Annotated in this window: 44 protein-coding genes and 1 riboswitch (1 of these 45 cut by a window edge); of the genes, 17 read left to right on the top strand and 27 right to left on the bottom strand. The window is 68.9% G+C overall.

The genetic code is table 11. The annotated features are described in order from the left end of the window. Positions 1-247: 247 nt before the first annotated feature. On the top strand, positions 248-358 hold the full coding sequence (locus tag ACFPJ1_RS21000) for a tyrosine-type recombinase/integrase (RefSeq protein ID WP_380106194.1): 111 nt from the start codon (positions 248-250) through the stop codon (positions 356-358). A 478-nt stretch (positions 359-836) separates the two neighbouring features. On the opposite strand, the gene ACFPJ1_RS20995 is transcribed toward ACFPJ1_RS21000, so the two are convergent. The 4 genes from ACFPJ1_RS20995 to ACFPJ1_RS20980 are packed head-to-tail and all read right to left on the bottom strand — an operon-like array spanning position 837 to position 4,124. Further along, positions 837-1,361: a DUF1990 family protein gene (locus ACFPJ1_RS20995; RefSeq protein ID WP_380106183.1), complete on the bottom strand. Its 525-nt coding sequence runs from the start codon at positions 1,359-1,361 to the stop codon at positions 837-839. After that, a complete protein-coding gene (locus ACFPJ1_RS20990; RefSeq protein ID WP_380106181.1) occupies positions 1,358-2,173 on the bottom strand; it encodes a YndJ family protein in 816 nt (271 codons plus the stop codon). The genes ACFPJ1_RS20995 and ACFPJ1_RS20990 overlap by 4 nt, the downstream gene beginning before the upstream one ends. A gap of 23 nt (positions 2,174-2,196) precedes the next feature. Then, entirely contained in the window at positions 2,197-3,213 is a 1,017-nt protein-coding gene (locus tag ACFPJ1_RS20985; protein WP_380106180.1) for an LCP family protein, read from the bottom strand. A gap of 35 nt (positions 3,214-3,248) precedes the next feature. Continuing rightward, positions 3,249-4,124 carry a helix-turn-helix transcriptional regulator gene (locus ACFPJ1_RS20980; protein ID WP_380106178.1) on the bottom strand — a complete coding sequence of 292 codons (876 nt, stop codon included), beginning with the start codon at positions 4,122-4,124 and terminating at the stop codon, positions 3,249-3,251. Between the two features lie 72 nt (positions 4,125-4,196). Between ACFPJ1_RS20980 and ACFPJ1_RS20975 the strand changes: the two genes are divergently transcribed. Together ACFPJ1_RS20975 and ACFPJ1_RS20970 are read left to right on the top strand one after the other, a co-directional pair. Beyond that, a complete protein-coding gene (locus ACFPJ1_RS20975) occupies positions 4,197-4,994 on the top strand; it encodes a phytanoyl-CoA dioxygenase family protein (protein WP_380106176.1) in 798 nt (265 codons plus the stop codon). Between the two features lie 162 nt (positions 4,995-5,156). Further along, on the top strand, positions 5,157-5,450 hold the full coding sequence (locus ACFPJ1_RS20970; protein WP_132291282.1) for an HU family DNA-binding protein: 294 nt from the start codon (positions 5,157-5,159) through the stop codon (positions 5,448-5,450). Positions 5,451-5,497: 47 nt separating this feature from the next. On the opposite strand, the gene ACFPJ1_RS20965 is transcribed toward ACFPJ1_RS20970, so the two are convergent. Beyond that, complete coding sequence (locus ACFPJ1_RS20965) at positions 5,498-6,619, bottom strand: SMP-30/gluconolactonase/LRE family protein (RefSeq protein ID WP_380106174.1); 1,122 nt, start codon at positions 6,617-6,619, stop codon at positions 5,498-5,500. Between the two features lie 208 nt (positions 6,620-6,827). Here ACFPJ1_RS20965 and ACFPJ1_RS20960 point away from each other — a divergent pair, with 208 nt between their 5' ends. Beyond that, positions 6,828-8,786, top strand: coding sequence for a M13 family metallopeptidase (locus ACFPJ1_RS20960; protein WP_380106173.1), 1,959 nt, complete (start codon positions 6,828-6,830; stop codon positions 8,784-8,786). Positions 8,787-8,936: 150 nt separating this feature from the next. Here ACFPJ1_RS20960 and ACFPJ1_RS20955 read toward each other — a convergent pair whose 3' ends face one another. The 9 genes from ACFPJ1_RS20955 to ACFPJ1_RS20915 form a co-directional block, all read right to left on the bottom strand. Then, complete coding sequence (locus tag ACFPJ1_RS20955) at positions 8,937-10,370, bottom strand: aminopeptidase P family protein (protein ID WP_380106172.1); 1,434 nt, start codon at positions 10,368-10,370, stop codon at positions 8,937-8,939. A 27-nt stretch (positions 10,371-10,397) separates the two neighbouring features. Further along, positions 10,398-10,820, bottom strand: coding sequence for an aspartate 1-decarboxylase (gene panD / locus ACFPJ1_RS20950; protein WP_380106191.1), 423 nt, complete (start codon positions 10,818-10,820; stop codon positions 10,398-10,400). A gap of 106 nt (positions 10,821-10,926) precedes the next feature. After that, positions 10,927-13,128, bottom strand: a complete 2,202-nt coding sequence (locus ACFPJ1_RS20945; protein WP_380106171.1) for an MMPL family transporter — start codon at positions 13,126-13,128, stop codon at positions 10,927-10,929. Between the two features lie 81 nt (positions 13,129-13,209). Next, complete coding sequence (locus tag ACFPJ1_RS20940) at positions 13,210-13,965, bottom strand: response regulator transcription factor (RefSeq protein ID WP_380106170.1); 756 nt, start codon at positions 13,963-13,965, stop codon at positions 13,210-13,212. Further along, the gene (locus tag ACFPJ1_RS20935; RefSeq protein ID WP_380106169.1) at positions 13,868-15,154 is read right to left on the bottom strand and encodes a sensor histidine kinase; all 1,287 of its coding nucleotides are present in this window, start codon (positions 15,152-15,154) and stop codon (positions 13,868-13,870) included. Before ACFPJ1_RS20935 ends, ACFPJ1_RS20940 begins: the two co-directional genes overlap by 98 nt. 88 nt (positions 15,155-15,242) lie before the next feature. Continuing rightward, positions 15,243-16,691 (bottom strand): FGGY family carbohydrate kinase, encoded by a 1,449-nt coding sequence (locus tag ACFPJ1_RS20930; protein ID WP_380106167.1) that lies wholly within the window; start codon positions 16,689-16,691, stop codon positions 15,243-15,245. Next, positions 16,678-18,093 (bottom strand): alpha,alpha-trehalose-phosphate synthase (UDP-forming), encoded by a 1,416-nt coding sequence (locus ACFPJ1_RS20925; protein WP_380106165.1) that lies wholly within the window; start codon positions 18,091-18,093, stop codon positions 16,678-16,680. The genes ACFPJ1_RS20930 and ACFPJ1_RS20925 overlap by 14 nt, the downstream gene beginning before the upstream one ends. Before the next feature lie 6 nt (positions 18,094-18,099). Then, positions 18,100-19,101, bottom strand: a complete 1,002-nt coding sequence (locus ACFPJ1_RS20920) for a Gfo/Idh/MocA family protein (protein ID WP_380106164.1) — start codon at positions 19,099-19,101, stop codon at positions 18,100-18,102. Continuing rightward, positions 19,092-20,528 carry an amidase gene (locus ACFPJ1_RS20915; protein WP_380106163.1) on the bottom strand — a complete coding sequence of 479 codons (1,437 nt, stop codon included), beginning with the start codon at positions 20,526-20,528 and terminating at the stop codon, positions 19,092-19,094. The genes ACFPJ1_RS20920 and ACFPJ1_RS20915 overlap by 10 nt, the downstream gene beginning before the upstream one ends. Before the next feature lie 147 nt (positions 20,529-20,675). Between ACFPJ1_RS20915 and ACFPJ1_RS20910 the strand changes: the two genes are divergently transcribed. From ACFPJ1_RS20910 to otsB, 3 genes are all read left to right on the top strand, one after another. Further along, positions 20,676-20,984: a DUF3263 domain-containing protein gene (locus ACFPJ1_RS20910; RefSeq protein WP_026162776.1), complete on the top strand. Its 309-nt coding sequence runs from the start codon at positions 20,676-20,678 to the stop codon at positions 20,982-20,984. 180 nt (positions 20,985-21,164) lie between these two features. Further along, on the top strand, positions 21,165-21,740 hold the full coding sequence (locus ACFPJ1_RS20905; RefSeq protein WP_380106162.1) for a LytR C-terminal domain-containing protein: 576 nt from the start codon (positions 21,165-21,167) through the stop codon (positions 21,738-21,740). Then, on the top strand, positions 21,737-22,570 hold the full coding sequence (otsB, locus tag ACFPJ1_RS20900) for a trehalose-phosphatase (protein WP_380106160.1): 834 nt from the start codon (positions 21,737-21,739) through the stop codon (positions 22,568-22,570). Before ACFPJ1_RS20905 ends, otsB begins: the two co-directional genes overlap by 4 nt. Here otsB and ACFPJ1_RS20895 read toward each other — a convergent pair. After that, positions 22,536-22,988 (bottom strand): hypothetical protein, encoded by a 453-nt coding sequence (locus ACFPJ1_RS20895; RefSeq protein WP_380106158.1) that lies wholly within the window; start codon positions 22,986-22,988, stop codon positions 22,536-22,538. The two genes, otsB and ACFPJ1_RS20895, sit on opposite strands and share 35 nt — an antisense overlap. Before the next feature lie 76 nt (positions 22,989-23,064). Here ACFPJ1_RS20895 and ACFPJ1_RS20890 point away from each other — a divergent pair, with 76 nt between their 5' ends. The 5 genes from ACFPJ1_RS20890 to ACFPJ1_RS20870 all read left to right on the top strand — a co-directional run bounded on the left by ACFPJ1_RS20890 (position 23,065) and on the right by ACFPJ1_RS20870 (position 27,278). Further along, a complete protein-coding gene (locus tag ACFPJ1_RS20890) occupies positions 23,065-24,018 on the top strand; it encodes a DNA-3-methyladenine glycosylase family protein (RefSeq protein ID WP_380106157.1) in 954 nt (317 codons plus the stop codon). 33 nt (positions 24,019-24,051) lie between these two features. Further along, entirely contained in the window at positions 24,052-25,299 is a 1,248-nt protein-coding gene (locus tag ACFPJ1_RS20885; protein WP_380106155.1) for a cation:proton antiporter, read from the top strand. Beyond that, positions 25,296-25,523: a helix-turn-helix domain-containing protein gene (locus ACFPJ1_RS20880; RefSeq protein WP_380106154.1), complete on the top strand. Its 228-nt coding sequence runs from the start codon at positions 25,296-25,298 to the stop codon at positions 25,521-25,523. The genes ACFPJ1_RS20885 and ACFPJ1_RS20880 overlap by 4 nt, the downstream gene beginning before the upstream one ends. 65 nt (positions 25,524-25,588) lie before the next feature. Further along, a riboswitch (SAM riboswitch) is annotated at positions 25,589-25,727 on the top strand. A 10-nt stretch (positions 25,728-25,737) separates the two neighbouring features. Next, complete coding sequence (thrC, locus tag ACFPJ1_RS20875; protein WP_380106153.1) at positions 25,738-27,006, top strand: threonine synthase; 1,269 nt, start codon at positions 25,738-25,740, stop codon at positions 27,004-27,006. Further along, on the top strand, positions 27,003-27,278 hold the full coding sequence (locus ACFPJ1_RS20870; RefSeq protein ID WP_132186812.1) for a ubiquitin-like small modifier protein 1: 276 nt from the start codon (positions 27,003-27,005) through the stop codon (positions 27,276-27,278). Before thrC ends, ACFPJ1_RS20870 begins: the two co-directional genes overlap by 4 nt. A 139-nt stretch (positions 27,279-27,417) precedes the next feature. Here the strand turns inward: ACFPJ1_RS20870 and ACFPJ1_RS20865 are convergent, their stop codons facing one another. Both ACFPJ1_RS20865 and ACFPJ1_RS20860 read right to left on the bottom strand, forming a co-directional pair. Then, the gene (locus ACFPJ1_RS20865; RefSeq protein ID WP_380106152.1) at positions 27,418-27,735 is read right to left on the bottom strand and encodes a helix-turn-helix domain-containing protein; all 318 of its coding nucleotides are present in this window, start codon (positions 27,733-27,735) and stop codon (positions 27,418-27,420) included. Between the two features lie 62 nt (positions 27,736-27,797). After that, positions 27,798-28,166 carry a type II toxin-antitoxin system RelE/ParE family toxin gene (locus ACFPJ1_RS20860; protein ID WP_380106151.1) on the bottom strand — a complete coding sequence of 123 codons (369 nt, stop codon included), beginning with the start codon at positions 28,164-28,166 and terminating at the stop codon, positions 27,798-27,800. Between the two features lie 452 nt (positions 28,167-28,618). Here ACFPJ1_RS20860 and ACFPJ1_RS20855 point away from each other — a divergent pair, with 452 nt between their 5' ends. After that, a complete protein-coding gene (locus ACFPJ1_RS20855; protein WP_380106150.1) occupies positions 28,619-29,641 on the top strand; it encodes a zinc-dependent alcohol dehydrogenase family protein in 1,023 nt (340 codons plus the stop codon). A 1-nt stretch (position 29,642) separates the two neighbouring features. On the opposite strand, the gene ACFPJ1_RS20850 is transcribed toward ACFPJ1_RS20855, so the two are convergent. The 7 genes from ACFPJ1_RS20850 to ACFPJ1_RS20820 all read right to left on the bottom strand — a co-directional run bounded on the left by ACFPJ1_RS20850 (position 29,643) and on the right by ACFPJ1_RS20820 (position 35,489). Next, positions 29,643-30,875, bottom strand: a complete 1,233-nt coding sequence (locus ACFPJ1_RS20850; RefSeq protein WP_380106149.1) for a hypothetical protein — start codon at positions 30,873-30,875, stop codon at positions 29,643-29,645. Positions 30,876-31,081: 206 nt separating this feature from the next. Further along, complete coding sequence (locus ACFPJ1_RS20845; protein ID WP_380106147.1) at positions 31,082-31,372, bottom strand: hypothetical protein; 291 nt, start codon at positions 31,370-31,372, stop codon at positions 31,082-31,084. A 192-nt stretch (positions 31,373-31,564) separates the two neighbouring features. Beyond that, positions 31,565-32,284, bottom strand: coding sequence for a hypothetical protein (locus ACFPJ1_RS20840; RefSeq protein WP_380106146.1), 720 nt, complete (start codon positions 32,282-32,284; stop codon positions 31,565-31,567). After that, positions 32,281-33,432, bottom strand: a complete 1,152-nt coding sequence (locus ACFPJ1_RS20835; RefSeq protein ID WP_380106145.1) for an L-histidine N(alpha)-methyltransferase — start codon at positions 33,430-33,432, stop codon at positions 32,281-32,283. Before ACFPJ1_RS20835 ends, ACFPJ1_RS20840 begins: the two co-directional genes overlap by 4 nt. 125 nt (positions 33,433-33,557) lie before the next feature. Then, the gene (locus ACFPJ1_RS20830) at positions 33,558-33,758 is read right to left on the bottom strand and encodes a cold-shock protein (protein WP_132186816.1); all 201 of its coding nucleotides are present in this window, start codon (positions 33,756-33,758) and stop codon (positions 33,558-33,560) included. 190 nt (positions 33,759-33,948) lie between these two features. Next, positions 33,949-34,128, bottom strand: a complete 180-nt coding sequence (locus ACFPJ1_RS20825; protein ID WP_380106143.1) for a hypothetical protein — start codon at positions 34,126-34,128, stop codon at positions 33,949-33,951. Continuing rightward, on the bottom strand, positions 34,125-35,489 hold the full coding sequence (locus ACFPJ1_RS20820; protein WP_380106142.1) for a PspC domain-containing protein: 1,365 nt from the start codon (positions 35,487-35,489) through the stop codon (positions 34,125-34,127). Before ACFPJ1_RS20820 ends, ACFPJ1_RS20825 begins: the two co-directional genes overlap by 4 nt. Positions 35,490-35,699: 210 nt before the next feature. On the opposite strand from ACFPJ1_RS20820, the gene ACFPJ1_RS20815 reads away from it, so the two are divergent. From ACFPJ1_RS20815 to ACFPJ1_RS20805, 3 genes are all read left to right on the top strand, one after another. Continuing rightward, entirely contained in the window at positions 35,700-37,214 is a 1,515-nt protein-coding gene (locus tag ACFPJ1_RS20815; protein WP_380106141.1) for an ATP-binding protein, read from the top strand. Beyond that, a complete protein-coding gene (locus ACFPJ1_RS20810; protein ID WP_132186820.1) occupies positions 37,211-37,855 on the top strand; it encodes a response regulator in 645 nt (214 codons plus the stop codon). The genes ACFPJ1_RS20815 and ACFPJ1_RS20810 overlap by 4 nt, the downstream gene beginning before the upstream one ends. Before the next feature lie 122 nt (positions 37,856-37,977). Then, positions 37,978-39,300: a C1 family peptidase gene (locus ACFPJ1_RS20805; protein WP_380106139.1), complete on the top strand. Its 1,323-nt coding sequence runs from the start codon at positions 37,978-37,980 to the stop codon at positions 39,298-39,300. A gap of 65 nt (positions 39,301-39,365) precedes the next feature. Here ACFPJ1_RS20805 and ACFPJ1_RS20800 read toward each other — a convergent pair whose 3' ends face one another. Both ACFPJ1_RS20800 and ACFPJ1_RS20795 read right to left on the bottom strand, forming a co-directional pair. Next, positions 39,366-40,124 carry an alpha/beta fold hydrolase gene (locus ACFPJ1_RS20800; RefSeq protein ID WP_380106138.1) on the bottom strand — a complete coding sequence of 253 codons (759 nt, stop codon included), beginning with the start codon at positions 40,122-40,124 and terminating at the stop codon, positions 39,366-39,368. A gap of 64 nt (positions 40,125-40,188) precedes the next feature. Continuing rightward, positions 40,189-41,055, bottom strand: coding sequence for an SDR family oxidoreductase (locus ACFPJ1_RS20795; RefSeq protein ID WP_380106136.1), 867 nt, complete (start codon positions 41,053-41,055; stop codon positions 40,189-40,191). A gap of 100 nt (positions 41,056-41,155) precedes the next feature. Here ACFPJ1_RS20795 and ACFPJ1_RS20790 point away from each other — a divergent pair, with 100 nt between their 5' ends. Further along, positions 41,156-41,728, top strand: coding sequence for a TetR/AcrR family transcriptional regulator (locus ACFPJ1_RS20790; protein ID WP_380106135.1), 573 nt, complete (start codon positions 41,156-41,158; stop codon positions 41,726-41,728). A gap of 12 nt (positions 41,729-41,740) precedes the next feature. On the opposite strand, the gene ACFPJ1_RS20785 is transcribed toward ACFPJ1_RS20790, so the two are convergent. Further along, positions 41,741-42,113, bottom strand: partial view of a PIG-L deacetylase family protein gene (locus ACFPJ1_RS20785; RefSeq protein ID WP_380106134.1) — the 3' portion only. It continues 365 nt past the right edge of the window; only the last 373 of its 738 coding nucleotides appear in the window; the start codon falls outside the window, past its right edge — the gene reads right to left on this strand; its stop codon occupies positions 41,741-41,743.

Below are 42,113 nucleotides of genomic sequence, written 5' to 3'. Positions count from 1 at the left end.
TGGCGCAGGTGCGCGCCGACTGGGACGGTGGGCTGGCCGAGGCGCGGCGCTTCCTGGACGGTTCCGATCAGTGAACCCGAGGTACTGTCGCCTGCCGAGCCTCACGTCCTTCGTCCGTCGTCACTAGACCGCGAAGTGCGACAGTCGCAACCGGTGGGACTGCGAGGGCACGGTTAGCCTGAAATGCTCTGCTCTTCCACGAAGTGCTCGCCACCTTCGTCCCACTCCATGACCACCTTACGGTCGCCTGCATGACGCACGACACACCGCCGCAACTCGTCTGCTCGAACAGGGTGTAGATGTCCGCGTGGTCCAGAAGATCTTTGGCCGCTCGTCCCTCGCTGTAACGAAGCGGTAAACGCACGGCTGGCACGTGACGCTGCCGATCGCATGGGGCGAGCGCTGTGGGGCTGAGCAAGATGACCCCGATTGCAACCACAACTGCAACCACCGGGCGACCGTGGGCGATGGGGTCGATGACGCCCCGCTGTTGGATCGCCTTCTTAGGTTGGTGTGTTGGTCACTTGCGCAGGTTGAGACCCTTGGTACAAATGACTCGGCCCCGCAAAGGTATGAGCTTGCGGGGCCTTTACGTTGTCGCAGGCCGTTCGCCAGCCCAAGTGAGGGGTATGGCTGTGGGGGGTGTGAACAAGAAGTCGGGACCGGGGACACGTCATTTCTTGTTCAAGGTCCCCGCTTAGTCCCCGAACCCACTACTCGCGGCCGCTTCTAGCGAGGACGGGCGTTGAGTGGGGCGGGGGTCAGCCGGTTCGGGTGGTTCGGCCAGAGTTGCCTGGCGGGTCTCATGCGGTTCGGCCGGAGTCGCCTGGCTTTGCCTAGCGGGTGGCGAGGCGGCGGAGTGCCGTGGTGTAGCGGCGGGCGAAGATGGACTGGGCGGTGCGGGTGGCGCGGCCGCCGAGGCGGGTGTACCAGGTGCCGGGGCGGCTGTAGGCGCGGAGGGTGAAGTAGATGCCGTCTGGTTCGCGGGTGACCAGGAACGACTCCTCGCCGGCTTCCGGGTGACCTTCGAGCGTCCCGTAGGCGAAGCCGATCCGGTCCGGCTCGTCGACGACCCAGACCACCCTGCACAGCACGGGCAGACCGAGTGAGCCGATGCCGAGCCGCCCCAGGGAGTTCGCGCCGATCACTGCCGGGCTGTCAGTGGCCTTGATCCGGACGCCGGCCTTGTTGTGCATCTTCCACGTCATCAGCGCCTCGCCCGCGCGACGGAAGAAGTCGTCACCATCGCCGATCCGGGTACGCAGTTCGAGCCGGTGGTAGCCAGGCGGCGTCTCGTCGAACCGGGTCGACCCCACCACGTCGTAGCTGAACCTGCGCCCCGCGAGATCCGCCAGCTTCATCCGACCCTCTCCTTCACCCGTTGCCAGGCCAGTAACCCACACAAGGCAAAGCCAACCGCATTCGCGAGGCCATGCGTGGCCACCATCCATTCCACCGGCAGGTACGGCGTGTCGGCCACGTGCCCGAGCGCCCAGGAGAGGGCCAGCAGCATCGTCACCACCAGCACCGACGCTGACACGATCAACAACACCCGGCCAGCCTGATCCGCCATCTCCCGGGATTGCCGCCACAACGCCCACCCGACCAACCACATCCCAGCCGTCAGTACCACGGCGCCCAGCAACTCGACGGGATCACCCAGGAAGAACCCGACCAGCACGATCCCGGTCCCCAACGGCACGCTGATCGCCGCGGCGGTCGCGGCCCGCCCACTCGCGGAACCCACCACCAGGCAGGCGATCAACGCTGCGGCGAACCCCGCGAAATGGAAGTGCGCCACCGTCAACGACAACACCGTCAGACTGAAGCCGAACAATTCGTACGACGAACGCTCTGCGACCAGCGACAACGCCGCGATCGACGGAGTCACCAGCGCCGTGTATAGCGCGATCTCCCGCGCCCGCAGGCGTTTCCGCCGCAGGAAGTCAGCAGCAGCCAGTACTACGAGGGCCAGCGTCCCGGCGAAGTAGATCGCGGCCAGCGTGATCGAGAGTGCTCCCCGATCCAGCCAGAGCGACACCACGCCGGGTACGGCGACGACGAGCCACCAGCGGCGGACCGTAGTACTGCCTGGCAGGTCCACCAGGCCGAGGCCGAGCGGGACGATCACCACCATCCCGAGGCTCACGACCAGGTGGACCAGAACCAGCACCTAGCGCCCTTCGCTGCAGGCCACTAGCTGGCTTTCAGGGTGCTGGTCTTGTCTTCCTTCAGGGCTTGGAAGAGCGCCTTGGCCTTGGCGGTGTCCCACTTGACCGCCGAGCCGTGCGGCGTGCTGAGGTTGTTGTCCGAGATCGGCACGGTCAGCGTGACCCCGTCACCGCCGCCGGCGACAGCCTTCATGCCGCGGGCGAACTTGAACAGGTCGAGCGGACCGGTGCCCTCGTCGATCGTCAGGGCGTCGGCGCTCGCGGTACCGAGCTTGTAGTAGCGGACCGGGTTGAGGATGGTGGCCGGCGAGACGCCCTTCTGGGCGATCGCGCCGATCATCTCGCGCTGCCGCTGCACCCGGCCGAGGTCGCCGAGCGGGTCGGACTTGCGGGCGCGGACGTAGCCGAGCGCGTTCTCGCCGTCGAGCTGCTGGCAGCCGGCCGGCAGGTTGATGTGCGCATCCTTGTCTTTCATTGCCTTGGGCAAGCACATCTTGATGCCGCCGACGCTGTCCACGATCGAGGCGAAGCCGCCGAAGCCGATCTCGACGTAGTTGTCGACGCGCAGGCCGGTGACCCCCTCGACGGTCTGGATCAGCAGCTTGGGGCCACCGAAGGCGAAGGCGGCGTTGATCTTGTTCCGGCCGTGGCCCGGGATCGGCACATAGCTGTCCCGCGGCAGGCTGATCAGTGCGGTCGGTCCGGACTCGGGCACGTGCAGCAACATGAGCGAGTCGGTCCGCTGACCGGCCGCGTTGCCCGTGTGCAGCTTGGCGCGCTCGGCCGGCGTCATGCCTTCGCGACTGTCCGAGCCGACCAGCAGGTACGTCGTGCCGGGGGTCTCTGCCGGGCGCGCGCCGGCCGGCATGGCGTCGACCTTGTCGATCTTGCCCCACGCGTAGAGCGGGACGCTGATCAGCACCAGCAGGAACAGCAGGACGATCAGTCCGATGATCCGGCCGAACCAGTTGCGCCGCTTCTTGGCCGGCCGGACGGGCGTCCGGCTGACGAAGCGCGGATCGATGGGCTGCGGTTGACTCATGGGACGACCGTAGCGAACCACGGGTCGTTCCCGCGTCAGTCGCCCGAACGGTCTTCACCCGATACTTTCAGACCGTGCGTGGGCATCGCCTCGATCAAAAGGACCATTTCGACCCCGCGAGCGAACCAATCCGCCGGAACGCGCGCGGCGACTGCCCGACGCGGGAGGTGAAACAACCTGCTGAAGTACGCCGGATCCTCGTACCCGACCTCCCGCGCGATCGCCGCCACCGGCGCGTCGGTCTCCGCCAGCAACGCCTTCGCCGTGTTCAGCCGCGTGGTCAAGATCACCTCCTGAGGCGTCACCCCGGCCGCTGACCGGACACCCTCCCGCAGGTCGTGCACGCTCAGCCGCAGCACCTCGGCGTACTGCTGGATCGACAGCGGACGACAGGCCAACCCCCGCAATCGCTCGACGATGTCCCCGCCGGAATCGTCCTGCGCCGCGACCCCGATGAGTTCGAAGAGCGCGGCCACAGCCTGTACGTCGGTACTGCGCTCGCCGCCGCGGGTGACCCGGAGGACCTTGGCGAAGGCCCTTTCGACAGCCCGGGAGTCGGCGTACCGGCGTACGGGGTGTGCCGCGTCCAGGTAGCCGAGCGAGGTGAGCGCCTCGGCAGCCGGGCCGCCGAACAAGGTCCACGACTGCTGCCAGCGGGTGGACGGGCGGTAGCCGTGCAGGACGCCAGGGAAGAGCCACAGCAGTGCCGGCGCCTCGACCACGTGCAGCACCCGGTCTGCGCCGTGCAGGAGGTGGCCGCGACCGTGGCGGACGAGGACCAGGGCGTGGCAGCCGAGTGCGCGTTCGGGGCTGGCGCCAGGCCGGTTCTCCTGTTCTCCGGCTCCTAGGCAGAAAAGTCCAAGTTCACGCTGGGCCTGGCTTGGTGTGAAGTAGTTCGACCAGTTGGTCATGGTGACAAGAATCCAAGAACTGCCTGCTCGAGTCCATTCACGATCCAGTCGGCGACCCGCTGAAATGGAACGGTGCTGACTTCCAATGGGTATGTGCTGGATGAGTCCGCGGGGCGGTTGGGTGAGTTGGAGCCCGTCCCGGACGACGAGCGTCACGATCGGCAGGCGTTGCGGGCGCGGTTGGTGCGCGACGGTTACCTGTACCTGCGCGGCCTGCTCGATCCCGAAGAGGTGTTGGAGTTCAGGAGGTATTACTTCGACCGCACCGAGGGCGCCGTGGAGCGGGCCGCCTTCCGGAAGGTGTTGTTCGGCGAAGTTGTCCCCGGGCCGGAGTACGCGGCCTTCTGCGCGCAGCCGGCGCTGCGCGGCTGGTTCGAGTGGTTCCTCGGCGGTGAGACCTTTCTGCACAAGCGGAAGATCATCCGGCAGACGTCGCCCGGGGAACGGGGGATCGGGTTCGCCACGCAGGCGCACTATGACCTGGTCTACCTGCGCGAGGGCACGGATCGCGTGCTGTCGGCCTGGATCCCGCTCGGGGACTGCCCGGTCACGCTCGGCGGGCTCACATACCTGGAGGGCAGTCACCATCGGGTGTTGCGCGAGGAGGCCGCCGGCACCTTGAAGCGCCCGGCAGCCTCGATCACGGCCGATCTGCCGTCACTGGCCGACGACTACGACGCACGCTGGCTGGTCACCGACTACGCGGCCGGCGACGTCGTCATCCACACCGCCCACACCGTCCATGCGGCCCTGGACAACGTCGACCCGGACGGAACCACCCGCCTGTCGACCGACATCCGCTACCAACTCAGCACCGCGCCGGTCGATGCCCGCTGGCAGTACCACTGGCACGACCATGACGGCCTCTGACCAGACGGCCGCTGGACCAGGCGGACTCTGACGAGAACGGCCGCTGATCGCCCGGATTCCGGACCACTCTCGCTAACGACAATCATTTCGGTTAAGGTCTTTCCCGACTGATCGGGCCGACGTTTGGGGTATCGGCCGGGCGGTACGAGTCTGAGGAGAGCCGTGAATCGCAACGAGTTGGTCGCCGGCGTGGCAGCCAAGGCGGGCATCCCGCGGAACCAGGCCGAGAAGGTCCTCGACGCGCTGGGCGACGTCGTCACCGAGGCCGTGCACAAGGGCGACAAGGTCTCGCTGACCGGCCTGCTGAGCATCGAGCGGGTACTGCGCGCGCCGCGCACCGGCCGCAACCCGCAGACCGGCGAGCCGCTGTCCATCCCGGCCGGCTATTCCGTCCGCCTCTCCTGCGGCAGCCGCCTGAAGGCCGCCGCCCGTGGCAACCTCCGCACCGTCTCCTGAGAAGCGCACTGCTCTGCCCTCCAGGTGGAGGGCAGAGCAGAGGTCCGTCAGCGGTGGACTGCCGTCACCCAGTACGGCGTGGTCGGGGTGGGCGGGGTGCTGAAGCGGGCGTTCGGCAGGTAGATGCGCTTGCCGTAGAACGCCGCGGTGGTCGGTACGTCGAAGTCGGTGCTGGTGATCGTCCGGAGCTGCCGGCCCCTGGTGCCGGAGTTGTTCAGGTCCAGCACGGCGATCTGGTTCAGCCGGTTCTGTACGACGTACAGGGTGTCGCCGGAGCGCAGGAGTCCGTCGCCGGCGGTCATCAGGAGGCCGCCGAGATTGACCTGCTTCGTGACGCCGGTCCGCGGGTCGACCCGGAACAGCAGTCCGGTCACGGATTGCACGATGATCAGCCCCCGGCCATCAGGGGTGAGGGAGATCCCGTTCGCATTGGTGCCCGCCGCGTCGTGCTTATAGTCGCCGGAGAGCGGGAGGGTCCGGACCGCCGACTGCCCGGGCAGCTTGCCGTGGCGGCCGAGCGGGACCTTGTAGAGCACCGGCTGGCGCGAGTCGGTGAACCAGGCCGCGTCCTTGCTCAGGATGACGTCGTTCACGAAGGTCGGCGTCGCGGTGGTGAACTTGTAGCTCGCGAGCACCTTGCCGGTCCGGGTGTCGATCACCCGGCCGTCGCCGCCGGCCGCGCCGGCCACGAACAGCCGGCCGCGCTGGTCGACCTTCATGCCGAGCGACGCGGTGCCGGGACCCTGGCTGATCACCCGGCCGTTGCCGGTCCGGAGATCTGCCCTGTAGATGTCACCGTCGACCCGCGACCCGAAGTACGCCTTGCCGGCGCGGTCGATCGCGATGCCCTCCGGCTGGAAGCCGGCCGGGAGGTCGAAGTGGGCCGGGAAGCGGACCGAGTGGCCGGCGGCCGTGTAGGCGACCGTGCTGGCCATCGTCGATCCGCTGGTGGTTGCGTTGGCCTCGTTGGTGCCGAACCTGATCTTGTCGCACTTGCCGTCGTCGACGCTGGTCTTGACGGTGGAGCCGACAGCTGGACCGACAGCAGGGCCGCCGGTGGCGGCGCCAGTCGTCAAGGCGGAGGCGGTGAGGCTGCCTAGGAGCAGTGCGGGGAGGCCGAGAGTCGCTGCGAGCGCGCGGCCGACCTGTCTTGGCAGTGGGCGTTGCATGGCGGGTGTCCTCCTCTGGGTGACCTGAGCCGCCTCGACGCTCCCGAAAGCCGACGTAGCGGCTGGTTGTGCATTCAACAATAGGTCAACGAGGAGCAGACCTGAACGGTTCGATCCGGCCCATCTCCACTCATTCCGCCACCGCTCACCGGGTACTGTCGCCGACAGTGGTTTTGACGCTCGCACGCAGCAGAGGAGCACCGCAGGAATGACAGCAGGGATCGATATCTCGGATCTGTCCACGACGGTCCGGCCGCAGGACGATCTGTACCGGTACGCCAACGGACCGTGGCTGGAGCGGACCGAGATTCCCGCGGACAAGGCGATCTACGGCGCCTTCCACGCGCTCTTGGACACCGCCGAGCAGAACGTCCGCGGGATCGTCGAGCAGACCGCCGCCGACCAGCACCCCGAGGGCACCGAAGCCCGCAAGATCGGCGACCTCTACACCAGCTTCATGGACGAGGACACAATCGAGCGGCTCGGCGCCGGCCCGATCGCGGACCAGCTCGAGCTGGTCGCGTCCATCAAGGACCTGGACGGCCTCGTCGCCGCGCTCGGCGCGCTGGAGCTCCAGGGTGTGCCCGGGATCTTCTACTACGGCGTTGACATCGACGCGAAGAAGTCCGACGAGTACATCGTGTACGTGACCCAGGGCGGCATCAGCCTGCCGGACGAGTCGTACTACCGCGAGGACAACTTCGCCGACGTGCGGACGGCGTACGCGGCGCACCTGGCCCGGATGCTCGACCTGGCCGGGCGGCCCGACGGCACCGCGGCGGCCGACCGGATCCTCGCGCTCGAGACCCGGCTGGCCGGCGGCCACTGGGACCGGGTCAGGAACCGCGACGTCTCCGCGACCTACAACAAGCTCGACCGGGCCGGGCTCGAGGAGCTGACCCCCGGGTTGGACTGGTCCGTCTGGCTGGCCAACGCCGGCGTACCGGAGAGCGCCTTCGAGCAGCTGGTGGTCCGCCAGCCCGACTACCTCACGGCGGCTGCCGATGCGCTGCGCGAGGTGGAGCTCGAGCATTGGAAGGAGTGGCTCAGCTGGCGCGTCGTCCGTACCGCGGCCCCGCTGCTCAGCAAGGCCTTCGTCGACGAGAACTTCAGCTTCTACGGCAAGACCCTGACCGGTGCCCCGGAGCTGCGGGAGCGGTGGAAGCGCGGCCTGGACGTGGTCGAGAACGCGCTGGGTGAAGCTGTCGGCCAGCTGTACGTCGGGGAGTACTTCCCGCCGGTCGCCAAGGCCCGGATGGTCGACCTGGTCGCCAACCTGGTCGAGGCCTACCGGCAGCGGATCGACGCGCTCGAGTGGATGGGGGCCGAGACCCGGCAGCAGGCGCTGGACAAGCTCGGCGCGTTCACGCCGAAGATCGGCTACCCGGACAAGTGGAAGGACTACAGCGCTCTCGAGGTCCGGGCGGACGACCTCGTCGGCAACGTCCGCCGCTCGGTCGCTGTGGAGACCGCGCGGGACCTGGCCAAGCTCGGGCAGCCGATCGACCGAACCGAGTGGCTGATGACGCCGCAGACGGTGAACGCGTACTACAACCCGCGGATGAACGAGATCGTCTTCCCGGCCGCCATCCTGCAGCCGCCGTTCTTCGACCTGGAGGCCGACGACGCGGTGAACTACGGCGCGATCGGCGCGGTGATCGGGCACGAGATCGGTCACGGCTTCGACGACCAGGGCTCGAAGTACGACGGCGCCGGCAATCTCAACGACTGGTGGACCGACGAGGACCGGGCCGCGTTCGAGGAGCGGACGGCGAAGCTCGTCGCGCAGTACAACGCGCTTGAGTCGACCGACGCGCCCGGGAACAAGGTGAACGGTGAGCTGACCCTCGGCGAGAACATCGGCGACCTTGGCGGCCTCTCGATCGGGTACGTCGCCTACGAGCTGTCCCTGGACGGCGGGCAAGCGCCGGCACCGGTGGACGGCCTGACCGCGGCCCAGCGGTTCTTCCTCGCCTGGGCGCTGGGCTGGTCCACCAAGGCCCGCGAGGCCGAGGCGATCCGCCGCCTGGCGATCGACCCGCACTCCCCGCCCGAGTTCCGCTGCAACGCGGTCGTTCGCAACATCGACGCTTTCCACACCGCCTTCGGCGTCACCGAGGACGACGACATGTGGCTGGCCCCCGAGGACCGCGTCAGGATCTGGTAACCGCCCGCGCCTCCTCCGTCGGCTCACCTGCCACCGCTGTGGGCGAACCTCTCAGGGGTCAACCCTCCACCAGATGGGTTGCACCACGAGAATCTGACGGTGCAACCCACCCTTTCAGGGGTCAACCCCTGAAAGGGTGGGGCGCTGCCGCTAGCCGTACATCCAGTTCTGGATTCCCTCGATGTCTCGGGGCATGGCGGCCGAGAGGTTCTCGGTGCCGTTGTCGGTGATGAGGATGTCGTCCTCTATCCGGATACCGATGCCGCGCAGGTCCTCGGGGACGGTGAGGTCCTCGGCCTGGAAGTAGAGGCCGGGCTCGACGGTGAGGACGTAGCCGGTCTCGAGGTCGCCCTTGTTGTACTTCTCGGCGCGGGCGGCCGCGCAGTCGTGCACGTCGAGGCCGAGCATGTGGCTGACGCCGTGCAGGGTGTAGCGCTGGTAGATCATGCTGTCCGGGTCGAGCGCCTCGTCGGCGGAGACCGGCAGCAGCTCCATCGCGTCGAGCCCGCGGACGATCACGTCCATCGCTGCCTCGTGGCCGGACCGGAACGTCACCCCTGGGCGGAGCGCGGCGATGCCTGCGTTCTGCGCGTCCAGAACGAGTTGGTAGAGCTCCCGCTGGCGCGGGGTGAACTCGCCGTTGACCGGCAGCGTGCGGGTGATGTCCGCGGTGTAGAGGTTGCGGTTCTCCACGCCCATGTCGAGCAGCATCAGGGTGCCGTCGTTCACCTGGCCGTCGTTCTCGATCCAGTGCAGCGTGGTCGCGTGCGGTCCGGCGGCGGCGATCGAGGTGTAGCCGACGTCGTTGCCCTCGGCCCGGGCGCGGCGCCAAAAGGTCCCCTCGATCCAGCGCTCGCCGTACTTGCGGACCTTGTCCATCTCGCTCAGCACGTCGGAGAAGCCGCGATGGGTGATCGCGCACGCCTCGCGGAGCTGCTCGATCTCCCAGGCGTCCTTGACCAGCCGCAGCTCCGACAGCGTGAACGCGAGTTCCTTGTCGCGCTCGGCGTCGGTGCCGGCCTCGCTCAGCAGCGAGGCGATCGAGCTGTCCTCGCCCCGGCGGATGCGGGTCGGTACGTCGTTCTTCAGCGCGTCGGCGAGCCCGTCGACGTGCCGGGTCTCGATGCCGTACTCCTTGGCCGTCTCGGTCAGCGACGGACGACGGCCGGCCCACAGCTCGCCGTACATCCGGTCGCGCCAGAATTCCTCGCCTTCGCTGCGGTCCGCGCGCGGCCGGAAGTAGAGCACCGAGTCGTGGCCGGTGGTGCCGTTGGGCTCGAGCACGAGGACGGCGTCCGAGGTCTGGTCTCCGACCAGCCAGACGTAGTCGGTGTGCGGCCGGAAGGCATAGTCGGTGTCGTTCGAGCGGACCTTGTAGGTGCCGGCCGGGATCACCAGCCGCTCGCCCGGGAACGCCTGCGAGAGCGCGTCGCGCCGCTTCGCCGCCCATGCGCCGACATCGCTCAGTGTGACGTCGGTCCGCTCGGTCTCACCCCAGCCGGAGTTCATGAACTCCCGCAGCTTCTCGCCCGACGGAGTGTCGTGGCTGGCGGTCTTCGGGGCGTTCTCCGTGCTCTCGGTCATCGTCGACCCATCCTCATCTCGCCTGGTTCAGCGCGCGGTGTGCAGTTGATCGCCGCGGAGCGTGCTGCTGTCCGGCAGCACCTCGGCGGGGTCCGAGCCGACGCGGGTGATCGCGTTGTGCTCGTCCACGAAGACTACGCTCGGCGCGAAGGTCTTCGCCTCCGCAGTGTCGAAGATTCCGTACGCGATCAGGATCACCAGGTCGCCGGGATGGATCAGGTGCGCGGCGGCGCCGTTGATGCCGACGATGCCGGAGCCGCGCGGACCCTCGATCAGGTACGTCGAAAGCCGGTTGCCGTTGGTGATGTCGACGATGTCGACCTTCTCGCCGGGCAGCAGGTCGGCCGCCTCCATCAGGGCCACGTCCAGCGTGCACGACCCGACGTAGTCCAGGTCCGCCTGGGTGACGGTGGCCCGGTGCACCTTCGACTTCATCATCTCGCGCTGCATGGCGGCCATCATCCAGGTCGCACCCATCACTGTCAGTGGCGGCCGTCACCCCCGGCGCCCGTCCTGCGAGCGCCGGGGGTGCTGCACATCGGGTGGGGGCCTCGGATCACCGCGAAGCCAGCTCGGGTTCGCGGGGCTCGGGGACCGCCGGCTCGATCTGGCGGCGGAGTCTCTCGCCTTCGACGTCGACGTCCGGGAGGAGCCGGTCGAGCCAGCGCGGGAGCCACCAGGCGGACCGGCCGAGCAGCGCCATCACGGCCGGGACGATCGTCATCCGGACCACGAACGCGTCGATCGCGACCGCGAACGCGAGCCCGAAGCCGATCTCCCGGACCAGCGTCTCGCTGGACAGGATGAACCCGGAGAACACCGCCACCATGATCACCGCGGCCGCCGTGACGACCCGCGCGCTGTGACTGAAGCCATCGACCACCGCGGTCCGGGCAGCCGCGCCGCGCACGTGTTCCTCCCGCATCCGGGTGACCAGGAAGACCTGGTAGTCCATCGCCAACCCGAACACGATCCCGACCAGGAATACCGGCAGCATGCTGATGATCGGCCCGGTCTGCCCCTCGATCCCGAACGGCCCGGCCAGCCAGCCCCACTGGAACACCGCGACCACCGCTCCGAAGGTCGCCGCCACCGTCAGCAGGAACCCCAGCGTCGCCTTCAACGGCACCAGCACCGACCGGAACACCAGCATCAGCAGCAGGAACGCCAACCCCACGATCAACGAGAGATAAGGCAACAGGGCGTCACTCAGCTTGGCCGAGATGTCGATGTTGAAGGCCGTCCCACCCGTCACCGAGACCTCGGCGCCACCAGTCTCCGGCGCATCCCGGATCGCCTGCACGAGATCCTTGGTAGCGGTGGTACTCGGACCACTCACCGGAATCACCGTCAGCAAGGCGGTATCGCCCGCGGGATTGAAGGTCGGCGGAGTCACCACGGCCACATCCGGCAACGCCCGTACTACGTTCGCAGTACTCGCGGCGGCGGCTTTCGGATCGGCGGACGAGGCTACGTCGACCACGACCATCAGTGGTCCGTTGAAGCCCGGGCCGAAGCCGTCCGACAACAGTTCGTAGGCCTTGCGCTGGGTGGAACCGGCCGCGGCGGTGCTGTCATCGGGCAGCCCGAGCTCCAGGTCGGCCGCCGGGATCGCCAATACCCCAAGGCCGATCACCGACACCAGCAACACCGCAACCGGCCGGCGGGTGACGAACCCGGCCCACCGGCGACCGGCAGTCGGCTTGCCGTTGGAGGACTCCGGATCGCCGCCGCGCAGTCCGGGGATCCGGCCACCAAGGACCCGGCGTCCGGCCATGCCCAGCAGCGCGGGCAGCAACGTCAACGCGATCGCCACCGCCAGTACGACGGTGAACGCGGCCGCGAATCCCATCTGGGTCAGGAACGGGATGTCCACCACGAACAGCCCGGCCAACGCGATCACCACCGTCAGCCCGGCGAAGACCACCGCGGAACCAGCGGTTCCGACGGCGCGGCCGACGGCTTCCTCGGGCTCCAGCCCGCTGCTCAATTCGTGCCGGTACCGCGACATGATGAACAACGCGTAGTCGATCGACACTGCCAGCCCGATCATCACCGCCAGGATCGGCGTCCCCGAGCCGATGTCGATGAAGCCGGTCGCGGCGGTGATCGCGGTGGCGCCGATGCCGATCCCCACGATTGCCGAGAGCAACGGTAGGCCGGCCGCGATCAGCGAGCCGAAGGTGATCAGCAGGACGACCGCGGCCACCCCGATCCCGATCACCTCGGCCAGGCTCTGCTCGTCCTGGACCTGCATCGCGTCGCCGCCGTACTCGACTGTCAACCCCGCGGCGCGAGCCGGCTCGACCGCTGCGGCGACCGCGTCCTGGGCTTCGGGAGTCACCTCCTGCGCGGTCACGTCGTACGCAACCTGGGCGTAGCCGGTCCGGCCATCGGCCGAGATCGACTTGGCAGCAAAGGGATCCGCGACGGCCGCCACCTGCGGAGCCGACTGGATCCGGCCGAGGGTGCTCTTCACCAAGGCGCTGTTGTCGGGCGAGCTAAGCTGCGCGCCCTGCGGTGCTTGGAAGACGATCCGCGCGGTGGCGGCATCCGCGCCGGCCTGCGGGAATCGCTTCTCCAGCAGGTCGACCGCACGCTGCGACTCGGTGCCGGGGATCGAGAAACCGTTGGCCGTCGGCCCGGACAGCGTGGCTGCGCCGGCGATCCCCGCGGCGAGCAGCGCCAGCCAGACGAACACCACCCAGCGGCGTTGGCGGAACGCGAACCGGCCGAGCCGGTAGAGGTAGGTAGCCATGCTGACGATCGTTCCGACGGGACCAGGTAATCCGCGTCCGACAGCCGTGGTCTCTTACCAGTACTGCGCCTGCCGTAGCGCCTACTGCGTCGGCCGTACTCCGACCTCGTCTGCCGGTACTCCGATCTGTTGCGCGGAATCCGGCTGTTGCGTGGAGTCCGGCTGCTGCGGGGAACCGGCGCGGACGAGGCCGGTGCGGTAGGCGATCACGACGAGCTGCGCCCGATCCCGCGCATCGAGCTTCACCATCGCCCGGTTGACGTGAGTCTTGGCGGTCAGCGGCGACAGCACCAGCCGCTCGGCGATCTCGTCGTTGGACAGGCCGAGCGCGACCAGACCGACCACCTCGCGCTCCCGCTCGGTCAGCACCGACAACTCGCCGGAGCCGGTCGCCGGGTCGAGCTCGGGCTGGGCCAGGAACCGGTTCATCAGCCCGCGCACCGCCTTCGGCGAGAGCAGCGCGTCGCCGCGCGCGACCACCCGGATGGCGCTGATCAGCTCGTCCGGCTCCACGCTCTTGCCGAGGAAGCCGCTGGCACCGGCCCGGATCGCCTCGAAGACGTACTCGTCCACCTCGAAGGTGGTCAGGATCAGCACCTTCACCCCGGCCAGCGACTCGTCGGCCGTGATCAGCCGGGTCGCGGCCAGCCCGTCCAGCTCGGGCATCCGGATGTCCATCAGGATCACGTCGGCCCGCTCGGTCCGGGCCAGCTCGTAGGCCTGCCGGCCGTTCGCCGCCTCAGCAACGACCTCCAGACCGGGAGCTGAGTTCACCAGCACCCGGAATCCGCTGCGGATCAGCGTCTGGTCGTCGGCCAGCAGCACCCGGATCGTCACCTGTGTCTCCAGTCTCCAGAGGTAGGACGGCACGAACCCGGAACCCGCCGTGCGGCAGCGGCCCGACGGTGACGTCGCCGCCGACCGCGGCGACCCGCTCCCGCATGCCGAGCAGCCCGTGGCCGGCGCCGACGGAACCGGCCGCGGCGCTGCGGTACGGCGTACCGGGGTGGCCGCCGTCGTCGGTGATCTCGATCGTGAGCGAGCCGCGCTGCGCCTCGAAGCGGACCTGGACCACGGAGCCGGGCGCGTGCTTGACCACGTTGGTGAGGGATTCCTGCAGGACGCGGTAGGCGGTCAGCTCGATCACGTCCGGGAGCGGTCCGGAGGCCGGCGGCTGCCAGTCGACGACGAGACCGGCTGCGGTGAACGACTCGATCAGCGCACCGAGCTCCTGCAGGGAAGGGGTGGGGGCGGTCGGCAGCGAGCCGTCGCCCGAGCGACGCAGTACGCCGAGCAGCACGGTCAGCTCGCGCAGTACGGTCCGGCCGCCTTCGCGGACCAGCGCGAGCGCGCGGTCGGCCTCGTCGGGCTGCTCCCGGAGCAGATGGGACGCGACGCCGGCCTGGACGTTCATCAGGGCGATGTGGTGGGCGATCACGTCGTGCAGCTCGTGGGCGATCCGCAGCCGTTCCTCGATCACCCGCCGTTCCGCCTCCTCCTCGCGGGTCTGCTCGGCCCGCCGGATCCGGGCCTCGAACTCGGCCTGGTAGGCGCGGCGGTTCCGGACCGCCTCGCCGATGGCGGCGCCGAACAGGACGAGGACGGCGACCGAGATGTTCGCGAGCAGGTTGCCGTCGGTGAAGAGGGTCGCGACGGTGACCGTGATGACGGCGACGCTGACGAGCGCCACCAACCGCGTCAGCCGGTCCTTCTGGATCACGACCGTGTAGATCGCCGCGGCGAGCGCCAGACCGATCGGGCTCTTCACCTGCTCGGTGATCGCATAGCCGGTCACGGCCAGCATGGTGATCGCGAGCACCACCAGCGGTGCCTTGCGGCGGAAGAGCAGCGAGCCGGCGGCGATCACGACCAGGAGCACCCCGGTCGCCGTGAGGTCGATCTGCTCGCCGGAGTGCCGATCGCCCGGCTGGATCAGGTTGATCGCCAGGATTACCAGCGCGAGGGCGACATCGGCCGCCACCGGATGCACGCTGTACCCGGCGTACCAACGTCGAGGCGCGCCCATCCCCTCACAGTACGTGCCCGCGCTCGCCCGCTACGTCCTCCAACGGCCGTATCCACCCGGTACTACGAACGCAGTACTCCGGGACCAGTCAGAGAATCTCGGCGTTGTGTGCCAGCTCAGGGGAGGCCTGTACCGCGAGGGCGCGCAGGGTTTGGTACCGCGGGCGCAGTTCGGCGACGCGGTCCAGGTCGTCCTTGTCCGGCGCCAGGGTCTCGCCGCCGGGAGAGGGGGAGAGGCCCAGGGCGACAGCGGCGGCGCCACGGGCTCCGACCTCGGGCTCGGAGCAGGCTGTCGTCGGGCGGGCGAAGGTCGCGGTCAGGCAGCGGCGCCACCACGCGGACGCGTCGATACCGCCACCGCCGAGCACGACCTCGAGTTGACGACCGAAGAGCGAGTCGAGCATCCGCAGCCCGCGGTCGACCTCCAGCGAAGCGCCCTGCAGCGAGGCGGCCAGCAGGTCCGCGGCGGTGTCGTCGAACGACAGCCCGAAGTAGACGCCCGAACCACTCGGCACCGTCTCCGGCGGCCGGGTGCCTGCCTGGAAGGGGATCGCGATCACCCGCGACGACCCGACCTGCACCCCGACCGGCTCGCGGTGCTCGCCCTCGAGCCGCAGTACGCCGGTCAGCCAGGCGTGCAGGTTTCCCGCGGCGGAGAAGGCCATCCCGGTCACTGCGCGCTGGTCGTCCACGCGGTACCGCCACAGCTCCCACGGCAACTCGGGCGCGCCCTCGATCGGGTGGACCACCCGCACGGCGGCCGACGTACCGACCGTCACAGCCGCGGTGGACTCGTCGTACCCGCCGGTGCCCACGTTCGACGCCGCGCCGTCACCCGTCGGCGGATGCACCGGTACGCCGACCAGCCCGGGCCAGCGTCGCGCGTACTCCGGGGAGAGGGAACCCGTCCAGCCGGTGGGAACGATCGGCGGCAGGTGCTTCTCGGTGACACCAGCCACCGCGAGCGCCTCCTCGTCGTACCGGCCGGACGCGAGGTTCAACGTGCCGGTGCCCGAGGCGATCGAGACCGAGGTGACTCGCTCGCCGGTCAGCCGCTCGAGCACGAGGTCGGGCAGACCCGCGTAGGAGGCGGCCGGGACGATCGAGGCCAGCCAAGGGATCCGCCGGGTCCAGTAGAGCCTGTGCAGCCAGGCGCCCGTCCGCGCGTGGAACGCGTGCTCGTCGAAGGACGAGTCCAGCGAGGGCGGCACGGTCCGCGTGTCCACCCACGGGATCACTGGCGTCAGCGGCTCGCCCGAACCGTCGAGGGCGACGATCGAGTGCCATTGCGACGACAGCACGATGTCGCTGATCTCGGCCAGGTGCCCGTTCTGCTGCAACTCGTCGAGGCAGCCGAGCAACCCCTCGACGTAGTCGTGCAGGTCCAGCGTCGCCTCGCCTGCCGCGCCGTACGCCGGGGAGATCTTGTGCCGGGCCAGCGCGCCGGGCACGGGTGAGGCATCGGCGGTCAGTACCAGCGCCCGGGCCGACGACGTGCCCAGATCCAGCGCGAGGATCCGTTGGTCAGTCTTCGGCATGCAGTGCCTTCAGGAAGGAGGCGGCCCAGACGTTCACGTCGTGCGCGGCCAGGTGTTTGCGCATCGCCTTCATCCGGCGGCCGAGTTGCCGGTCGTCGGTGTTCATCGCGTCGACGATGGTGTCCTTCATCCCGTTGATGTCGTGCGGGTTCACCAGGAACGCCTGCCGGAACTCGTCCGCCGCGCCGGCGAACTCGCTCAACACCAGGGCACCCGTGTCGTCGTACCGGCAGGCGACATACTCCTTGGCGACCAGGTTCATGCCGTCGCGCAGCGGGGTCACCACGGCGACGTCGGCGGCCCGGAACAACGCGGCCATCTCGGTCCGCGAGTACGAGGTGTGCAGGTAGTTGATCGCGGGCGTGCCGATCCGGCCGTGCTCGCCGTTGATCCGGCCGACCAGCAGTTCGATCTCGTCGCGCAGCACCCGGTACTGCTCGACGCGCTCACGGCTAGGGGTCGCCACCTGCACGAACACCGCGTCGTCGACCGAGACGCGGCCCTCGTCCAGGAGTTCGCCGAAGGCGCGCATCCGCTGCCGGATGCCCTTGGTGTAGTCGAGCCGGTCCACACCGAGCAGGATGTGCGCGGGGTTGCCGACCTCCTCCCGGATCTCCCGGGCCCGGGCCTCGGTCTCCGGCTGGCGGGCCAGTTGCTCGAGCTCGCCGACGTCGATCGAGATCGGGAACGCCTTCGCCCGGACGATCCGGTCGTCCGGCAGGTGGATCCGGTCACCGCGGGTCCGCAGGCCCATCCGGTTGCGGGCCAGGCGGGCGAAGTTCGAGGCGGCACCGGGCCGCTGGAAGCCGACCAGGTCCGCGCCCATCAGTCCGTCCAGGATCTGCCGGCGCCACGGCATCTGCGCGAACAGCTCGGTGGGCGGGAAGGGGATGTGCAGGAAGAAGCCGATCCGTACGTCGGGCCGCAGCCGGCGCAGCATCGCCGGGACCAGTTGCAGCTGGTAGTCGTGCACCCACACGTCCGCACCCTCGTCAGCGGCCTCCGCGGCCGCCTCGGCGAACCGGCGGTTCACCGCGACGTAGGACTCCCACCACTCCCGGTGGAACTCCGGCGGCACGATCACGTCGTGGTACAGCGGCCACAGGGTCGCGTTGGAGAAGCCCTCGTAGTACAGCTCGATGTCCTCGGCCGACAGCGTCACCGGGACCAGGTGCATGCCGCCCTCGTCGAACGGGTCCAGCTTCTCGTCCGCTCCGCCGGTCCAGCCGATCCAGGCGCCGTGGTGCCTCTGCATCACCGGAGCGAGCGCGGTGACGAGCCCGCCCGGGCTGCGCCGCCACGCGCTGGTTCCGTCGGGCATCTCGATCCGGTCGACCGGCAGCCGGTTGGCCACCACCACGAAAGAACTGCGTCCGTTCGGTGTTCCCGACTGTTTCGGCATCAGCTGTTATCCACCCAGGTATTCGTCGTCGCCGGGGTAGCTGACCCCGATCTGTCTACGCGTCTCGTCGAGCAGGTCGAGGATCTCGATCGTGGCGGCATGCGGGAGGGCGGGGCATTCCACCAGCCCCGCGCGCAGCGCCCGCATCACCTCGGCTGCCTCGTAGTGGTACCCAAGCCCATGCGTCGGTACGTCGATCCGCTCCTCGCCCGCGGCGGTCTTGCGGACGTAGTACTCCGGGTGGTGGAACCGGTGCGGCAGCAGCAGGCTCCCCTCCGGGCCACTGACCGAGGCGGTCCACGGGTTCTGCGAGCGGAGTCCGCAGGTCAGCGCGGCGACCGCGCCCGAGTCGTACCGCCAGGCCATCGCCACGTTCAGGTCGACGCCGTCCTCGTTGACCGAGCCGACCGCCTTCAGTTCGGCCGGGCTGCCGAGCGCCATGTGGACGAAGGTGACCGGGTAGATCCCGCCGTCCATCAGGGCGCCGCCGCCGAGCGCGGGGTCGAGCAGCCGGGCGGGTAGTTGCGGCTTGTGGAAGCCGAAGTCGGCCAGCGCCTCCATCGGCTCGCCGATCACGCCCTTCGCCAGGTCGGCGAAGAAGGCCTGCACGACCGGGTGGGTCCGCATCCACATCGCCTCGGCGAAGAGCGTGCTGTTCTCGTGCGCGACGGCGACCAGGTCCCGGGCCTGCCGCGCGGTCAGCGTGACCGGCTTCTCGCACAGCACCGCGACCTTGGACTGCAGCGCGGCCCGGGCGATCGCGTAGTGCTGCGGGTGCGGGGTGCCGATATAGAGGACGTCGACGTGACCGTCCTCGAGCAACCGGCGGTAGTCGTCGTAGCGGTGCTCGATCCCGAACTGGTCGGCGAACCGGTCGGCGCTGTCGAGCGACCGGGACGCGACCGCCGTCACCACCGCCTCGCCGTCAAGCTCGGCGAGATCCTTGGTGAACGAGGTGGAGATGTTGCCGGTAGCAACGACTCCCCAGCGGACTCGAGCTATACCCACTGTCTGAACTCCGGGGTCGGGAACGGACCGTGAGCCTTGATTCTCGCCGTTTCGAACGCGTGCGCCAAGCGAATGAGGGTGGCATCACTGCGGCCGGTGCCGCTGAAGGTGATGCCGACCGGCAACCCTTCGACCAGCCCGGACGGCACCGACAGCAGCGGGTAGCCCGCCAGCGCGGCGTGCGAGGACGAGCTGCCGAGCACGTGGTCGCCGTTGATCAGGTCGATCGTCCAGGCCGGTGAATACGACGGCATGACGAGCGCGTCCAACTGCTTCTCGCGCAACAGTCCGTCGATTCCGTCCCGGCCGGCCCGCAATGCGGACAACCTGGCGGCGACATAGACCGGTGAGTCGAGCCCTTCGGTGCCCTCGGCCCGCTCGAACAGCTCCTGGCCGAAATAGCGCAGCTCGACGTCCGCGTGCTGCTGGTTGAACGCGATCAGCTCCGCCAGGGTCCTCGGACCGCCCGGCTTGCGAGTCGCCAGGTACGCCGTGAGGTCGACCTTCAGCTCGTGGGACAACACGTGCAACTGGTCCTCGTCGCCACCGGGACTCGGCAGCGACAGGTGATCCACCAGCGTCGCGCCACACTGGCTGAGGAGCTCGAGTGCCTCCTCGGATACCCGGTCCAGGCCGATCGAGTACCCCCACAACGGCCCACGCGGTACGCCGATCCGCAGGTCGCTGAGGTCCTCGCCCCGGCAACTCTGCAGGTAGTCCGTGGCGCCGCCGGTGAGCACGGTCAGCAGCGCGGCCGCCTGGCTCACCGTGCGGGTCATCGGACCGGCGGTGTCCTGCGAGTGCGAGATCGGCACGATGCCCTGCTGCGGGATCAGGCCCACGGTCGGCTTCAGCCCGACGACACCGTTCAGCGCGGCCGGGCAGACGATCGACCCGTTGGTCTCCGTGCCGATCGCGAGATCCGCCATTCCGGCGGCCACCGCCGCGCCCGAGCCGCTGGACGAACCACCCGCCGAGCGGTTCAGGGCGTACGGGTTGCGGGTGAGTCCGCCGTACGCGCTCCAGCCGGACGAGGACGCCGAGCCGCGGAAGTTGGCCCACTCGCTCAGATTGGTCTTGCCGAGCACGATGCAGCCCGCCTCGCGCAACCGACGTACCAGCGGGGCGTCGTGGGGTGGTGGCGGCTGGTCGGCCAGCGCCAGCGAACCGGCGGTGGTCGGGAGGTCCGCGGTGTCGATGTTGTCCTTCACCAACACCGCCAGGCCGTGCAGCGGGCCGCGAACGCGCCCGTCGTCACGCTCTGTGTCCAGTCGGGCGGCATCGGTGAGGGCGGCGGGATTGGGCGTGCAGACGGCGTTCACCAAAGGGTTCACCTCGGCGTACCGGGCCTGCAGCTTCTCGACCGTCACGATGGCGGGTCGCGGGCCGGGCGACACGTCGCCAGGGCCCTGTCGAGTTGAGCTCACACGCTCGATCCTGCCAGAGTTGGGCGCGCCCGGCCGTCCGCCGACGACACGGGTCATGTCGCTGCGCGGTGAATGACATCGCTGTTGTTCAGCACGTAGAGTGGTCGGCGGACGGACGATCACCGACCGCACGGGAGTCACCAGCAGATGGACAGCGCCAACGCCAGCTCTTCCGGCCCCGCCGAAGCAGCCCAGCCGGCCGTCGCTGGATTGTCGGACCGAGACGGTGCCATCCTCGGCTTCGAGCGCCACTGGTGGAAGTACGCCGGCGCCAAGGAGCAGGCGATCCGCGACCAGTTCCAGATGTCCGCCACCCGGTACTACCAGGTGCTGAACGCCCTGATCGACCGGCCGGAGGCCCTCGCCCACGACCCGCTCCTGGTCAAGCGACTGCGCCGCCTCCGAGCGGCCCGTCAGCGCGCCCGTTCCGCTCGCCGACTGGGTATCGAGGTCTGAGCTTTGAGAAGTGTGCTGCGCCAGCGCTCCGCACGCTATCTCCGGCGCCCGGGCGGGCACCTCGCGGCGTTGGAGCAAAGGGCACGATGGAAAAACATCGAGCCCTTCACTCCGCCTTGCGATGCACCCACCCGGGCGCCGGAGCTAGCGCACGGAGCGCCGACGCAGCACACTCGCTCGATGGACGAACGGGGACAGGTCCTCTCGTCCCTCGTCGCCGTGCTTGCCGCCGTCGCGATCGTCGGCGGGCTGCTGGTCCTGTTCGGCACCCGCGGTAGCGACAGCGCGGCCGACACGCCCGTGGTCAAGACTTCTTCTGCGTCTCCGACACCGAAGCCTTCCACCCCGGCTCCGACTTCAGCGCCGACCTCCGCACCGACCACTGAGCCCAGCTCGGAGCCGAGTTCGGTGCCTAGCTCTGCTCCGACCTCGGAGTCGACGTCTACTGCCGCACCCTCGACCGGTGCGTCCATCCCGCCGTCCGAGCGTCCCGCGGTCGAGATGTACAACAACACCTCTCGCAAGGGGCTGGCCGAGGACGTCTCCATCCGCGCCCGGCAGGCCGGCTGGACCGTCGCCGGTGCCGACAACTGGCACGGCAAGATCGTCGGCAGCACCGTCTACTACCCGCCGGGGATGCAGAGCGAGGCAGCCCAGCTGGCCAAGGACATCAGCATCAGCCGGACCAAGGACGCCCTGCCGAACATGAAGAAGGACCGGCTCACCGTCATCCTGACCACGGACTACACAGGATGAGCACTCCCGTACTGGCGACTGCAGCCGGGCGGGAGGGCTGGGAAGCGATCGTCGCGGATCCGGCCAGGGCGGTGATCGCCTCGGACTTCGACGGCACCCTTTCACCCCTGGTCGAGGACCCGTCGATGTCCCGGGCGGCCGACGGAGCACTGGACGCGCTGGCCCGACTCGCTCGTTCAGTTGGCCAGGTGGCGATCGTCACCGGTCGGCCCGCTCTGGTGGCCACCGAGCTTTCCGGCGTCACCGGACATCCCGGGCTCGGGCGGCTCGTAGTACTGGGTCATTACGGGCTTGAGCGGTGGGAAGCCTCTACTGGTGCTGTGACGAGCGACCCGGTGCCACCGGGGGTTGCAGTGGCTCGGGAGCGGTTGCCGGGCTTGCTGCAGGAGGCTGGGCTTCCGGACGCGTTCGTCGAGGACAAGGGCAGCTCACTGGCGGTTCACACCCGCCGGCTGCCGGAGCCCTTGCCTGCTTGGGAGGCCTTGCGTGCTCCGCTGATGGAGCTGGCCGAGTCCACCGACCTCCGGCTGGAGCCGGGCAACCTGGTTCTGGAGCTCCGGCCGCCCGGCATCGACAAGGGAGTCGCCATGCGGCGGCTGATCGAGTCCACCGGCGCCCGCTCGGTCCTGTACGCCGGAGACGACCTGGGCGACCTTGCCGCCTTCCGTGCTCTGGATGACCTGCGCGACGAGGGGCTGCACGCAGTACTGGTCGCTGCTCGGTCGGGGGGTTCGTCCGAGCTGGCGGATGCGGCTGACATCGTCGTCGACGACCCGGCGGGCGTGGTGACCGTGCTTACTGCCCTTTCCGACGCGATCGCAACCCGCTGAACGTCTGGGCGAGCGTCTGGCCCAGAGGCTGGACGGGGTGTTCGATGTAGTTGCCGTCCTTGAGACTCGCCAGCCGCTCGAACGGATTGCGCGAGGCGGGGCAGCCCGTGCGCAGCCAGGACCAGCCGGCGGCGAGAGCATAGAGCGGGAGCATCGGGAGACCGAGCAGGCAGAAGTACTGCCAGGAATGGCGTTCCTCGTGCTTGACCAGGAGCGGACGGCGGTCGAAGTACGCGCGGTCGTTCTTGGTCAGCACCAGGTTCCCAAGCGTGAACGCACTGGCGACCGGGAACCCGAGCCGGTACCCGGTCGCGTAGAAGAGCCCACGCGGCCCCCGGCTGAACTTCGCCCGCCCGATCACCCCGACGAGCACCCCCAGCGCCGTCGTCAGGTTCAGCACATTCCCCACCAACTTCACCCGCTGCCACCCCGAAATCCCCTCACCCATACCTCAGTATGGGGTTCTGTCGGAGGCGTGAGTAACACTTGCGGGCGTGAGTTCGGTGGTGCGGAGATGGCGGGCGGCGTGGGCGGTGGATCCGCACACGGTGATCGGTGGGCTGCGCAAGGGGCCGGGCGATCCGGCGTACGTGTTCGACGCCGGCCGCCGCACGGTTTGGCGTGCCACCCGGACCCCTGACGGACCCGTCCTGCTCAGGCTCACGCCGTACCCCGGAGTGGGCGAGGTGGAGGCCGAGGCGTGGGGGCCTGGTGCGGAGTGGGCGTTGGACGGGGTGCCCGAGTTGCTCGGGGCGGCGGACAGCTGGGACGGGTTCGAGCCGTTGCCCGAGCACCAGCCGCTCGTGGACGCCGCCCGGCGTTTCCCGCACTTCCGGGTGCCGAGGACGCGCGCGGTGTTCGAGGCGATGGCGGCCGCGGGGATCGAGCAGGTCGTCACCGGCAAGGAGTCGTTTGCCGGGTGGCGGATGTTGTTGCGCGAGTACGGCGAAGTGGCGCCGGGGCCGGGTGCTCCGGACGGCCGGAAGATGATGGTGCCGCCGTCGCCGGAGGAGTGGCGGCTGATTCCGTCCTGGCAGTGGTTGCGGGCCGGGGTCGAAGGACGCCGGTCGCGAGTGGTGATCACGGCGGCGACGCGGGCGGCCGCGTTGGAGCGGACACTGGAGCTGACCGACGGGGCTGAAGTGGAGCGACGGCTGCGGTCGTTGCCGGGTGTCGGTGTGTGGACGGCCGCGGAGGTTCGACAGCGGGCCCATGGTGATGCGGACGCGTTCTCGTTCGCGGACTACCACGTGTCGCGCAACGTCTCGTACGCGCTGACCGGCGAGGAACTCGACGACGACGGCACCGCGGAACTCATCGAGCCCTACCGAGGTCACCGCTTCCGGGTCCAGCGCCTCTTGGAGCTGGCCGGCATCAGTCATCCGCGCTACGGCCCCCGGCAGTCCCTCCCCACCCACACGCCGGGCGCCACGCATCGTCTTCGGTGAATACACCCGAACCTGGGCACTAGGGTCCGCATCATGCGGATCAACGGGGACGGTCTCTACCTGGTGGCGGGCCTTGCCCTGCTGGTGGGTGCCGTGCTGCCCCGGTTGCTCCGGCGGTACGCGATCTCCGCGCCGATCGCCTTCCTGGGCGCGGGTCTGCTGCTCGGGCTGTTCGTCGATCGCAGCCATCTGAGCCCGATCGCCGAGCCGAAGCTCACCGAACACCTCGCCGAGCTCACCATCCTGGTCGCCCTGATGGGTGTCGGCCTGGCGATCGACCGACCGATCGGCTGGCACCGCTGGAAAGTCACCTGGCGGCTGCTGTTGGTCGCCATGCCCGCCTGTATCGCCGCGGTCGCCGGCGCCAGCTGGCTCCTCGGCCTCGCTCCCGCCACCGCGCTCCTGCTCGGCGCGGTGCTCTCACCGACCGATCCGGTGCTCGCCTCGGATGTGCAGGTGCAGGGCCCGACGACCGGCGAGGGCGCCGAACCCGAGGAGGACGACGAGGTCCGCTTCGCGCTCACCTCGGAGGCCGGGCTGAACGACGGTCTGGCGTTCCCGTTCGTCTATGCGGCCGTGTTCGCCGCCACGAAAGGTGCCGTCGGCAACTGGGCGCTGGAGTGGCTCGCCTGGGACCTGATCGGCAAGGCGGTGATCGGCGTGGCCGTCGGCGTCATCGCCGGCCGCCTGCTGGGCCGGATGGCCTTCTCCGCGCCCTCGCCGAGTTTCCGGCTGGCCGATTCCCGGGAGCCCGTGCTGGCTCTCGCGATGACGTTGGGGGTCTACGGCCTGGCCGAGGTACTGCACGGCTACGGGTTCATCGCCGTGTTCGTCGCAGCCCTCTCGCTTCGCGCCGCCGAACGAGACCACGACTTCCACGAGGAGTTGCACGGTTTCGTCGAGCAACTCGAGCACATCCTGACCTGGGGGATCCTGCTCCTGCTCGGGGTGGCGATCACCGGCGGTCTGCTCAAGCCGTTGACCCTGGCCGGCGCTGCGATCGGCGTACTGCTGGTGGTCGTGATCCGGCCCTTGACCGCCTGGGTCTCACTCCACGGAACGCCGATGCGGCGGTCCGAGCGGTGGGTGACGGCCGCGTTCGGAGTACGAGGGGTCGGGTCGATCTACTATCTGGCCTATGCGGGGTCGGACTTCGGGACCGACCTGCCCTGGTTGTGGGCGACGGTCGGCTTCACGGTCGTGCTCAGCGTCGTCGTCCACGGCGTCGCGGCGACTCCGTTGATGCGGATGCTCGAGACCCATCGCGACCGGGATTCGTGACGGCGCAGCGGACGTACCTGCGGCACTTCGTCCGGGCGACCGGGACGACGCCGGGTAAGTGGTTGATCGCCCAGCGCGTGCAGGCGGCGCTGACCGTGCTGGAGACCGGGGACGCGCCGGTGGAGGAGATCCCGATCGCGGCCGGGTTAGCAACTCCAGTGACGTTGCTGCACCCGTCGCCCTCGGCGTACCGGCGGACCTTCCGGGAGCGCCGGGCGGGGTGAGATCCGCTGTCTCGCATGGTGGGAACGGCAGACACAATATGGACCTGATTGGGTAACCTCGTCAGTGCTCATCCAGAGGGACTGAGGGAAACGGCCCGTTGAAGTCCCGGCAACCCTCCCCGTTGACGTCTCGATCCGAGGCGCTCGCGGCGGAACGGTGCCAAATCCGTCCCGCGCCGAGATCCGGTCCGGGGAAGATGAGGAGGGAACCTCCATGAGCCTGACCGCCGCCGCGTCGACCCACACCATCCGCGAAGGTGCCTTCGGCAACGGTACGCACCTGAGCTGCCGCGCCTGTGGGGCGAAATCGCCGCTCGGCCCGTTCTACGCCTGTATGGAGTGCTTCGGTCCGCTGGAGGTCGGGTACGAGTTCCCGACCATCACCCGCGAGCAGATCGAGGCCGGACCCAAGAACATCTGGCGGTACCAGCCGCTGCTGCCGGTGCCCACCGACGTGGCGAGCTTCCCGAACACCGAACCCGGCTACACCCGGCTGATCGACGCCGGCAACCTGGCCCGCGAGCTCGGCCTGCGCAAGCTCTGGGTGAAGGACGACTCGGGCAACCCGACCCACTCCTTCAAGGACCGCGTGGTCGCGTCCGCCCTCAGCGCCACCCGCGAGCTCGGCCTGAAGGTCTTCGCCTGCCCCTCCACCGGCAACCTGGCCAACGCCGTCGCCGCGGCCGCCGCCCGGGCCGGCATCCGCTCGGTCGTGTTCATCCCGCACGACCTCGAGCGCCCGAAGGTGATCACCACCGCCGTGTACGGCGGCACCCTGGTGGCCGTGGAGGGCAACTACGACGACGTGAACAAGCTCGCCTCCGAGATCGCCGGTGAGGAGGAGGGCTGGGCGTTCGTGAACGTCAACGTCCGCCCGTACTACTCCGAGGGCTCGAAGACGCTCGCCTTCGAGATCGCCGAGCAGCTCGGCTGGCGGATCCCGCAGCAGATCGTCATCCCGGTCGCGTCCGGCTCCCAGCTGACCAAGATCGACAAGGGCTTCACCGAGCTGGGCAAACTCGGCCTGGTCGAAGCCACCGACTACAAGGTGTACGGCGCGCAGGCCACCGGGTGCTCCCCGGTCGCCCAGGCGTTCCGCGACGGCCACGACGTGGTCAAGCCGGTCAAGCCGAGCACCATCGCGAAGTCCCTGGCGATCGGCAACCCCGCGGACGGGCCGTACGTGCTCGACGTCGCCCGGCGTACCGGCGGAGTGATCGAGGACGTCAGCGACGAAGAGGTCGTCGAGGGCATCCAGCTGCTCGCCCGCACCGAGGGCATCTTCACCGAGACCGCGGGCGGGGTGACCGTCGCGACGCTGAAGAAGCTGATCGAGACCGGCCAGCTCGACCCCGAGGCCGAGACGGTGATCATCAACTCCGGCGACGGGCTCAAGACGCTCGACGCCGTGGCCGACCGGGTCGGCCCCAAGGTGACCATCCCCGCGTCGTACGACGCCTTCGTGAAGGCAGGGCTGCAGTGAGCATCAGTGTTCGGGTACCGACCATCCTGCGGCCCTACACCCAGGGAGCCTCCGAGGTCTCCGTCGAAGGCTCGACCCTGAGCGAGGTCCTCGAGTCCCTCGACACCTCCTACCCAGGCATCAAGGGCCGAGTCCTCGACGACTCCGGCGAACTCCGCCGCTTCGTCAACGTCTACGTGGACAACGACGACGTCCGCTTCGCCGAAGGCCTCCAAACCTCGATCAAGGACGGCGGCCAGGTCTCCATCATCCCAGCCGTCGCCGGCGGGTAACTGCTACTCCGACCCACGCGGCTCCCGCAGCCGCGCGAAGGCGTCGCCGAATGGCCAGGGCGAACGAACCGCGGCGAACTCGGGGTCTCTGCGCTGAGGACAGACCGCAGTCCTGGTGCGGTCTGTTCAGTGCGTGCGGTCAGCCGAGAACCAACCGCTCGTCGCCGAAGTTCGCAACGATCTCGATCTTGCCGCCGAGCGCCTCGACGTACCTCTGGATGGTGCTCAGCTCCGATCTGCTCAGGTCTCCCCGCTCGATCGAGGACACCGCCGCCTGGCTGATGTGCATCGAGTCGGCCAGTTCAACCTGAGTCAGGCCCTGGTGCTTGCGCAGTTCCGTCAGCCGGTACGCCCGCTGCTCCGACCGCGCCGCCTCACGGTGCGCGGCGGCGCGCGCCTCAGCCTCCGGCGTGTTGATCCTTTCCGCCCGCACGTCCTTCCATGTCCGGTGTGCCATTCTGTTTGCCTCCTTCGCCAGGTGTGAGAGATTCCTCCGCGGTCGAGTTTCCCGCGGCACGGCTATCGGTCTGGGGCGTCTGCCCAGTCCGGGTTCCGATTCAAGTTTGCTAGCCAGTCGTCGAATAGGTCGTCGGCGATCGGAATGTTCTCCTTGTACCACTCGGTCCAGCGGTTCTCCTTGCTGCCACCGATCAGCAGTACGGCGCGCGTCTGCGGGTCGAATGCGAAGAGCACTCTGTACTTGCCACACCGCAGTTCTTTCATGTTGGAGTGCCGCGAGCCTTCAATCGTGTCGACGGTCGGCCGTGGTGTGGCAGGTCCCTGCTCGGACAGTAAGTCGACTCGGCCCGCCAGGGCTTCGTAGTCCTTGTCAGATGGCGAGTCCATCCACTTCTGACACCCGTCGAGGACGTAGATCCCGTCCTCCACGCGCCAACGATACAAGTCCAAACTTGTAAAAGCCAGAAGTTGTATCCATCGAGCCGGGTCGCCTGCACGAGCAGTTGTCGATTTCAGCCTCCTGGCGATCGCTGGGGTGGCCCGGCGTACGGAAGGACAGGAAGTACTGCGTGCTCTGCGCGCCTCAACCGCCTCGGTACGCGTGGAGGTTGACGTCGTGAGCGACCTCTTCCTGTCGTTGGGCACAGCAAAGCCGGTGCAGCAGCTCGGGGTGGGTGTTTTGTCTGGCGAGCTGGCCGCCTCGCGGCGGCTTTGCAACCACCCGAGCCCGTCCAGTGACTACGTCACTCCACCGCGACCACTTGGCCTTCGCTGAGCGGCCGCGGAGGAGCCCCGACCAGGGGTGGGTGGGAGCGAGCGACGAAGGAGCGGAGTACGCGGGTCGGGTGGTGGGGTGGGCATTCGTGGGTGAGGATAGGGCGATGCGGGCTGTGGTGGTTGAGGAGTTTGGGGTGCTGCCGTCGGTACAGGATGTGGCGGTGCCTGAGGCGGACCCGGGTGGGGTGGTTTTGAAGGTTGAGGCCACTGGGTTGTGCCGGAGTGATTGGCATGGGTGGCAGGGGCATGACTCTGACATCGTGTTGCCGCATGTTCCTGGGCATGAGTTGGCTGGGACGATCGCGGCGGTGGGGGATGGCGTCGGCGGGTGGAAGGTGGGCGATCGGGTTACGACGCCGTTCATCTGTGCGTGTGGGAGGTGTGAGCAGTGCCTGGAGGGCAATCACCAGGTCTGCCCGAATCAGTTGCAGCCTGGGTTCAACTACTGGGGTTCGTTCGCCGAGTACGTCGCGTTGCCGTTTGCCGAGGTGAATCTGATCCGGCTGCCGGAGACCTTGGACTTCGACACCGCAGCCGGGTTGGGGTGTCGGTTCGCGACGTCGTTCCGCGCGGTTCGGCAGGTCGGACGGGTCGCTGCCGGCGAGGACGTGGTCATCTTCGGATGTGGCGGCGTCGGGTTGTCCGCCGTGATGATCGCCGCCGCGCTCGGCGCTCGCGTCATCGCCGTTGATACGAACCCGGCTGCCCTCGAACTGGCTCGCTCGTACGGCGCTGCCGACGCCGTGCAGGCGTCATCGGACGTAGTACGGGAGATTCTCGAGCTCACCGGCGGTGGTGCGCGGGTGACGATGGATGCGCTCGGGTCGAACGAGATCGTCCAGAATGCTCTGCGGTCATTGCGGCCCAGGGGGCGGCATCTTCAGGTCGGTCTGTTGCCGGACGGGGTGCGGCTGGATGTGTCGCGGCTGATCGGGCAGGAGCTGGAATGGCTCGGGAGTCATGGGATGCCGGCTCATGCCTACCCCGAGATGCTCGATCTCGTTGCCTCAGGCAACCTCAAGCCACAGGACTTGATCACCCGCACGATCTCACTCGATGAAGTCCCCGCAGCCCTCGACGAACTGACCACCGGTACCCCGGCCGGCGTAACCGTCATCCGGCCGTAAACTAAAGCCGGATCAAGTAGACCGTCGGCGGCCGTCCGGTGCGGCCGTGTTGCTGGCTGCCGATGGGGTCGGCCAGACCGGCGCGTTCGAGGCGTTTGAGGACCCGGCGCGCGGTGCGGAGTTGGACGGCCAGGTGTTCGGCCACGTCGTGCGTCGTCAGACCGTCCGGCAAGGTGGCGCCCAGTTCGCGCATCCGGGACAGGGTCTGGGTATTGAGACCGACCCGGCGCGCCAGCAGCGGAAGGCTCTCCGGGCCGCGATCCGCAGCGGGCTGGTCCCGTTCGCTGGACGGCTCGATGACGATCTCGACGTCGTCCGACATCGATACCACCCCGGCCACCGTGCCGATCGAGGTCGCCCGGCTAACTGCGCGTCGGGCTAATGCCTCGGCCTCGGCGGCGGTGCGGCCGACTCCGAAGCCGACGCGGGCGGTAGCGTGCCGCGCGGCCAGTTGGTCGAGGAGCGGCATCCGGGTGAACTGCTCAGTCGCCTGTTCGAGCAGACCGCGGGTAGTGACGACGAGGTACCGCCCGTCGGGCAGCGCCGCGAGACTGCCGCCGAGGGTGATCAGGTCGCCGGCGAGCGCGTTGTCCGGCTCCGGCAGATCGATGACGCCGAGCGCGACCTGGGCGTCGCCGACGTGCTGCCCTGTGGTGGTCAGTACCAGCGCCTGCAGCGTCGACTGGATCGAGTACCGCGAGGGCGCCAGCCGGACCGACGGCATTTCGTTCTCGAGCAGGTGGAACGCCGAGCCCAGGCAACTGATCGCCACTTTCGTGTCGTGGCGTTCCCGGGCGTTGCGGTGGAAGGCGACGATGTCGTCGGAGGTCAGCCCGGCCCGGTACGGCAGTACGTGGATCTGGTCGGTCGGCAGTTTCGCCTCGATCAGGGTCTCCATCACCTCGCTGCGGCGCAGGGTGTCGATCGAGAACCGGGTGACGTCGTGACCCAGCCGGAGCAGTTCGACGAGAGCCCGCAGCAGCGTCGCCCCGTCGTACGAGACGTACATCGCCGGGCGGTCGATGATCCCGGCGGCGGTGGCGATCGTGTACGGGACGACGCCGGTGAACAGGATGGCGTCGACCTTCTCGCGGCTCTGCTCGACCAGCGCGACGGTCTCGCTCTCGTGCCGGTAGGGCAGCGGCACCAGGCTCGCGGTGCTGTTGGCGGCCCCGACTGCCAGGACGCGCTGGACCAGGTCCTCGGGCCCGATGATCCCGACCGTGAGTGCCATCAGACCGCTGCTGAAGGCAGGGGCCGGCGGGCCGGATCCAAACGGCTGATCACTGCAGTGCACTCCTCATCAGTCCGTCACGGCCCCGAGTGGAGAACCGGACTTCTGGTCCGGCCCTCAAATCGGGCAGAATAGCGCAACGCTTGCGCGCAAGTGGTGCACCTCTTGACGACACCTAACGCGCTTTCAAAGGTTTCGGTCAAGACCTAAATTGCTCGAACCTTGGGCAACGGCGCCGAAACGAGGCTCGCGCCGGTGACGGGGTTGACGGCGTTGAGGTAGGCGGGTTTGCCGGTGGATACGTTCCAGAGCGCCGGCTTGCCATCGGGGCCGGGAGCAACCGTCCCGCCGATCAGCAGTACATCCGCGAGCGGAGTGGCCAGCGGTACGACGGTCGCCGGGCCGGGTGGATGGCCGTCGGGGCGAAGGAGGTTGGGGCCGGAGGAGAGGACGAGCAGGGCGCCGAAGGCTGTCGCCACGAAACGGGCAGATCGCATGGGTGCCCTCCCGGATGACCTATTTACGGTCCTGTCCGAAAGTACAACTTCTGTCTCCCGGCCGCATCAACCTCCAATTGCCCTGAACCGGCGACAGGTCGCTGCCACAAGTGGCCGTTCTTTCGGTCTTGACCGTTAATCATCCAGTTGCTATCACCAAGACACTGCTCCGCGAGGCTCGGAGCCACCTGATCAGGCGGGAGGGAGCCGGGTGAGGAGGGTTTCGAGCATCTCGCGGGTGGAGGCGAAGTAGCTGTTCTCGCGGTGCAGCGCCCGGTGGAAGGCGGCGAGCTCCGCCGGGGAGATGGTGTTGGAGAAGGTGCTGATCTCGGTCAGGTCGAGGCGCCGGTTGAACAGGTGCACGGTGTCGCGCCAGCGGTGTAGCAGGCCGACCAGCTCGGCGTCGCGGTGCCGGCCGAGGGCGCCGGAGATGAGGGCCAGGTCGACCGCGGACACGACCAGCCGCGGGTAGATCTGCCGCTGGGTCGGTTGCTCGGGGGAGAAGCGGTCGTCGGACAGCAGCCTGGTGTTGTCCTGCAACTCGTCCGTGACGGCCCGCAGGATCTCGCTGCGCCGCTCGGCCTCGGCGGTCAGCCGTTCCACGAAGATGCCGGTCAGTCCGGCGACCAGGGTGAGCGAGTTGACCGCTGGCTCCCAGCGGCTGTTCTCCGGCCAGAAGAACCAGATCACGCCGAGCACGAACGCGACCACCAGCAACCCGTAGCTGACAGCCGTCACGACCGTCCGCCGGTACGCCGCCCAGCGCGCGCCTTGCACCGACGAGCGCAGCGCCTTCGTCAGTACCCGCAGCCGCGCGAGCACCCGCACCTGCGCCACCCGCACATCCCGCCGCTCAGGCGGGCCACCCGCGTCCGGCGTACCGGCTGGGTCGCTGTCCGGGCTTGTTGTCATTGGGCCCAGATGTCGTCGGCCAGGGTCTTGGTGACGTCACCGGCCGACTCGGGGGCCAACAGCAACAGTTCGAGGCCGAACGGGTTCGGGCGGCGGGTGTGGCGGAACTGGGACTGGATGCTCTCGATCGGAGTCAGGTCGCAGGCCTCGGTGAGCCGCTTCAGCCGGGCGGTCGAGTACTTCCGGGTGGTGTAGAGCCGGATCGTGTCGCCGACCGGGAGCAGCACCTCGGTGTGGTCCGGCAGCCCCATCCGGATGTCCTCCTCGGTGGTGTTCTGCCAGACGATCTTCACCAGCAGCGCGTCCTCGTCCTCGACCTCGCCGATGAACCGGACCAGCTCGTTGTCGATCTTCAGATCGGTGTTGTAGCGCAGCGCACTGGTGACGAACTCCGCGAACGCCCGGGTCTGGTGGTACTCGTCCGCGGCGGCCCGGGCCGTCTCGTCGTCCAGCCGGGTGGTGCTGGCGACCTCGAGCAGCAGCCGGTCCTGCGGGCGCAGTACCTCGGTGATCAGCTCGAGCAGTTCCTGGTCGTTGTCGAAGTTGGCCAGCGTGTTGCCCGTCAGCGTGTAGAGCAGCGGCTCGTCGCCGATCAGCCGGGCGAGCAGCTGGGACAGCTCGGCCATGTTGTCGGCGATCGAGAAGTCGAGCTGCACCGGCAGCACCTGCGTCATCGGGAACCTTGCCCCGCGCACCGGTTCGAGGGTGCCCATCCGGAGCATCTCCGAGCTCATGTCGACCGGGATGTAGTACATGTCGGGGTTGTTGCGCCGCATGTCCTCGAGGATGGTGCGGTCCTTCACGCCGGTGCCGATGCCCAGGCTGACCAGGTGGAAGCCGCCCTTGGCGACGTGCGGCTTGACCTTGCGCCAGTGCCGCAGGAACGACTCCGTGCCCGCCTTCATCACCAGGTAGAACGGATCGTTGGTGGCGTTCGCCCAGGCGATCGTCGGCCCGATGCCCCAGTAGGAGAAGCCGGAGGTGATCTGCTTGCCGTCGCCGGTCTTCGACACCAGCCCGCGCAGATCGCCGGTCAGGGTGGCGAGCTTGTCCGTCTGGTCCTCGCCGACCAGCAGCAACGACCAGGCGAAGTCGTCGTCCGCGAGGGCGTGCTCCAGCCTGCGGATCACTGGTACCGGCTCGGTCACGTCCTGTCCCTCCCAAGGTGAGTGGTCAGGTTACCGGTTGCCCACGCTCCGCGCAGGCACAGTAAAGCCCTGCCCCGGCCGTCGTGAGCGGGACGGCCGGATCAGGGCCTGGTCACTGGGTGCCGTCAGACCGCCTTCACGGCGTCGGCCTCGCGGCCCTTCGGGCCGTCCACCACGTCGAACTCGACCTGCTGGCCGTCCTCCAGGGTCTTGTACCCGTCCGAGACGATCTTGCTCCAGTGGACGAAGACGTCGTCCTGGCCGTCGACGGCGAGGAAGCCGTAGCCCTTGTCGGCGTTGAACCACTTCACGGTGCCGCGCACCATCACTACTCCTGTAGACCTTCAACGGGACCCGCTGCACTCGGGCCCCTAGGGTGCCGGTCGACCGACTCACGGCCGACCGAGCGGTCAACAAGGGTAGCCGAGCCGCACCGGCCGGTTACCGAGTGGTTCACAGTGTGGGTGCCCGGCGTTCTGCGCCGGTTGGTGGTCAGCCGCCGTGCGAGCCGGGTGGTCAGCCGCGTTGCGAGGCGGCCAGGCCGACCACGCCGGCGACCACCAGCAGCAGTGCGGCGGTCAGGCCGAGGTCGTTGTTCTGGACGATGCCGTTGTCGTTCAGGATCCAGATGGTCGCGCTGCCGGAGAGCACGGTGCCGGCGATGATGCCGGGCACATCGGCCTTCGTCCGCTTCATCCGCGCTCCACTGTGATGCTGCCGAGTTTGAGGTGCACGTCCAGGTTGACGGACGACGGACCCTTCTTAGCGTCGTCGCCGAGATCGGTCAACTGCACGTCGGGGTTGTGGCCGCCCTTCTCCTGGCCGAAGGTGATCAGCTCGCCCGCGTCCGCCGACAGGTTGCCGTTGACATCCACGTTCGGCGGGACCTTGATGACCACCTCGCCGACACCGCCGTTCACGACCACCTTGGCGCCCGGCGCGAAGGTCGCCTGGGTCAGGTCCAGGTGCACGGATCCCGCGTCGAACGTGTACGCCGTACTGGTCGCGGTGATCGTCGTGCCGGGGGCGGCGAAGAACTTCACGTCGGCGAAATCACGGGGCATGTTCGGGAAGACCGTGCTCACGGCGACGCCGATGGCCAGCAGGATGCCGAGCGGCAGCAGTGCCAGGGTCCGGCCCAGGAAGCCGCCGACCAGCATGCCGAGGCCGAGCGTGGCCAGGCCGATCACCAGCATCATCGAGGCGCTCGCGCCGGCCGCCCAGGCGATGAGGATCGCGATGCCGGTCAGGGCGACGATCGCCGGCTTCACCCCGCGCAGCCCCTTGGCCGGGGGCTCCGCCTTCGTCCGGGTGGCAGTCGCCGGCGGCTCGTCGACGTACAGGCCCAGGGGGTCGTCCTCGGTCCACACAGGCTGGACCGGGGCGGTCACCCGGTCCTGTGGTCGCTGCGCGGCCGAGGACGACGGGCCCGCCGGGGGAGCTGACGGGCCGCTCTGAGCCGCCGCCGAGTACTGCGGCGCGGCAGAACCTTGGGGAGCCGAGTCCTGTACTCCGGAGCCGGGCGCGGCAGGGTTGAAGGCGCCGGGCGTGGTGGTGCCGGTCGCGGAGGGATCGGCGGGGGTGGTTCCGTTGCCGCCGGTCCAGTGGCCGCCGCGGTGCGACCAGTGCTGCTTGCGTCCCTTGCGGCGGAACACCAGCAGCCACAACAGCCCGAGCACCACCAGCGGACCGGGGATCACCCGGCCGAAGTTGAACGACGACATCATCGCGATCGCAACGAAGACGCAGATGCCGATCACCACGGGCCACAGCCACGGGTGGTCGGGCCGGATCCGGTCGCCGAGCAGGCCCTGGGCCGCCGAGCGGTCGCTGCCCTCGTCCGGCATCAGCACCCAGGCGGCCACGTAGAAGAACAGCCCCGGACCGCTGATGACGAGAACCGCCATCACCACCCGGACCAGCACCGGGTCGATGTTGAGCGCCCGGCCGATGCCGCCGCAGACGCCGGCCAGCATCCTGTCGGACCTGCTCCGCCGCCAGCTCTGCACATCCTTCAGCTGATCGCGGTCGAATCCGCCGCTCGAGTTCTGCTCCATGTCATCGATGGTGTCCCCCCGCGGGCGGCCACAACATAGGGGATACCCCTCGCCGTCCCCGGACGTTACGCAGCGTAAGACCGAGGCGGGAGGCCAGGACTCGGGGATGTCCCCTGGCCGACCCTGAGTCCCGCGGGGGCCGCGGTGAGGAGCCGGCCGGGGAGAAGCCTGCTGGTGTCGGCCCTGTCCGCGTGTGACGATTCTTGGGAGATGACACAACCAGCCGCTTCCGCGCCCGCGGGCGGACCCCCGGCCACCGGGGCTCCGGCCGCCGGTCCGCATGCCCAGGGTCCGCACGGACCGGGCGGCTACGGTCCAGGCGGATTCGGCCCGGGTGCCTACGGCGCACAGGGCCAGGGTCCCTACGCCGGGCAGGCACAGGGTGCCTTCGGCGGGCAAGGGCAGGGTTCCTCCGGAACGGCCGGGCCGCAGCAGCCGGCCGGGAACGAGCCAGCTCCCGTACGCCGTGCCTACCGCCGCGCGGAGGGCCGGGTGCTCAGTGGAGTGGCCGGTGGCATCGCCGATCACCTGGGTGTGTCCGACACCGCGGTACGGCTGGTGTTCATCGCCGGGACCGTCTTCGGCGGCTTCGGCGTCCTCATCTACGCGGCGCTGTGGTTCTTGATGCCTCTCGCGGTCCCGACGATCCAGCCCGTCCCGGCCGCGCCAGGACTGGCGGCCGCGACCCGGAAGGGAATGCGGGCGGATCAGCCGCCGCCGACGGTCTCGCCGGGGACCAAGGAGCGCCGCCGGGAGAAGAACCGCGGACAGTTGACGGCCCTGGTCGTCACCGGCGTCGGCATCCTGCTGCTGTTCCAGGTAGCCGGGTTTGGTATCGCCGGGAAGATGTTCTGGCCGCTGGTGTTCGCGGGCACCGGTCTGGCGCTGATCTGGCGGCAGGCCGACGAAGGCCAGAAGACGGCCTGGACCAACAAGGCACCCACCCTCGGAGCGCTGTTCGGCAAGGGCGGCCTGAAGTCGATCATCCGGGTGGCGGTCGGGCTGATCCTGATCGGGACCGCGGTCACCGTGTTCCTGGTGCAGAACAACCGGCTCTCGATGGTCGGCGACGTCCTGATCGCCCTGTTGCTCGCGGTGATCGGGATCGGCGTCATCGCCGGGCCGTGGGTGCACCGGCTGAGCCGGGACCTGAACGCCGAGCGCGGCGAGCGCATCCGGTCGCAGGAGCGCGCCGACATGGCGGCCCACCTGCACGACTCGGTGCTCCAGACGCTGGCGCTGATCCAGAAGCAGGCGAACGACCCGCGGGCCGTCGTACGGCTGGCTCGGTCGCAGGAGCGTGACCTGCGGTCCTGGTTGTACGACGAGGACGACAACACCGACCAGACCCTGGCTGGAGCGGCCAAACGCGCCGCTGCCGAGGTCGAGGACTCCCATGGTGTCCCGGTCGAGGTGGTCACGGTCGGAGACTGCGACCTGACCGAGGGGTTGTCGGCGATGGTGCGGGCGTCCCGCGAGTCGATGGTGAACGCCGCCAAGCACTCCGGGGCTGACAAGATCGACGTGTTCGTCGAGGTCGACGGGGACCGGGCCGAGATCTTCGTCCGGGACCGCGGCAAGGGCTTCGACGCCGACGGGGTGCCGGAGGACCGGCTGGGCCTGCGGCACAGCGTGATGGGCAGGATGGAACGGCACGGCGGCCGCGCAACGGTGCGGTCGAACCCGGAGACAGGCACCGAAGTGCGACTGGAGATGGACAGATGAGCAACCAGCGGCGAGTAGTCGTGGTGGACGACCACGACATGTTCCGGGCCGGCGTGCGCAGCGAGATCGGTGCTTCGGTGGAGATCGTCGGCGAGGGCGCCGACGTCGACAGTGCGGTGAAGGCGATCATCGCCGGTGAGCCGGACGTGGTCCTGCTCGACGTGCACCTGCCTGGGGGCGGTGGCACCGAGGTGATGAAGCAGGTGCACCAGCGGCACCCGGAGGTCAAGTTCCTGGCGCTGTCGGTGTCCGACGCGGCCGAGGACGTGATCGGTGTGATCCGGGCCGGCGCCCGCGGCTATGTGACCAAGAACATCAGCGGCACCGAACTGGTCGACGCGATCGGCCGGGTGGCCGACGGCGACGCGGTCTTCTCGCCGCGGCTGGCCGGCTTCGTGCTGGACGCGTTCTCCGGCGCGATCGACATCGCCTCGGTCGACGAGGACCTGGACCGGCTGTCCCAGCGCGAGCGCGAGGTACTGCGGCTGATCGCGCGTGGCTACGCCTACAAGGAGGTGGCCCGCGAGCTGTTCATCTCGGTCAAGACGGTCGAGACACACGTCTCCAGCGTGCTGCGCAAGCTCCAACTGTCCAACCGCCACGAACTCACCCGCTGGGCTACCGACCGCCGTCTGGTCTGACTCGTCGGGCGTGTCGACCGGACTTCGCCAGGGGTCGTGGGTGGCGGGTTGTGGACAGGTCACACATTCGCCACCCCGTCAGGGGCGCAAGGAGCTTTGCCGCTGATATACCGTCGACTCTCATGGAGCGGAATCTCACCCCCGAACAGCTCGAGCTCTTCGAGAAGGAGTTCGCATCGCGCCCGTCGTACCGGGTGATGCAGAACGCCGTCACGGAGACGCCGGTCGCCAAGATCGCCCTGGACCGTCAGGTCGTCACCTCGCTCGACCATTCCGTGTCGAACCTGCTGGACGACTGGAAGGTCACGAACCAGAAGAAGAGCGGCCGTTGCTGGCTGTTCGCCGGCCTGAACCTGCTGCGGGTCGGCGCCGCGGACAAGCTCGGGGTGAAGGACTTCGAGTTCTCCCAGAACTACCTGCTGTTCTGGGACAAGTTCGAGCGGTCCAACTTCTTCCTCGAGGCGATGATCGAGACCGCCGGCCGCGACGTCGACGACCGGACGGTGGCGCACCTGCTGTCCGACCCGATCGGTGACGGCGGCCAGTGGAATATGTTCGTCGCGCTGGTCCGCAAGCACGGCCTGGTGCCGAAGGCGGCGATGCCCGAGACCGAGAGCTCGTCGGCCACCGCCCAGCTGAACGACACCCTCCGCAAGGTGCTCCGCCAGGGCGCCCGGGACCTGCGCACCATCGACGGCGTCGAGGCGCAGCGGGCCCGCAAGCAGGAGATCCTGACCACCGTGCACCGGGTGCTGAGCATCCACCTCGGCACGCCGCCGCAGAAGTTCCTGTGGCAGTGGAAGGACAGCGACAAGGGCTTCCACCGCGACGGCTGGACCACCCCGGCCGAGTTCGCCGCGGCGTACGTGACGCTGCCGGTCGACGAGTACGTCTGCATCGTGCACGACCCGCGCGAGTCCAGCCCGACCGGCAAGACCTTCACCGTCGACTACCTCGGCAACGTCATCGACGCCCCGCCGGTGGTCTATCTGAACGTCGAGATGGACCTGATGAAGCAGCTCGCCCAGGACGCGATCGTCGGCGGCGAGCCGGTCTGGTTCGGCTGCGACGTCGGCAAGCAGATGTCGGCCGACCTCGGCTACTGGGACGCCAAGCTGTACGACTACGAGGCCGTCTACGACACCGAGTTCAGCCTGGACAAGGCCGAGCGGCTGCTGCACCACGAGACGCTGATGACGCACGCGATGCTCTTCACCGGCGTCGACCTGGTCGACGGCAAGCCGCGCCGCTGGCGGGTGGAGAACAGCTGGGGTGACGAGAAGGCCGACAGCGGTTTCTGGACCATGAACGACTCGTGGTTCGGTGAGCACGTCTTCGAGATCGCGGTCCGCCGCTCCGCCCTCCCGGCCGAGCTCCAGGCCCGCCTCGACGACGCCCCGATCGTCCTCCCCGCCTGGGACCCGATGGGCGCCCTCGCCGACTGATCCGCTGTACTGCGCCGCCGGCCGGAGACCCCAGGGGTTCTCCGGCCGGCGGCGTTTTCAGAGCTTCATCCCTCGACAGTGAGGGCCTTGCGGACCAGTTCGATCCCTTCCGCTGCTCGTTCCATGGTCGGCAGGTGGCCGGCCCAGGGGAGTTCGACGTAGTCCACGTCGGGCAGTTGCGTGGCCAGGAGTGCCGCGCCCTCGCGGAAGAACTGCAGGTCGTGCGCTCCGCTGAAGAGCTTGACCGGCGCGGTGATCGCGGCCGGAGTCACCTCGTACTCCTCGTTGTCCACGTCGTCGCCCGCGGCCAGCTGTACCTCGAACGCCCGCGCCTGCATGACCCGTAGGAGCTCGCGGGCCTCGGCGTCCGCCTCCGGGCCGAGCCAGATCTTCACGTTGAGCGCGGTCGCGCCGTCGACGTCCCCCGCCTCCAGCAGGCGGTTCTCCTCGGCCCAGAACGCCCGGAGGTCCTCGGTCGGCTCCACCCCGTCCACCGGCGGCGACATCAGTACCAGCCGGTTGAACCTCTCCGGCGCCCTGCTCGCGGCCTGCAGCACGACGTTCGCGCCGTACGACGCCGCGACCACCGCCGTGGTACCGATCCCGAGGTGGTCGAGCAGCGCCAGCACATCCCCGGCATCGGAGTACTTCGCGGCCACCTCCAGCGGCGTCTCGCCGTACCCCCGGAGGTCGAGTGTGATGACCTGATGGTCCCGGCGCAGGTCCTCGACCTGGCCGGCCCACATCCGGGAGTCCGCCACGCCGGCGTGAACCAACAGAACAGCCGGCCCAGTGCCGACCACCGCATGATGAAGTGAAGTCATGCGGCGAGCATCACCGCATCCGTAGCGGACGGCAAACCCTTTGATTCGCCGGCCTGCGCCGCATTCACCGGACTGTGGTGCTTATCTCCTGTTCCTCCGCGGTGAAGTCGGTGGAGAAGGCGAGGTCCTTGGCCGCTTCGAGTTCGTCGAGGCGGGCCGCGAGGGCGCCGCGGACGAACTCGTAGGCGTCGCTGCCGAGGGTGAGCCGACGCGGGGCCGGGGAGACCGCCGCGGAGGCGATGATGGCGTCCGCGATCTTGGCGGGGTCGCCCGGGCCGTTGGCGGTGACGCCGCCCGGAGCCTCGATGTACTGGCGCAACTGCGCGATCGGGGTGTCGTCGTACGCGGCGAGCCGTGGGGCGACCACCAGCGACGGTCCGAACTCGGTGCGGGCGACGCCCGGCTCGACCAGGGTGAGCTCGACGCCGAACGGTGCGACCTCGGCGATGAGCGCCTCGAAGAATCCTTCGACGCCCCACTTCGTCGCGTGGTAGAGGTTCCCGCCGGTGAAGGTGGCCTGGCCCCCGGCGCTCGACAGTTGGATGAACCGGCCGCCTCCTTGAGCCCGCAGGTGCGGCAGCGCCGCCCGGACCAGCTGGATCGGCGCGACCAGGTTGGTGGCGAGCTGCGCGTCGATCGCCTCGTCGCTGAACTCCTCGGCCGCCCCGAAGGTCCCGTACCCGGCGTTCGAGACGATCACGTCGATCCTGCCGAGCTCGGCGAACGCCCGGTCGACGACAGCCCGCAGTACGGGGATGTCGGTGACGTCGAGGGCGGCCGTCCAGAGCAGGTCGCCGTACTTCGCCGCCAGGTCGTCGAGGCGCTCGGGTCGCCGCGCGGTGGCGGCGACACGGTCGCCCCGGGCGAGCAGACGCTCGGTCATCGCTCGCCCGAAGCCGGACGTCGCGCCGGTGATGAACCAGGTGGTCATGGGATCTCCTAGAGAATTTGAATCCAACCGGATGGTTTAAACCATAGAACGAGTGATCGGCAGATTTCAAACCATCCGGTTGGATTGGTACTCTGGCGACATGCCGTACGACTCCGCCGCCACCAGGACGCGGCTGCTGGACGCCGCCTACACCGAGTTCTCCGAGCGGGGACTGGCCGGCGCGCGGGTCGAGCGGATCGCTTCCGTGGCGGCCGCCAACAAGCAGGCGATCTACGCGTACTTCGGGTCCAAGGACGGCCTGTTCGACGCGATGCTGGCCGTTCGCCTGGGTGCTCTCGCCGACACCGCGCCGTTCACCCCGGACGATCTGCCGGGCTACGCAGGCGCGCTGTTCGATGCCTTGCAGGCGAGCCCGGAGATCCTGCGGCTGACCCAATGGAGCTGGCTGGAGCGGGCGGACGTGTCACCCGGCGAGGTCGAGTCCCACCGGGAGAAGGCTCGCGAGATCGCCGCGGCGTCCGGCGGCACCCTCAGCGATGCCCGGGCGATGGACATCCTCGTGCTGGTGATCGGGCTGTCCACCGCCTGGTCCACTACCGCCCCCGAACTCCGCGCGATCGGCGACGACGACCCCGTCACCCGTACCAAGTCCCACCGCGCCGCGGTCGTGGCGGCAGCCACCGCTGTCGTCGAGGCCTTGGGCTCGAACTGACGCAACGTCCCCTCAGCGGAGGCGGATGACGGTGAAGGGCTCGGCGAGGTGGCCATCGGGGAAGCCCGCGGTGGCGGCGTTCTCGCGCATCCACCCCTGGATCATGGTGGGGAGGCCGTCGGGATTCTGGTGCTGGCTGGCGTGTGACATCAGCGCGGCGAGCTTCGCGTCGTACACCTCGGTGATGTCGACATAGTGGTTGCGCTCGGGGTGTTCCATCATCCAGAGCTCGCCCACGTCCCACGCCTTCGGGCCGTCGGCCTCCAGTTCGGGGAACGCGTACGGGTTGCCGGCCGCCGGGTAGAACGCGCGCACGGTGGCTTCGGCCGTCGCCATGTGGTCCGGATGCGAGACCGGTAGGCGGGACCAGTTGCGTTCGGGGGAC

Source organism: Kribbella qitaiheensis (genome assembly GCF_042657745.1).
Lineage (GTDB): Bacteria > Actinomycetota > Actinomycetes > Propionibacteriales > Kribbellaceae > Kribbella > Kribbella qitaiheensis.
The sequence above is the reverse complement of the archived record's forward strand: the minus strand, read 5'-3'. Positions and strand labels throughout refer to the sequence as shown.

Bases quoted from the DNA above. Each gene is read 5' to 3' on its own strand.
- ACFPJ1_RS20995 (WP_380106183.1), bottom strand. From the start codon at position 1,361: ATGAAGCTGGCGGATCTCGCGGGGCGCAGGTTCAGCTACGACGTGGTG.
- ACFPJ1_RS20985 (WP_380106180.1), bottom strand. From the start codon at position 3,213: ATGAGTCAACCGCAGCCCATCGATCCGCGCTTCGTCAGCCGGACGCCC.
- ACFPJ1_RS20980 (WP_380106178.1), bottom strand. From the start codon at position 4,124: ATGACCAACTGGTCGAACTACTTCACACCAAGCCAGGCCCAGCGTGAA.
- ACFPJ1_RS20965 (WP_380106174.1), bottom strand. From the start codon at position 6,619: ATGCAACGCCCACTGCCAAGACAGGTCGGCCGCGCGCTCGCAGCGACT.
- ACFPJ1_RS20960 (WP_380106173.1), top strand. From the start codon at position 6,828: ATGACAGCAGGGATCGATATCTCGGATCTGTCCACGACGGTCCGGCCG.
- ACFPJ1_RS20955 (WP_380106172.1), bottom strand. From the start codon at position 10,370: ATGACCGAGAGCACGGAGAACGCCCCGAAGACCGCCAGCCACGACACT.
- panD (WP_380106191.1), bottom strand. From the start codon at position 10,820: ATGCAGCGCGAGATGATGAAGTCGAAGGTGCACCGGGCCACCGTCACC.
- ACFPJ1_RS20945 (WP_380106171.1), bottom strand. From the start codon at position 13,128: ATGGCTACCTACCTCTACCGGCTCGGCCGGTTCGCGTTCCGCCAACGC.
- ACFPJ1_RS20935 (WP_380106169.1), bottom strand. From the start codon at position 15,154: ATGGGCGCGCCTCGACGTTGGTACGCCGGGTACAGCGTGCATCCGGTG.
- ACFPJ1_RS20930 (WP_380106167.1), bottom strand. From the start codon at position 16,691: ATGCCGAAGACTGACCAACGGATCCTCGCGCTGGATCTGGGCACGTCG.
- ACFPJ1_RS20925 (WP_380106165.1), bottom strand. From the start codon at position 18,093: ATGCCGAAACAGTCGGGAACACCGAACGGACGCAGTTCTTTCGTGGTG.
- ACFPJ1_RS20910 (WP_026162776.1), top strand. From the start codon at position 20,676: ATGGACAGCGCCAACGCCAGCTCTTCCGGCCCCGCCGAAGCAGCCCAG.
- ACFPJ1_RS20905 (WP_380106162.1), top strand. From the start codon at position 21,165: ATGGACGAACGGGGACAGGTCCTCTCGTCCCTCGTCGCCGTGCTTGCC.
- otsB (WP_380106160.1), top strand. From the start codon at position 21,737: ATGAGCACTCCCGTACTGGCGACTGCAGCCGGGCGGGAGGGCTGGGAA.
- ACFPJ1_RS20885 (WP_380106155.1), top strand. From the start codon at position 24,052: ATGCGGATCAACGGGGACGGTCTCTACCTGGTGGCGGGCCTTGCCCTG.
- thrC (WP_380106153.1), top strand. From the start codon at position 25,738: ATGAGCCTGACCGCCGCCGCGTCGACCCACACCATCCGCGAAGGTGCC.
- ACFPJ1_RS20865 (WP_380106152.1), bottom strand. From the start codon at position 27,735: ATGGCACACCGGACATGGAAGGACGTGCGGGCGGAAAGGATCAACACG.
- ACFPJ1_RS20855 (WP_380106150.1), top strand. From the start codon at position 28,619: ATGCGGGCTGTGGTGGTTGAGGAGTTTGGGGTGCTGCCGTCGGTACAG.
- ACFPJ1_RS20850 (WP_380106149.1), bottom strand. From the start codon at position 30,875: ATGGCACTCACGGTCGGGATCATCGGGCCCGAGGACCTGGTCCAGCGC.
- ACFPJ1_RS20845 (WP_380106147.1), bottom strand. From the start codon at position 31,372: ATGCGATCTGCCCGTTTCGTGGCGACAGCCTTCGGCGCCCTGCTCGTC.
- ACFPJ1_RS20840 (WP_380106146.1), bottom strand. From the start codon at position 32,284: ATGACAACAAGCCCGGACAGCGACCCAGCCGGTACGCCGGACGCGGGT.
- ACFPJ1_RS20830 (WP_132186816.1), bottom strand. From the start codon at position 33,758: ATGGTGCGCGGCACCGTGAAGTGGTTCAACGCCGACAAGGGCTACGGC.
- ACFPJ1_RS20825 (WP_380106143.1), bottom strand. From the start codon at position 34,128: ATGAAGCGGACGAAGGCCGATGTGCCCGGCATCATCGCCGGCACCGTG.
- ACFPJ1_RS20820 (WP_380106142.1), bottom strand. From the start codon at position 35,489: ATGGAGCAGAACTCGAGCGGCGGATTCGACCGCGATCAGCTGAAGGAT.
- ACFPJ1_RS20815 (WP_380106141.1), top strand. From the start codon at position 35,700: ATGACACAACCAGCCGCTTCCGCGCCCGCGGGCGGACCCCCGGCCACC.
- ACFPJ1_RS20810 (WP_132186820.1), top strand. From the start codon at position 37,211: ATGAGCAACCAGCGGCGAGTAGTCGTGGTGGACGACCACGACATGTTC.
- ACFPJ1_RS20805 (WP_380106139.1), top strand. From the start codon at position 37,978: ATGGAGCGGAATCTCACCCCCGAACAGCTCGAGCTCTTCGAGAAGGAG.
- ACFPJ1_RS20800 (WP_380106138.1), bottom strand. From the start codon at position 40,124: ATGACTTCACTTCATCATGCGGTGGTCGGCACTGGGCCGGCTGTTCTG.
- ACFPJ1_RS20795 (WP_380106136.1), bottom strand. From the start codon at position 41,055: ATGACCACCTGGTTCATCACCGGCGCGACGTCCGGCTTCGGGCGAGCG.
- ACFPJ1_RS20790 (WP_380106135.1), top strand. From the start codon at position 41,156: ATGCCGTACGACTCCGCCGCCACCAGGACGCGGCTGCTGGACGCCGCC.